The 57,671-nt window shown below is 63.4% G+C and carries 28 protein-coding genes, 4 tRNA genes and 2 rRNA genes (2 of these 34 running past the window's edge); 23 read left to right on the plus strand and 11 right to left on the minus strand.

The window, feature by feature from the left end:
• From AC0MRV_RS09595 to rrf, 4 genes are all read left to right on the plus strand, one after another.
• A tRNA-Ala gene (locus AC0MRV_RS09595) sits at window positions 1–68 on the plus strand; it begins 8 nt to the left of the window's first position.
• 33 nt (window positions 69–101) lie between these two features.
• Window positions 102–178: transfer RNA gene (locus AC0MRV_RS09600), tRNA-Ile, on the plus strand.
• A 120-nt stretch (window positions 179–298) separates the two neighbouring features.
• Window positions 299–3,146: ribosomal RNA gene (locus AC0MRV_RS09605) — 23S ribosomal RNA — on the plus strand.
• A gap of 86 nt (window positions 3,147–3,232) precedes the next feature.
• Window positions 3,233–3,348, plus strand: a 5S ribosomal RNA gene (rrf, locus tag AC0MRV_RS09610).
• A 223-nt stretch (window positions 3,349–3,571) separates the two neighbouring features.
• Here rrf and AC0MRV_RS09615 read toward each other — a convergent pair.
• Entirely contained in the window at window positions 3,572–5,239 is a 1,668-nt protein-coding gene (locus AC0MRV_RS09615; RefSeq protein ID WP_472764246.1) for an NAD(P)/FAD-dependent oxidoreductase, read from the minus strand.
• Between the two features lie 182 nt (window positions 5,240–5,421).
• Between AC0MRV_RS09615 and AC0MRV_RS09620 the strand changes: the two genes are divergently transcribed.
• The 7 genes from AC0MRV_RS09620 to AC0MRV_RS09650 all read left to right on the plus strand — a co-directional run bounded on the left by AC0MRV_RS09620 (window position 5,422) and on the right by AC0MRV_RS09650 (window position 10,554).
• Window positions 5,422–6,072, plus strand: coding sequence for a response regulator (locus AC0MRV_RS09620; protein ID WP_472764247.1), 651 nt, complete (start codon window positions 5,422–5,424; stop codon window positions 6,070–6,072).
• A 42-nt stretch (window positions 6,073–6,114) separates the two neighbouring features.
• On the plus strand, window positions 6,115–6,309 hold the full coding sequence (locus tag AC0MRV_RS09625) for a SlyX family protein (protein ID WP_472764248.1): 195 nt from the start codon (window positions 6,115–6,117) through the stop codon (window positions 6,307–6,309).
• Between the two features lie 228 nt (window positions 6,310–6,537).
• Window positions 6,538–6,957 (plus strand): energy transducer TonB, encoded by a 420-nt coding sequence (locus AC0MRV_RS09630; protein ID WP_472764249.1) that lies wholly within the window; start codon window positions 6,538–6,540, stop codon window positions 6,955–6,957.
• 216 nt (window positions 6,958–7,173) lie between these two features.
• Window positions 7,174–7,686, plus strand: coding sequence for a DUF4388 domain-containing protein (locus AC0MRV_RS09635; RefSeq protein WP_472764250.1), 513 nt, complete (start codon window positions 7,174–7,176; stop codon window positions 7,684–7,686).
• Between the two features lie 26 nt (window positions 7,687–7,712).
• Window positions 7,713–9,434 carry a sigma-54-dependent transcriptional regulator gene (locus tag AC0MRV_RS09640; protein WP_472764251.1) on the plus strand — a complete coding sequence of 574 codons (1,722 nt, stop codon included), beginning with the start codon at window positions 7,713–7,715 and terminating at the stop codon, window positions 9,432–9,434.
• Between the two features lie 66 nt (window positions 9,435–9,500).
• The gene (gene asd / locus AC0MRV_RS09645; RefSeq protein WP_472764252.1) at window positions 9,501–10,403 is read left to right on the plus strand and encodes an archaetidylserine decarboxylase; all 903 of its coding nucleotides are present in this window, start codon (window positions 9,501–9,503) and stop codon (window positions 10,401–10,403) included.
• A gap of 67 nt (window positions 10,404–10,470) precedes the next feature.
• Window positions 10,471–10,554: transfer RNA gene (locus AC0MRV_RS09650), tRNA-Leu, on the plus strand.
• A 248-nt stretch (window positions 10,555–10,802) separates the two neighbouring features.
• Here AC0MRV_RS09650 and galA read toward each other — a convergent pair.
• From galA to AC0MRV_RS09680, 6 genes are read right to left on the minus strand one after another with little or no spacing between them, the layout of a single operon-like run.
• On the minus strand, window positions 10,803–13,649 hold the full coding sequence (gene galA, locus AC0MRV_RS09655; RefSeq protein ID WP_472764253.1) for a beta-galactosidase GalA: 2,847 nt from the start codon (window positions 13,647–13,649) through the stop codon (window positions 10,803–10,805).
• A gap of 56 nt (window positions 13,650–13,705) precedes the next feature.
• Window positions 13,706–14,599, minus strand: a complete 894-nt coding sequence (locus tag AC0MRV_RS09660; RefSeq protein WP_472764254.1) for a 2-dehydropantoate 2-reductase — start codon at window positions 14,597–14,599, stop codon at window positions 13,706–13,708.
• Between the two features lie 23 nt (window positions 14,600–14,622).
• Complete coding sequence (locus tag AC0MRV_RS09665) at window positions 14,623–15,582, minus strand: hydroxypyruvate isomerase family protein (RefSeq protein WP_472764255.1); 960 nt, start codon at window positions 15,580–15,582, stop codon at window positions 14,623–14,625.
• Window positions 15,583–15,620: 38 nt separating this feature from the next.
• Window positions 15,621–16,898, minus strand: a complete 1,278-nt coding sequence (locus AC0MRV_RS09670) for a type II secretion system F family protein (RefSeq protein WP_472764256.1) — start codon at window positions 16,896–16,898, stop codon at window positions 15,621–15,623.
• Between the two features lie 3 nt (window positions 16,899–16,901).
• Window positions 16,902–18,647 (minus strand): GspE/PulE family protein, encoded by a 1,746-nt coding sequence (locus tag AC0MRV_RS09675; RefSeq protein ID WP_472764257.1) that lies wholly within the window; start codon window positions 18,645–18,647, stop codon window positions 16,902–16,904.
• A 6-nt stretch (window positions 18,648–18,653) separates the two neighbouring features.
• Window positions 18,654–20,699: a secretin N-terminal domain-containing protein gene (locus AC0MRV_RS09680; protein WP_472764258.1), complete on the minus strand. Its 2,046-nt coding sequence runs from the start codon at window positions 20,697–20,699 to the stop codon at window positions 18,654–18,656.
• Window positions 20,700–20,880: 181 nt separating this feature from the next.
• Here AC0MRV_RS09680 and aroC point away from each other — a divergent pair, with 181 nt between their 5' ends.
• The 3 genes from aroC to AC0MRV_RS09695 all read left to right on the plus strand — a co-directional run bounded on the left by aroC (window position 20,881) and on the right by AC0MRV_RS09695 (window position 37,509).
• Complete coding sequence (gene aroC / locus AC0MRV_RS09685) at window positions 20,881–21,975, plus strand: chorismate synthase (RefSeq protein WP_472764259.1); 1,095 nt, start codon at window positions 20,881–20,883, stop codon at window positions 21,973–21,975.
• Entirely contained in the window at window positions 21,972–22,772 is an 801-nt protein-coding gene (locus AC0MRV_RS09690; protein WP_472764260.1) for a hypothetical protein, read from the plus strand. The genes aroC and AC0MRV_RS09690 overlap by 4 nt, the downstream gene beginning before the upstream one ends.
• A 304-nt stretch (window positions 22,773–23,076) precedes the next feature.
• On the plus strand, window positions 23,077–37,509 hold the full coding sequence (locus AC0MRV_RS09695; protein WP_472764261.1) for an immunoglobulin domain-containing protein: 14,433 nt from the start codon (window positions 23,077–23,079) through the stop codon (window positions 37,507–37,509).
• A gap of 42 nt (window positions 37,510–37,551) precedes the next feature.
• On the opposite strand, the gene AC0MRV_RS09700 is transcribed toward AC0MRV_RS09695, so the two are convergent.
• A complete protein-coding gene (locus tag AC0MRV_RS09700) occupies window positions 37,552–38,541 on the minus strand; it encodes a KpsF/GutQ family sugar-phosphate isomerase (RefSeq protein WP_472764262.1) in 990 nt (329 codons plus the stop codon).
• 73 nt (window positions 38,542–38,614) lie between these two features.
• Here AC0MRV_RS09700 and AC0MRV_RS09705 point away from each other — a divergent pair, with 73 nt between their 5' ends.
• From AC0MRV_RS09705 to AC0MRV_RS09735, 7 genes are all read left to right on the plus strand, one after another.
• A complete protein-coding gene (locus AC0MRV_RS09705) occupies window positions 38,615–39,460 on the plus strand; it encodes a Cell division protein CpoB (RefSeq protein WP_472764263.1) in 846 nt (281 codons plus the stop codon).
• A gap of 116 nt (window positions 39,461–39,576) precedes the next feature.
• Window positions 39,577–40,998, plus strand: a complete 1,422-nt coding sequence (hemN, locus tag AC0MRV_RS09710; RefSeq protein WP_472764264.1) for an oxygen-independent coproporphyrinogen III oxidase — start codon at window positions 39,577–39,579, stop codon at window positions 40,996–40,998.
• 72 nt (window positions 40,999–41,070) lie between these two features.
• A complete protein-coding gene (sufU, locus tag AC0MRV_RS09715; RefSeq protein WP_472764265.1) occupies window positions 41,071–41,508 on the plus strand; it encodes a Fe-S cluster assembly sulfur transfer protein SufU in 438 nt (145 codons plus the stop codon).
• A 6-nt stretch (window positions 41,509–41,514) separates the two neighbouring features.
• On the plus strand, window positions 41,515–42,753 hold the full coding sequence (locus AC0MRV_RS09720) for a cysteine desulfurase (protein ID WP_472764266.1): 1,239 nt from the start codon (window positions 41,515–41,517) through the stop codon (window positions 42,751–42,753).
• A 218-nt stretch (window positions 42,754–42,971) separates the two neighbouring features.
• A complete protein-coding gene (locus AC0MRV_RS09725; RefSeq protein ID WP_472764267.1) occupies window positions 42,972–43,967 on the plus strand; it encodes a dihydroorotate dehydrogenase-like protein in 996 nt (331 codons plus the stop codon).
• A 34-nt stretch (window positions 43,968–44,001) separates the two neighbouring features.
• Window positions 44,002–44,409 (plus strand): CoA-binding protein, encoded by a 408-nt coding sequence (locus tag AC0MRV_RS09730; RefSeq protein WP_472764268.1) that lies wholly within the window; start codon window positions 44,002–44,004, stop codon window positions 44,407–44,409.
• Window positions 44,410–44,500: 91 nt separating this feature from the next.
• Window positions 44,501–44,590: transfer RNA gene (locus AC0MRV_RS09735), tRNA-Ser, on the plus strand.
• A gap of 50 nt (window positions 44,591–44,640) precedes the next feature.
• Here AC0MRV_RS09735 and AC0MRV_RS09740 read toward each other — a convergent pair.
• The 3 genes from AC0MRV_RS09740 to AC0MRV_RS09750 all read right to left on the minus strand — a co-directional run bounded on the left by AC0MRV_RS09740 (window position 44,641) and on the right by AC0MRV_RS09750 (window position 52,938).
• The gene (locus tag AC0MRV_RS09740) at window positions 44,641–46,908 is read right to left on the minus strand and encodes a CRTAC1 family protein (RefSeq protein WP_472764269.1); all 2,268 of its coding nucleotides are present in this window, start codon (window positions 46,906–46,908) and stop codon (window positions 44,641–44,643) included.
• A gap of 71 nt (window positions 46,909–46,979) precedes the next feature.
• A complete protein-coding gene (locus AC0MRV_RS09745; protein ID WP_472764270.1) occupies window positions 46,980–50,531 on the minus strand; it encodes a CRTAC1 family protein in 3,552 nt (1,183 codons plus the stop codon).
• A 7-nt stretch (window positions 50,532–50,538) separates the two neighbouring features.
• The gene (locus AC0MRV_RS09750; RefSeq protein ID WP_472764271.1) at window positions 50,539–52,938 is read right to left on the minus strand and encodes a tetratricopeptide repeat protein; all 2,400 of its coding nucleotides are present in this window, start codon (window positions 52,936–52,938) and stop codon (window positions 50,539–50,541) included.
• A 530-nt stretch (window positions 52,939–53,468) separates the two neighbouring features.
• Here AC0MRV_RS09750 and AC0MRV_RS09755 point away from each other — a divergent pair.
• Window positions 53,469–57,227 (plus strand): TonB-dependent receptor plug domain-containing protein, encoded by a 3,759-nt coding sequence (locus AC0MRV_RS09755; protein ID WP_472764272.1) that lies wholly within the window; start codon window positions 53,469–53,471, stop codon window positions 57,225–57,227.
• A 124-nt stretch (window positions 57,228–57,351) separates the two neighbouring features.
• Window positions 57,352–57,671: the 5' portion of a CRTAC1 family protein gene (locus AC0MRV_RS09760; RefSeq protein WP_472764273.1), read on the plus strand. The gene runs 1,996 nt beyond the window's last position; the window shows 320 of its 2,316 coding nt (coding positions 1–320); the start codon lies at window positions 57,352–57,354; its stop codon lies off the right edge, out of view.

Genomic DNA, 57,671 nt, shown 5'->3' on the forward strand with positions numbered 1-57,671 from the left:
AGCTCAGTTGGTAGAGCATCTGCTTTGCAAGCAGGCGGTCGCCGGTTCGAATCCGGCCGGCTCCACCATGAGTATCCCCCCTGTTGAGGATTCCCAATGTCGGGCTCATAGCTCAGTTGGTCAGAGCACACGCTTGATAAGCGTGGGGTCGATGGTTCAAGTCCATCTGGGCCCACCATTTTTGGTAACGGACAGATGGGATACAAAATTTAGTTCTTTGAAAGTTCAGGGTTATATTCCAAATATAATTTATAAATTTGTAAGTGGGTAAAATAAACGCCTAGAATACCATGCGTTTGCATAAACCAGTTACAGCCATTGGTGGATGCCTTGGCGTCATATGGCGATGAAGGACGCAGCAAGCTGCGAAAATCTTCGGGGAGCGGCACGCACGCTTTAATCCGGAGGTCTCCGAATGGGGAAACCCAATACCGGTAATTCGGTATTACTCCCGGTTGAATATATAGGCCGGGTAGAGCGACACGCGGTGAAGTGAAACATCTCAGTAACCGCAGGAAAAGAAAGAGAATCGATTCCGTCAGTAGCGGCGAGCGAAAGCGGAACAGCCCAAACCAGAGGGATTTATCCCGCTGGGGTTGTAGGACCACATCATGGAAAGTGATGATTAGAAGAACGCTCTGGAAAGGGCGACCAAAGAGGGTGACAGTCCCGTAATTGAAAATCTGATCGGACCTAGTGGGATCCTGAGTAGCACCGGACACGTGAAACCCGGTGTGAATCTGCGCCGACCACGGCGTAAGGCTAAATACAAGATGACGACCGACAGTGAACTAGTACCGCGAGGGAAAGGTGAAAAGCACCCCTGTTAGGGGAGTGAAATAGTAACTGAAACCGATGGCTAACAAATCAGTAGGAGCGGCTTTATGCCGTGACTGCCTGCCTTTTGTATAATGAGTCTGCGAGTTAATGTCCGTAGCAAGCCTAAGCCGCTCAGCGGTGGAGGCGCAGCGAAAGCGAGTCTGAATAGGGCGTCAAGTTGCTGGCATTAGACCCGAAGGGGAGGTGATCTAACCATGACCAGGATGAAGCGTTGGTAAAACAACGTGGAGGTCCGAACCGGTGTATCTTGAGAAATGCTCGGATGAGTTGTGGTTAGGAGCGAAAGACTAATCAAACCCCCTGATAGCTGGTTCTTTCCGAAATATATTGAGGTATAGCGTCGAGCGCTGACCTATGGAGGTAGAGCACTGAATAAGCTAGGGCCCCTACCGGGGTACTGAACTTTATCAAACTCCGAATGCCATAGGGTGTAGCTCGGCAGTCAGACGGCGGGTGCTAACGTCCGTCGTCGAGAGGAGAATAATCCAGACCATCGGTTAAGGTCCCAAAATGTAGCTCAGTGGAAAAGGATGTGATTTTACTTAGACAATGGGGATGTTGGCTTAGAGGCAGCCACCATTTAAACAGTGCGTAATAGCTGACCCATCGAGTGAAATTGCGCCGAAAATGATCGGGACTTAAGCTACATACCGAAGCCGTGGATTTCAGCATTAGCTGGAGTAGTAGGAAAGCGTTCCAAGTGCAGCGAAGGAGAAGGGGCAACCGACTCTGGAGCGCTTGGAAGTGAGAATGCAGACATGAGTAACGATAAAGATGGTTAAATTCCATCTCGCCGTAAGGATAAGGTTTCCTGGGGAAGGTTCGTCCGCCCAGGGTTAGCCGGGAGCTAAGACGAGGCCGTAAGGAGTAGTCGATGCACAGGAGGTTAATATTCCTCCGCCGGCTTGCAACTATCCCTAAAGTGCTGATCGAGGGACCCTACAGACCTGTTATGACAAGGCACTGCAAAGCTACGGCTGAGCGGGTGTAGGGAAACGAGGTTACAAGAAAAGCTTTAGGATTACTATGCAGGTCGCCCGTACCGCAAACCGACACAGGTATCCGGGATGAGTATTCTCAGGCGCGCGAGTTAAATCTCTCTAAGGAACTCGGCAAATTAGCCCCGTATCTTCGGTATAAGGGGTGCCTTCTTCGGAAGGTCGCAGTTAATAGCGTCAACCGACTGTTTAGCAAAAACACAGCTCTCTGCAAAGTCGCAAGACGACGTATAGGGAGTGACACGTGACCAATGCGAAAAGGTGAACATCTGGGGTGAGAGCTCCGGGTCTAAGCCCTCGTGAATGTCGGCCGTAACTATAACGGTCCTAAGGTAGCGAAATTCCTTGTCGGGTAAGTTCCGACCCGCACGAATCGTGTAACGAGTTGACGACTGTCTCGGAGAGATGCTCGGTGAAATTGTAGTAGCGGTGAAGATGCCGCTTACCCGCAGCAGGACGGAAAGACCCTATGCACCTTTACTGTAAGCTGTTATTGTCGCTTGATTTTCATTGCGTAGAATAGGTGGGAGACGTTGATCCTTCACTCCAGGGTGAAGAGGAGTCACAATGTGAAATACCACTCTTTGTTGGTTAGGCGTCTAACCTTGACCCGTTATCCGGGCAAGGGACAGTGATAGCAGGTCAGTTTTACTGGGGCGGTATCCTCCCAAAGTGTAACGGAGGATTTCGAAGGTTCCCTCAGCCCGGTCGGTAATCGGGCTTTAGAGCGCATGAGTATAAGGGAGCTTTACTGTGAGACCTACAAGTCGAGCAGTTGCGAAAGCAGGATCAAGTGATCCGGTGGTTGAATGTGGAATCGCCATCGCTCATAGGACAAAAGGTACGCTAGGGATAACAGGCTGATCGCGCCCAAGCGTTCACAGCGACGGCGCGGTTTGGCACCTCGATGTCGGCTCATCACATCCTGGGGCTGGAGAAGGTCCCAAGGGTTCGGCTGTTCGCCGATTAAAGTGGTACGCGAGCTGGGTTCAGAACGTCGTGAGACAGTTCGGTCCTCTATCCGCTGTGGGCGTTTGAGACTTGAGGGGTTCATTCTCTAGTACGAGAGGACCGAGAATGACGAACCGCTGGTGTTCCGGTTGTCACGTCAGTGGCAGCGCCGGGTAGCTAAGTTCGGAAAAGATAAGCGCTGAAAGCATCTAAGCGCCAAGCTGTTCCCAAGATAAGGTCTCAATCCGACTTCGGTCGGTGCAGGGTCCGGGTAGACCACCCGGTTGATAGGGCACAAGTGTAAGCATGGTAACATGTTCAGCTTAGTGCTACTAATGACCCTGCCGGTTTATGCACACAAAACGCATGGTGTTCTCAGGCGTTTATTTTACCTACTTTACCTGAACTTTATGACTTATCCCGTCTTCGACGGGATTCCCCTTCCTGGTGGTTATATGCCGGGGGTCCCACCCGTTCCCATCCCGAACACGGCCGTTAAGCCCCGAGCAGCCAATGGTAGTTGGACGATAGGTCCCGCGAGAGTAGGTTGTCGCCAGGTTTTTGGCCCGGATTCTGTTAACGCAGGGTCCGGGCCTTCTTTTTTTCCGTCTATTGATCGGCGGCGGCTTTGTTACCTCATGCGTACGTTCATCGGTAGTGTGGCAGGGATTAAGGCAAATCCATGACTGGGTGGTCGTCCCGGACACACGTCAACGATGGCGCCGGGTGGAAGTGCCGGTTATGATGAGCTACCGCGGAATCTTTACCGTCAGGTTGATTGCTCAGGCGATGGACGCTCTAACCATTCTAGCGACTGCGTCCGCTGTTCGCATGCCATCCAAAGCTGCGCTGACGATTCCGCCGGCGAAGCCAGCGCCTTCTCCGCATGGAAACAAACCCTCTACCATTGGATGCTCCAACGACTCCTTCCGAGGTATGCGCAATGGGGAGCTTGTGCGAGTTTCCACTCCGATTAATTGCGCGATTTCACTATCATAACCTTTGATTTGTCTTCCAAAAAGCAGAAGGCCTTCGCGGAGACGCTCAACCACTCCACGAGGCAGGAGCTCATCCAAGCGGCTGGCAACGATACCGGGGTGATATGATGTTGGATTTAGTTTCTCCGATCCGCGCCCTTGGATAAAATCAGGAACCCGTTGACCCGGAGCTTTTTGTCCGCCGCCGCCTGCAATTTTGGCGGACTGCTCAAGGTTCTTTTGGAAGGCGATACCAGCGAGAACCCCGAATTTTGGTATAAGGTCCGCGGTATCTTCAGGCTCGATTGTGACCACCAACCCGCTGTTGGCGTAAAATGAATCTCGACGAGATAGGCTCATGCCATTGACGACCACCTCATCATTTTCGGTCGCCGCAGGAACGATGAATCCGCCGGGGCACATGCAAAAAGAATGCACGCCACGGTCGCGTATCTTTGTCGCAAGCCGGTAGCTCGCAGCGGGCAGGTAGTCCGGCCGCTTTGCATCTCGGCCGAGGTGATACTGTCGTGCGTCGATGAGCGATTGCGGATGTTCGATTCTTACGCCGATCGCGAAAGGTTTCGGCTCCAGGAGAAGCCCGCGGCGGTTCAAGAGACGGTAAATGTCTCGAGCGCTGTGGCCGGTGGCTAGAATCACCGCGTCTGCGTTGAACTCATCTCCTGTTGCAGTGACGACGCCGTGCACTCTTCCTCGAGTAAGCAGCAGATCGGTAACCCGTTGCTGAAAATGAACTTCACCTCCGGCGTTAAGAATGCTTCTGCGTATCGCCATCACGACATTGGGCAACAGGTTCGACCCGATGTGGGGATGCGCATCGACTAGAATGTCGGATGGTGCTCCATGTGCTACGAACGTTTCGTAGACTTTCTGAACAGGCCCGCGCTTCGTGGCTCGGGTGTAGAGTTTACCGTCGGAAAAGGTTCCGGCACCGCCCTCGCCGAAACAGTAGTTCGAATCTTCAACGACCCGGCCAGCCCTGAGTAAGGGGGCAAGATCGAACCGACGAGCGGAGGCGTCTTTACCGCGTTCAAGCACGATCGGTTTGAGTCCGCGTTCGATCAGTTGCAGGGCGGCAAAAAGACCCGCCGGACCAGAGCCTACGACGATTACGCGTTTCGCTCCGTTGGGAACAGCGGGGTAGTCTGCTATGGGCTCCGGTGGGGGGAGCTTCGGCCGATCGATTGCGACTTCAAAACGTAGGCGGATTACAATTTCGCGCTTCCGGGCGTCGATCGAACGTTTTTGCAGGTGAAGTGAGGCGATCCGGTGCGGCGCAACTCGCAGCTTCTTCGCCACCGCAACTTTCTGCTGCGTGACATCGTTCGCGCGGGCTAGCGGAAGCGATACGTCGACTGTTTGAGCGCGATGATCGGCCATGTTGCCCATGAGCAAGGCGTGTTGGAGACTTGGCGACAAGGACGACCGCGAGTCGCCGCCGGCAAATTTCTTCACCTTGCGGTGGGATCTAGATGGCTCTTGTGGGAGAGAGAAAGGCGGACGGAATTGCTGCGCTTCGGCAACTCCCGATGAAATCAGGCCACGTCCGGGAGTTGACCTCGGGCGGTAAAAATCGATTAGTGTCTAGAGCGTCCACGTTCCATTGTGGGCGGGTTTGTCCCCAGGAGACTTCCATTTTGCAAATTCTAGCTGTTGAAGACGATCCGGTTGCGCGTCGTGTGCTGAGGCAGGCGCTCAAAAAGTTGGGTCATGAAGTCATCGAAGCTGAAGATGGCGAGGCGGCGCTCGATGTGCTCGCCCGGGAGAAAGTGCGTGTCATCGTCAGTGATTGGATGATGCCGCAGATGGACGGGCTGGAGTTCTGTCGCCAAGTCCGCAAACGGCCAGGTGAAGATTACGTGTATTTCATCCTGCTCACGAGTCGGACCGCATCGACGGAGAACGAGCGCGAGGCAGCCGATGCTGGCGTAGATGATTTTCTCAGCAAGCCGCTGGATGTAAATGAATTATGGATGCGTTTGCGTGTCGCGGAGCGAATCCTGCAGTTTGCCACTCAAGTCCGCACCTTGGAGGCCTTCCTCCCCATCTGTTCCTACTGCAAGAAGGTCCGTGAGGACTCGAACTATTGGACTCAAATCGAGAGCTACATCAATACGCGGACGGGGACCGACTTCAGCCATTCGGTGTGCCCCGATTGTTACAAGGCGGTTGTTTTGCCAGAGTTGGAAAAGCTTAAGGCTGATGCGGCTCGCGCGCGGAAGGAAGAAGAGGAACGTGCAGCTAAAGCGGCGGCCGCGGAGGTTGAACAGGCCTCTGATAAGGGCTAGCTTGGTTTGACGGAGTGCAACCGGGAGTCGAGAGAGCAACCGATGGATGAAGCCCGTATAGCCCGCCTTGAGGAGCGACTGGCCTGGCTTGAACGACACGTCGTCGAGCAGGATAAAGTGATGCTGCAACAAGGAGATACCCTGCAAAAATTGCGGGAGGATCTGCTGCAAATGCGCGAACGCATGAGCAGTCGGGAATCGCCTCTCGATCCCAACGAGCGGCCTCCGCATTACTAGCGGACTTCTGCCATTTCCGGTCGAATTTAGTCGGTGGGCTCAGGTGCTCGCCGCGATGCTCGGGGGGATAAGAGTGGTTACCCGTCTCTATCCGCCAACACAGCGACTAGAGCGCGGCGAAGTCTGAGAGCGCTGCGCCCGGCCGAAAACGTAACATTACTCTCCTTGGCAAATGTGACGATGAAGTTACGTTGTAACTATCCCGTAACAATCAACCAGGATTCAGCCATGACTCTCAAAACCCTTCTCGCTGCGGTGGTTTCCCTGACAGTTGCCACGCTCTGCTCAGCCGCCGCCGACTCAACCGCCACCGCCAGCGCGGGCAACGTCACCAAGGTCGCCCATATCGCGGGGATGGATAAGGCCCCAACGGTTCTGGAGAAAACGGCTCCCGTTTACCCGACCTACCTCCGGGAACGTGGTATCCAGGGCATCGCGACGGTCGAAATGCTCGTCGACTCGACCGGTCGGGTCGTTGAAGCCAAGGCGGTTCGTTCGACCTTGCCGGAATTCGGCATTCAGGCCGTCAACGCGGCCAAGCAATGGTCGTTCAGCCCGGCAGAGGCCAACGGTCAAAAGATTTCCGCCCGCATTCAGGTTCCGTTCGAGTTCGTCATGCCCCAGGTCGCGGCACTCGAGCGCGACTGACTGGGATCGCGCCAAGTTGATTCATAAGCCCCGCTTCGGCTCTCAGCCGAGCGGGGTTTTCGGTTTCGATCGAGCGCAGCGCGGCTCCACCGTCGCTACGGTGGAAAACGCTATGCGTAGATATGCTGAACGTCCGAGTGCTTGAGTTGCCCTATGAGGTGTTGTTGCATGTCCGTTCGCTTGCTCGTCCAAATGGGCTTGCTCTCGTAGTTTACCATGGCTGAACCCACGCAAAACCTCGACGATCTCTGGGAGCTCAGTGAGCTCGAACAGCGCATCGCTGCGCGTCCGATTCCTGAAGACATGGAGCGGTTGGCGACGAAGTATGAGCTTCTCGGGTGGACGAAGGAGGCGGAAAAGCTCCGGCAACGCGCGGCGAATGCCCGCACCAACCCGGATCGTCGAGAAGCCGTGCGGCTGATCGGTCCGTTTACCCCCGTCGTGTTGCTGGAGATCCTCCGGGTCCTCCACCTCACAAAAAAAACCGGCGAGCTGCTACTCGAGTCATCTTCTGGCATGACCGCTGCGGTCACGGTGGCGGATGGCGTGTTGGTCGACGCCCAGGCAGAGGACGTGCAGCCCGGGGTCGCAGCTCTGCGTCAGGTGCTCACTCTGTCCGGCGGGCGTTATCAATTTTTGCCGGGCACGATGCGCATTGCTTTCCAAACCCTGCCGGCGGACAGCGCCGCGCTGCTGATGCAACTGTCCGACGAATTCTGCGGCGCGTGATGAACATTGCGGAGACTTTTTGATTCATGGCCAAGATTCTCGTAGTTGAAGACGATCGCGCCACCGGGCAGTTGATGCTTACCTTGGCGGAAAGCCTCGGTCACAACGCGGCCTTGGCCAGTGACGGCGAGTCGGCGCTCACCATGGTGCGGGCCGATCCGCCGGACATGATCATTTCCGATGTTCTGATGGAGCCGATGGATGGCTTGGAGCTGCTGGAAATCGTGCGCAAAGAGTTTCCCAAGATCGCGGTCGTATTGTTTTCGGCCTCGCGGGATCCGGAGGTGCAGGTGCGCGCCTTGAAGTTGGGTTCGGTGCAGTTTCTCGCCAAGCCCCTGCGGATCGAGCAACTCAAGAAAGTGCTCGAGAAAACGCTGGCCGACCAAGCCTCGGCCGCCAACGCTGATGCACCGAGTGCACCCGGCGCGGCCATGAAAGCGCCGATGCGGGAAATCACCGTTGAGGGATTGGAGGAGGCGCTGCGTCCCTTCCTGCCCGGCCCACGGCTACGCGATGTCCGGTTCCGTCTCGCGCGCATGGCCAAGGTTCGAAACCGCGTGTTGGTGGAGGCCGCCGAGGGGGTTTTCAACACCGACATCCTGTCGTTGCTGCATCGCCATTCCCACCGTGCCGCGGGCCCCTTGAAGGTGATCAATTTTGCCAACGCCGACGTCGACGAGCTTACCACCCAATGGGGGCAAAACGCGCACGCTTGGTTACAGGCGTTTTCCGGTGGCACGATGGTGCTCCTGCAGGTGGAGCAACTGCCATTGCACGCCCAAGGCATGCTGGCGGATCTGGTGCGTTTGGTGCAGGACATCCGCATCATCGCCACCACCCATCGCGACCCCGACCAGTTGCTGGCAGAAGGGAAGCTCAACGAAAGCCTCTACTTCCGCCTGTCGCTCTTCTCGATGCGGATTCCGCCGGTCACGGACTTTGCGGGAGAGGTGACCGAGATCTTTCTCGATGCGGTGAGCAGCAGTTCCAGCTACCAAGTTGAAGGCCGACCCGAATACGACGGGGCCGCGCGCGAAGCGCTCGCAGCCTACAGCTGGCCGCGCAACTACACCGAACTGCATCAGGTGGCGGATTACGTGGCCGCGCGATTGGAGTCGACCGGCATCACGCTGGCCTCCTTGCCCGAAGTGGTGGCGAGTGCTCGTTGGCCCAGTCTCACAACTCAGGTCGAGCGGGCGGCGGTCAAGCACGTGGAACGGGTGGTGCGAACCACGAGCGACGTGGCTCGCGCCGCGGCGGTTCTTGGTGTCGACCAACAACAATTGCACGACTACTTGGACAACAAGTCCGAGGCCTTGCTTTCGATGTTTGCGGCTGCGGGCAACGCGGCCCCCCGTTCCTACAGTGCCAGCCAACACGAACGTATTCTCATCGTTTCCCCCGACGACCTTTGGCGCACGTCCACGTTGGCGATGGCGACGCGCGCCGAGCGATCCGTTCTCGGCGTTGCCGATGCCCTGGGGGCCGTGGCGGCGCTGCTTTGCGCACCCGAACCCTTCCACCACGTGCTTGTCGCCCCTCCGCTGGACGTGTTCTCGGCCGGCGAGCTCGGGCAACAGATTCGACGAATCAGCCCGACCACGACCCTGGCCCTGCTGGAGGCCTTTCCGGAACCGGAGGATTGCGAGCCGTTTCACGAGGTCTACGACCGCCCGGACGACGCCGACCGGTTGGAGCGTTTGCTCGGTCTGATGCGCGAATACCGCGAAAGCCACCGCAACCACTGACCCTCCGCATCGTGGTGATTCGGGCGTTGAGCCGAACCACCCGTGTCCTTTGCCTCATCGGCGACCATGGCATCGACTCCCATCGACTTTTTCAATCGCTACACCGGCCAGATCGAACGTGAGCAGGTTTATGGCGAAAAGTGGCTGCGTTGGGCCTACGAAACGGGCCTCGGTCGAGCGACCACTTCGGTCCTGCTGCGCCGCAAATTCTTCTCTTGGTATTACGGCCTGCGCATGAATCGCGCCTACAGTGGCAACAAGGTGCTGCCATTCGTCGTCGACTATAACCTGGATGCCGATGAATTCGGCAAGCAGGCGTGGGAATACCGGACCTTCAACGAGTTTTTCGCCCGCGCTCTCGCGCCCACCGCCCGTCCGATCGCGACGGGGGACGACGTTGCGGTCCTGCCGGCGGACGGTCGTCACTTGGCTTTTCCCAACGTGGACGAAGCCGATGGGTTTTATGTGAAGGGCTCGAAATTCAGCCTCACCGAACTTTTCGGCAAAGCCGAGGACGCTGCTCCTTTCACCGGCGGGTCGATGGTGATCTCGCGGCTCTGCCCGGTGGATTACCATCGATTCCACTTCCCGGTCGAGGGCGTGCCGGAGCCCGCCGAGCTCATCAATGGCTGGTTGTATTCGGTGAGCCCCATCGCCCTGCGCCGGCAGGTGAAATATTTGGTGCAGAACAAACGCATGCGCACGCGCATCGACTCGCCGCGTTTTGGTCAAGTCGCGATGTTTGAAGTCGGCGCGACCTGTGTGGGCACGATCAAACAACTGTTTGTCGAGGGTCGCACCAATGTGAAGGGGGAGGAGAAAGGGCTCTTCAAGTTTGGTGGATCCTGCGTGATCACGGTCTTCCAAGCCGGCCGTATCACATTCGCTTCGGATCTGGTGGAGCACGGTCGCGCACAGCGTGAGGTCTACGCCAAGATGGGCGATGTTCTCGGTCACGCGACGAGCTGAAAGCGACGCTCAAGTTCAGGCTTTCCCTGTGTGGCGCGGCGGCTTCACTGTCGGCCATCACACATCCGCTCGGGTGGTGGAATGGTAGACACGAGGGTCTTAGAAGCCCTTGCCGAATGGCGTGCTGGTTCGAGTCCAGTCCCGAGCACCAGCCTTCGCTCCTCACAGAGCTTCCGCTGGCGATGCCAGTTCTCGAATTCACTGGGAGGGACTGGACGAGAAACATGGTTCGACGGAGCGCAGCGGAGAAGGGGCGCCCGGTAGGGCGATCTCGCGGGGGCGAGACCCCGCTTTGGCGGGGCCAATCCAGTCCCGAGCACCAGCCTTCGCGCTCTCCGGGGAGCGGCTGGCGGGGCCTGCTCTAAGGGAGGTCTCGGATCGAGCTACAGGAGACCTGGATCAGTGAGCAGCAGACGTGAGTTGCGCGGGTTTCAGGCTCTCGGCGGTGGCGGTGAGGGTGACTTCCGTTTCGGAAGATTTCGCCTCCACGATCACCTGGGCCAAGCCGTTGAACAGGCGACGCTGTGGCGTCGCGGCAGGGCGGCGGATGCGGACGGTGCCGAGGTCATTGCGCTCGGGCACCCGGGTCGGACCGTCGAACGGAGTCACGATCATTTGGATACGATTTACGCCTGCCTGGAGGTGATCGCGATCAAGGGAGAGGGCGGGGCCTTGGCTGCTGGTGTCGAGATCGGTCGCGATCTCGCGGCCGTTCAGCCAGATGCGGGCGGAGCGGCCGACCATCGGCATGAAGAGGTCGTAAGTCGCTTTCTCTGGTTGCGTTTCGAGGGTGAAGGTGCCCGTGAGGTCGTAGCGTTGGCCGCCGGTTGGAACGGTTGCCCCCCACGCGCCGAGCGGTGCCATTGGAGGCATTTGTTCCGGATGGTCAGACGGTGAGTCGGTGCCGGCGGCCGCGATGGCTCCCCGCCAATCATCGACCAAGAGAAGCGTGTCATTGACCAGAAAGCGATCGGGCTCGTGGCTCGACGGGTCGCCGTTACCGACACCGATGATGCGCCCACCAGTGACTTCGAAGCTAACTTCGTTTTGTGCAGTCGGGACGGGTCGGCCGGATTCATCGTGGGCGCTTACGGAGTAGATCACCACCGGGCGTCCATGCGGGCCCGGAGGGGGGCGAGTGGCAGCGAGGTCCAGTCTCGTCGGCTCGCCCGTGGTTTCGATCACCGTGGTCTGCACGACCGCGTCGTTGCGGAAACCACGCGCCTCGAGTCGGCCGGGTGCGTAGGGGACCTCCCAAGTGAGCTTGCTCTGGTCGGGAACGTTTTGCCGGCCGAGGGACTCGCCGTTGAGCAGCAGTTCCACCGTCTCGTGGTTGGAGTAGGCGGTGACTTCGATCGTGTGGCCTACGCGGTCGGGCCAATTCCAATGCGGCGCGAGGTGGAGGGTCGGTTCGTCGGTCCACCACGCTTTGAAGTAGTAGGTGCTGTCCTTGGGGAAGCCACAGAGGTCGAACAATCCGAACTGGGATGAAACCGCCGGCCAAGCGAAGGGGGTAGGCTCGCCGCGGTAGTCGAAGCCGGTCCAGTAGAACAGGCCGGCGAGAAAGGGCCGCGCGGAATAGAACTTCCAGCCGACCTCATTGTTGCCGCCGGTGTCGCCTTTGACCTGGGGGGCAAGGTGGCCGCGTGCGGCATCGGTGACGAAGATGCCGCGCGTGCTTTGGGTGGAGGTTTCCTCCGAGCCAAAGCCGGGTTGGTGCGGGAAATCGGCGTGCTGTTGGTCGGGGTCGCTTTGATTGATGTAGTTGTAGCCGACAACATCGGTCGTGGTGGACGAGCCGCCCCAGCCGCCGGAGATAGCCACAGTCGTGCGGCGCGAGGGATCGAGGCGGCGGGCGAAGTCCTGCATGGTTTGGGTGATGCGCGCGCCGAATTCGTTGCCTTCGATGCGCCACTCTTCGTTGCCAACCGACCAGATGATGACGCTCGGATGATTGCGGTCGCGCCGGATCATGCGGGAGAGCTCGTCAAGGTGCAGAGCGCTGCTCCCCATCAGCCGGTTTTCGTCTACGACCAGCACGCCGAGTCGGTCACAGGCGGCAAGGAGCTCTGGTGCCGGCGGGCGGTGTCCGGTGCGGATGGCGTTGACACCAAACTCCTTCAGCCGCCGCAGCCGGAAATCATACAGCGCGTCGGGCACCGCGGCGCCGACCCCGGCGTGATCCTGGTGCAGGTTGATGCCCTTCAATTTCACGTGTTCCTCGTTGAGGAAGAAACCTTCGTCGGGGGCCCAGCGGATCGAACGGATGCCAAACGGGGTTTCGGTCCGATCCAGTTCCACTTCATCGCGATCGAGGATGGTGGTGACGACGGTGTAGCGTTGCGGTGTGTGCAGAGACCACAGCGCGGGCGCACCCACTGGAAGCCTCGTCTGGAGAGTGGTCTCGCTACCCGGTTGCAGCGGCGCGGGCGTGAGGGTGGAGGTGCCCACCGTCTTGCCGTGGGGATCGACCAAGGCGTGCCGCAGGAAAATGCCGGTCTCTTCCCGTCCGCTGTGGCGGACTTCGGTCCCGATGTGGACCACCGCCGATTGGTGATCGGTGGCGAGCTCCGTCGTGATAGCGGTGCCCCACGGCTTCACGTGCACGGGGGCGGTCTTGAGTAACCAGACGTGGCGAGTGATACCGGCGCCCTCGTAGAACCAGCCTTCCTCCATGGAGGCGTCGACCCGCACGGCGATGGTGTTGTCGCCGCCGTAATTGAGGTAGTCGGTGACGTCGTATTGAAAGCCCGAATACCCGCTGGCGTGTTCGCCCACGAAGAATCCGTTCACCCAAACGCGGCTGGCGCGAAAGACCCCGTCGAACTCCAGTGAAATGCGACGCCCGAAATCGGACTCGGCGATGGTGAAGCGGCGGCGATACCAACCGACCGAGCGCTCCGGGAAACCTTTGCCGGCAGCCTTGTAGCCATGGCTGTGGCTCCCAGCCGGAGAGAATGGAGCCTCGACGGCCCAATCGTGAGGCAGGTCCAGCTCCCGCCACGCGCGGTCGTCGAAGTCGGCCGCCGCCGGCCCGTCGCCAAAGCCGGTTTTGGCCAGGTAGGAAAAGTAGCCGGTCGCGTGGGCAAAGTCCCGCGCGGTGTCGGATGGATGACCAAAGGCGAAGCGCCAGTGGGCATCGATGAGCGTGCGTTCCCGCGGTGAAGCGGCGGCGGCGCTTAGCGCGATGAAGAGGGCGAGGCAGCCTGCCAGTGACGGGGCGAAAGATCGACGGGGGGCAAACATGGGACCTTATGTTCTGCCGCCAGCGGAGGAGGTGGTCAATCCGGCCTACCCTGCGCTCATTTGGGGGTGGTATCCAGAGCCTGCAGCAGCGTCAGCGCCATCTGATTGAGGGGCGTTGGAATACCGTGGCGCAGCCCGGCGCGAACCACGGCGCCGTTGCGTGCGTCGACTTCCAGCGGGCGGCCGGCGGCGCGATCGGCTTGCAGGGAATTTACACCGTCGGGCGAGGCTTGGCGCATGCTCTCGAGAATCTCATCGGGCAGCGAATCGGGGAGGTCGGCACCTTCGGCCCGCGCGACCGTGAGCGTCTCGATCATCATCGCCCGCATAAGGTCGGCGATGTCCATCTGCTGCACGATACGATTTGGCTGCAGCAGCAAGGCGTTGAGCGCACCGGGGGCGTTGAGGGTGAGCTTGCGCCAGAGCACGGTGGTGAAGTCCGTGGCGGTGGCGGCGTCGATCGGGGTGTGGGTGAACAGCTCGACGAAGGCGTGACCCAGACGGTCGTCCGGCACCCGCAGCAGGCCCCATGCGCGCTGGTGGAATTTGCCGGGAGCCATGCGTTCGGCGGGGATGTCGACCATGACGGGCAGCACTTGGTCGGGCGAAACAAGGCCGGCGAAACGCTCACGGTGTTCGACGCCGTTTTGCAGGATCGCGACCCGCGTCTGCGGACCAACGAGCCGCTGCAACCACGGGGCGATTGCCGGGACGTGGTAGGCTTTCGTAGCGACCAAGACCCAATCAAATTCGAGGGGGTCCGGCGCGTCGGAATCGGTCAGGAACGCTGGAGCAGTGCGGATGGTCTCGCCGTCGGGTGTGAGCAGGGAGAGTTCGGCAAAGGGAGTGCGCACGACGAGGTGGAGTGCGATTTCCGACTGCGCGCCGAGGTGCGCGGCGATCGTGCCGCCGATGGCGCCCGGACCGATCAGAGCGACGCGTGTGGCCATGCGATGCGGTCGGCGGATCGGGCTCAACCGGCGTCGGCGTCGCGGTAGGCGCGCAGCAAGGCTTGCTCGCCCTCGGCCCCGCGTTGGGACTTGCCGTGCTCCATGCCGACCACGCCCGTCCAGCCCTTGGCGCGCAGGTGGGCGAAGACCCTGCGGTAGTTGATCTCGCCGGTGCCGGGCTCGTTGCGACCGGGGTTGTCACCACATTGGAAATACGCGATTTCGTCCCAGCACTGGTCGATGTTGGGGATGAGATTTCCTTCGGAAATCTGTTGGTGATAGATGTCGAAAAGGATTTTGCAGGCCGGGCTGTTGACCGCTTTGCACACGGCGTAGGCTTGGTCGGAATGTTGCAGCCAGACACCGCCGTGGTCGCGGTGCCAGTTGAGCGGTTCGAGCACCATGGTGAGGTCGTGTGGCTCGAGCATCGCGGCGCAGCGGCGGAGCAGCTCCACGACGTTGGCGAACTGATAACCCTCGGAAAGGCGCGGGCCGCCGTAGGCGTTCCACCGTTCGTCGGATTTGGCCTGCTGGTCGACGGTGCCGGGAACGACGGTCATCCACTTCGCGCCACAACGTTTGGCGACCTCGACGGCGTTGTGCACGGCGTCGAGCACGCGCGCCTGGCTGGCCTCGCTTTTTACGGCGAAGGAGGGGGTCTCGAAATCCGCAAAGGCAACGAACACGCCCATCTGCATCTTGTGCGCGGCAAGGGCCGCCCCGATGGCTTCCTGCTCCGCGACGGGCCGACCCGGCATACCGTTGTCCTCCCACGCGGTGAATCCTCGGGCGGCGGCGAAGGCGATCTGCTCGAGGACGTCCGGACCGGCGAGGTTGTGGAACATGCCGGGGTGGGGAGCGTAGCCGAGGCTGAAAGGGGGCAGGGCTGCGGGGGAGGCTTGGGCGGCGAGACGACGCGGTCCGAGGGCGGCGAGGGCAGCGCCAGCGGTGAGGGTATGGCGGAGGAAGGAACGACGTTGCATGGGGTAAGGGGGCGTGCCGGCCAGGGGCGTTGGCTGATCTAGATGTTGAAGTTGCTGCTGAGCGAAAAGATCGCGCTCACCATGGCGTAGGCAATGAAACCGACGAAGAGAAACACACTGAGGAGGACGCCGCTGGCCAGCACCTTCGTGAAGGTGTTGAGCTGCGAGCTGATGTGTTTGCGGTAAGTGAGTGCGGTCTTCTTGAGCGAAGGGACGACGTTGCCGGTGTTTTCACCGACGGCGAGCTGGTCGAGCACGAGGTCGGGGAAACAACCGGTGCCGGGCAGGGCTTGGGAGAGCGATTCGCCTTCGAGGATGCGATCGGTCGCGGCGTCGAAGGCCGAGCGGTGCACGCGGTTCTGGATCTGCTTCTCCGTCATACGCAGGGCCTCGGCGGTGGTGATGCCGTTCTCGAGGAGCACCGACAGCGTTTGACTGAAAGCGAGCACCGTCTGGCTCTGGATGAACGGGCCGAAGAGCGGCGCGCGCAGCAGCCAACGATCGGTGACCACCCGCCCCACCTCGGTGGCGCGCCACCGCCAAAAACTCACCGCGAGGAACGCGATGCCGGCGAGGACGACGAGGCCGTATTTGAGCGCAAATTCCGAGGTCGCGACGAGCAGGGCGGTCGACCACGGCAGGTCACCGCCGAGGGCGTTGAGCAGGGACTGCAGACGCGGCAGGAGGAAGAAGAGGAAGAACAGGATCACGCCCGTTGCGACGACCGTCATGAAGATCGGGTAGGCGAGGGCGTTGCCGAGTTGGCGCTGCATTTCACGCTGGTCGGTGAGGTGCTCGATGATGCGCGCCAGGGTGTCGTTGAGGTTGCCGGTGGCCTCGCCGGCTTGGATGAGGTTGACGGTCGATTCGTCGAAGACCTGCGGGAAGTCGACCAGGGCGCGCGAGAGGTTGGCGCCTTCGGAGAGACGTTCCCACACTTCGGTGCTCAGGCCTTTGAGCACGGGATCTTTGAGCCGGGTGGCGAGCAGACGGATCGCTTCGCCCGCGGAGAGTCCGCTGGAGGTGAGATCGTAAACCGCTTGAAGAAAGGGGAGGCGGTGCTTGCGGGTAAACTTCACCTTGCCCCGCGGACGGGTCGAGGTGGTCGCCTCGTCGCGCGGTGCGGTGGTCGCGACCGCCGCGGGCTTCGGCTTCTTCGCTTTGCGCGGAGCCGCGCTGGAGCGTTCGTCGAGTTTGAGCGGTTGCAGGCCGCGGGCCTGCAGGCGCCTCAGGGCGTCCTTGCGCGTGGGCGCCTCGAGTTCGTCGGCCACGGCTTGGCCGGAACGGTCACGAGCGGTGAAGGCGAAGCGGGGCATGGGTCAGGACTCGGTCACGGTGACGACGCGGAGGACCTCGTCCATGGTGGTGTGGCCGTTCTTGATTTTGTCCCAGCCCGATTGGCCGAGGGTGCGCATGCCGTTCTTGCGGGCGACCTGGCCGAGGGTGCGGGTCGATTCGCGCTGGAGCACGAGCTCGTGCAGCTCCTCGTTAAGGCGGAAGATTTCGAAGATGCCGATGCGGCCGCGATAGCCCGTGCCGCGGCAGCGGTCGCAACCACAGGGGACTTTGAGGGTGGCGACTTGATGCTCGGGTTTGTCCGGGTCGAGCCCGAGCACCAGCATGTTCTCGCGCAGTTTGATCGGGTTGACCGGTTCGTCCTTGGCGCAGGTCGGGCACAGGCGTCGGACGAGGCGCTGGGCGATGACGAGCTCGATGGAGGACGCGACGAGGAAGGGCTCGATGCCCATGTCGACGAGACGCGTAATGGCGCCGGGCGCGTCATTGGTATGAATGGTGGAGAACACCAAGTGACCGGTGAGTGAGGCGCGGATGGCGATGTCGGCCGTTTCGCGGTCGCGGATTTCACCGACCATGATGACGTCGGGGTCTTGGCGCAGCACGTGGCGCAGGGCGCTGGCAAAGGTGAGGCCAATCTCGGAGCGAACCTGGAGTTGGTTGACGCCCTCGATCTCGTATTCGATCGGATCCTCGATGGTGATGATGCGCAGGTCGACCGAGTTGATCTTGCGCAAGAAGGCGTTGAGTGAAGTGGACTTGCCGGAGCCGGTCGGACCGGTGACGAGGATGATGCCGTGAGGGAAATCGAGGACCTTGGAGATGATCTCCTGCTCCTCTTGGCTCATGCCGAGCTTCTCCATCGAGAAGGCCTGTTTCTTCTGGTTGAGCAGGCGCAGGGAGATCGATTCGGCGTAGATGGTCGGGAAGGTCGAGACGCGGATGTCGAGCACGGCGCCGCCGGCGCGAAAGTTGATGCGGCCGTCCTGAGGCAGGCGTTTCTCCGAGATGTTGAGCCGCGCCATGATCTTCACGCGGGAGATGATGGCGTCCTGGTAGCGCAGCAGGTTCTCCGGCACGGGCACGGGCACGAGCAGGCCGTCGACCCGGTAGCGGATGCGGAGCTGGCCCTCCTGCGGCTCAAAGTGAATGTCAGTTGCCTCGTCGGTGATGGCCTGACTGATGACGTCGGTGACGAAGCGCACGACGGCGGCGTCTTCGTCCACGATTTCAGCCTCGGCGGCCGCGGATTCGGGTGCGAGGTAGTCCTCGTCGCCATCTTCGAGGGAACCGGCACCTACGCCAAAATGTTCGACGATGAGCTGGTGGATGCGTTCGGGGACAGCGAGGTGCCAGACCACCGGGCGGGCCGTGAAGGTGTGTATCCAGTCCGCCATGACGTCGTCGGCTGGCCAGGCGGTGGCGAGGTGCAACGGAGTTTTGGCGAGTTCCTCATCGGAGATCGGTTCCTCGGGATCAGCGTCGGGCGCGCGGGGCGGCGCGAGGTCGATGGGCAGGATCTGATACTCGTGGACAAGGCGGGCGGGCAGCAGGCGCAGCGACAGGCCGTCGGCACGCAGGTCGGAGGCGATGTCGAGTCCGGTGGCCGCGGCGAGCTTCTCCAAGGTGACGGCTTCGGTCTCCTCGCGGGCGGCGGCGAGCGCGGCGACGCGGGCGTGGCGTGGCGACTCGAGGACGGCGAGCAGCTTTTCCTCGTCGAGCGCTTCCACCAGCGCGGCTGGCAGGGTTTCGGCGGCGGTGAGGCTCATCGGGGCTTAGTCGAGGATCGGTTGGCCGGAAAGGGCGCGTTCGGTGGCCTCGCCAATGTCGGACTTCTGCAGGCGGGCGCGGACCTCGGTGTTATCGGCCTCGGTGTTGGAAAGCACGGTCGGTCGCAGGAAGAAAATGAGGTCGGTGCGCTGCGTGGCGCGGGAGCGTGAGCCCAACAGGTCACTGATGAGCGGAATGGGCCCGAAACGGGTGCGACCCCGGGTTTCGCTGTCCTGTTGGAGGCCGCCGAGCACGATGATCTCGCCACTGTTTACGGTGACAAAGGACTCAGCCTTGCGCTTGCCGATGACGGGCTGCTTGTTGCCGTCGACCTCGACGTCCTCGATCTTGTTGGAAACCTCCTGAGTGATCTCCATCTGGACGGAACCGTTGGCGCCGATGAGGGGTTTGACCTGAAGGGTGATACCGACCTCGCGGCTGGAAAGGGTGGTGCGACCAAAGCCGCTGTTGATGCTGCCGGAGCCGGTGGTGTCGCCGAGGAAGCTGTTGATGGTCGGGATGTCCTGACCGACGAAGACCGAGGCCTCCTTGTTGTGCGTGGTCACGATGGCGGGAACGGAGAGGATGTTGGCCTTGCTCTTCCGGTTGTCGGTGTTGGTGAGATTGATGATGCTGGTGAGGTCCCAGCCATTGAAGGTGGCGTAACCACTGGCCAGGGCCGCCGCGACATCGTTGGTGGTGTCGCCGGCCAGAGCGCCTACGCCACCAAAGGTGGCCCCGATGGCGGTGCCGCTGATGCCGACGAGCTTGCCGTTATCGACGACCATCTCGAGTTCACTGATGCCGCTGGAGTTGTTGTCGGTGAGCGTCACCTCGGCAACGACGACCTCAACGCGAACTTGGGCGAGGAGCACATCGATCTTGGCGATCAGCTCCTTGATGAGGCGGATGTCCTCGACGGTGCCGGAAACGACCACGGCGTTGCTGCGTTCGTCGGCGAGCACGGTGACGAGCTCGGAAAATTCGTTGGTGTTGATGCCGGCGGCGTTGGCGGCGGCCGCGGCGGCGTTGTTGTTGGCGGCCGGTTGGGCCGGCTGCACGGTTTGCATCGGCACGCTGCCACCGGTGCGGCGGGCGGACTCGGAACGGGAAGCGGCCTGGTTTTGGCCGGAGACGAGTTGGCTGACGAGGGAGGCAACCTCGGTGGCCTCGGCGTGCTTGAGCGGGATGACCTCGTTGCGGGTGTTGGGATCGGAGCGGACGTCGAGCTTGGCGATGAGCTTGTCGAAGAAGGTGTGCAGGCGTGGGTCGCTGATGACGATGATCTGGTTGGTGCGGTCGTCGGCGTTGAAGGTCGTGCCGCTGCCGAGCTGCTGCTGCGCGGGACCCTGCAGGATGTTGCGCATCTTGTTGGCGAGGTCGGAGGCCTTGGCGTAGACGAGCGGGTAGAACTTCGGCTCGAGGGCGGCGACGTTGGGCTGGTCGAGCTGGTTCACCAGCATCTCGACGCGCTGCAGGGTGCTGATGGTGTCGGTGACGAGGAGGGCGTTGGACTGCTCGAAAGGCATGGCGCCGCCGAACTGGGCGTTGAGCAGGGTGGCGATCTTGGAGGCGAACTGTTCGACGCGCACGAATTCAAAGGTGAACAGCTTGGTGGCGACGCGACCGCTGGGCGGCAGGCCGAGGGTCGAGCCTTCGATGAGTTCCGGGGCCTCAATGCGAGCGGAGCCGATCGGGACGACTTTGACGAAGCGTTCGCCAAGCGGGGCGATGGCGATGCCGTTCATCGCAAGGGTGGTCTCGATCGCGAGCAGGGCCTCGGCTGTGGTGAGGGGCTTTTTGATGACGAGCGAAAAGGGCTGCTGGGGCAGGTTGGAGGGGCGGAGCACCTCGCGGCCGGTCAGTTCCTCGATGAGCCCATAGGCGGCGTCGACCGGGCCCTCGGGAATGTTGATCTCGTCGAGCGTGCCTTCCACGGCCGGAACCAGCGATGGGCTTAGTGGGGTGGACGGGGTTTGGGCCGACGAGATTATCGCGAGCGCCAGCAAGCTGGTAGCGAAGGCGCCAATACGAATGAAACGGGAAAGCATGCGGAGAAAGTGATCAGGAAGGCTGTGCGGCCAGAGGGAAGCGGAATGTGAGCCCATCGTCCGGGCCATGTAAACCGCGTTGTGGAGAGTAAGGACAAGACAGAGACGTGCTTCCGCGTGGAAAGTTGCGCTATTTTGACACTTGCCGGGAAAGGGGGGCGGTAGGCAGCGTCGCAGGCGTATGGGCAACGTGTTTGGCGAAGTCTTTAAAATCTCCACCTGGGGCGAAAGCCACGGCGCGGCCGTGGGCGTGGTCATCGACGGTTGCCCGCCGCGTCTGCCGATCACCGTGGAGGAGATTCAGGCCGAACTCGACCGGCGCCGCCCCGGCCAAAGCGACATTGTGACCCCGCGCAAGGAGGCCGACCAGGTCGAGATCCTGTCGGGCGTGTTCGAAGGGCAGACGACCGGCACGCCGATTTCGCTGGTGGTGCGCAACGCCGACCACCGCTCCAGTGCCTACGACGAGATGAAGGACAAGTTTCGTCCGTCGCACGCCGACTTCACTTACCAAACCAAATACGGCATCCGCGACCACCGGGGCGGGGGGCGCAGCTCGGCCCGTGAGACCATCGGTCGCGTGGCGGCGGGAGCGATCGCCAAGAAGCTGCTCAAGGACGTCGACGTGCGGGCGTTCATCACGCGCATCCAGGACATCGCCATCCCCGCGGAGGCGTTGGCCGATTTTCCCAGTGCAGAGGCGGTCGAGGCGACCCCAGTGCGTTGTCCGCATCCCGAAACGGCCGCGGCCATGATCGAACGCATCAAAGCGGTGCGGTCCGACGGCGACTCCGTCGGCGGCGTCATCGAGTGCCGCGTGCGCGGGCTCCCGGTGGGGTTGGGCGAACCGGTTTTCGACCGGCTCGAAGCCGATCTCGCGAAGGCGATGCTCTCGTTGCCGGCGACCAAGGGTTTCGAGGTCGGAAGCGGTTTCGAGGGCACCGTGCTCAAAGGCAGCGAGCACAACGATCGTTTTGAAAACCGCGACGGCACGGTGCGCACCGCCAGCAACCGCTCCGGCGGGGTGCAGGGCGGCATCAGCAACGGCGAAGAGTTGGTCTTCCGCGTCGCCTTCAAACCGACCGCGACGATCCTGCAAAAACAGGCCACCGTCGACCGCGACGGGCAGCCGACGGAGCTGATGGGCAAGGGTCGCCACGACCCGTGTGTCGTGCCGCGCGCGGTGCCCATCGTCGAGGCGATGACGGCGCTCGTCTTGGTTGATCATTGGATGCGTCACCACGCGCAAACCCGCAGTTTTGATCCGGCCGAATGAGCGCTTCGGACGAAAAGCCGCTGGTGTATCTGATCCTGGGCGCGCCGGGCAGCGGGCGCCGGGAGATTCTGGCTGACTTGCTGGAGAGCGGGCTCGATGCGGCGGAGACGCCGGTGGTGTTCACGGCGGCGGCGGAGGCCGAGCGGGGGATCGAAACCGCGATGCCGCGCGGCGAAGTCGTGACCTGGACGTGGGAGGAACACGCCGATTTTCCGCCGACGATTGCGGCGGTGTGGCCGGCGGGCGCGACGGTGGGCTTTTTTGTGGTCGATGGGATGCGAAATCCGGTCGACCAAATCGAAGCTTTCAAACCATGGCTGCAAGGGCAGGGCCTCGAGCTGGCGCGGGTGGTGTGTCTGTATCACTGCGCCTTGGTCGCCGCTCACGAACGGCTGCGAGCGTGGTATGACGCCTGTGTGCATTTCTCCGACATCGTGCTGCTCAACCGTCGCGAAGGCGTGGAGAACAAGTGGATCAGCGATCTACGCACGCGTTTTTCAAAATCCTATCTGCCCTGCCTCGTCGAGATGGTGAAAAAGGGCCGCGTGGCGAATCCAGCTCTCGTGCTCGACCTGCAGGTGCGCCGCTATTCGCACTGGTTTGACGCGGCGGAAAGCCCGTGGATGGGCCTAGTCGACGCGGACACCCAGATCATCATTGAAGACGAGGACGGCGTTGCTGGCGACGACGGCGAGGACGAGTTGCTCGAGGACCAAGAGGACACCTACCTCGCCCGCCACCCCAGCGGCCTGCGCAAAAAAGACGTTCCGGAGATTGGCAAGATCGTCGCCGGTTGATCGGGCTCTTTCGAGCCCTCCTCGCGTTTTTTACACCTGAGGGTCCATTCGGGCCTATGATGTGTCTCGCAAATGCATGTCATTGGCCATTTTAGGGATATTTCCTAGGCGGTGGTGACTTGAGGGATTTCTCCGGTGGGTTTTCATCCTTGGTGTGTCGACTCACCTTGCTGCCTCAGGCGGCCGTGGCGTTTTTCGTCTTGGCCGTGCGCTTGTTCGTCCCCTCATCGCGGGATTCCTTTTGTTTTGTGCTGGTCAAGGAATCCTGCGGGCGGGCGATCTGGACCGGGCCTTTGACGCCGACGTGCGAAAATTTGGCTCCGGCCGCGCGGTCGCGGTGCAGCCCGACGGGAAGGTCATCATTGGCGGCAACTTCTCCCGGGTGCACGGCGAAGCCCGGACGAACTTGGTCCGCCTGAACACCGACGGCACCCTTGATGCCGACTTTGATGCCGGCACCACGTTCAATGGCACCGTCACCGCCATCGTCGTTCAGCCTGACGGAAAGATTCTGATCGGCGGTTCCTTCACCGAATTCGCCGCCGCCACCCACAATCGCATTCTGCGCCTCAACGCCGACGGGAGTCTCGACACCTCCTTCAGCGCGGGCGGCGGTTTTAATGGCTCCGTCTTGGCGATGGCCCGTCAGGATGACGGCAAGTTGATCGTGGCCGGTGGCTTCACCACCTACAACGGCACCTCCCGTCCGCGCATCGCCCGACTCAATACCGATGGTTCGCTCGATACCGGCTTCAACCCGGGCTCCGGCGCAAACGACGCCATCTGGGATCTTGCGCTGCAGTCTGACGGCAAGGTCGTCGCCACAGGTTCCTTTACCGCTTACAACGGCACGACCCGCAATCGCATCGCCCGGCTCAATACGAACGGCTCGCTCGATACCACCGTTTCGTTCGGCACCGGCGCCAACTGGGGCATCTACGCCGTGGTGATCGACGGCGCCGGTGGCTTTGTGGTTGGTGGCGGCTTCACCGGGCTCAACGGCGAGTGGCGTTACAACATCGGCCGCTTCAATCCCGATGGTTCGCTCGATGCGGATTTTCATCCGGGCGGTGGGTTCGACAGTTTTGTCGCCGATCTTCAGGTCGACAGCGCGGGGCGTATCGTGGTCGCGGGCGCGTTCACGCGATTCTCCGGCGAATACTCCCCGACTCTGCCCGGTGTCCTTCGCCTGCAGGATGGCTCGGTCGACGAATCCTTCGATGCGGACGAGGCGGACCTTGTTCTCAACCGTTCGGCCTACATTACGGCGATTGCGATCGTGCCCGGCGATCGTGTCCTGGCTGTTGGGCACCTCTACGATGCGGAGTCCGGCGGGGCCGGTTTCGTGCGCCTCGCTTCCTCCGGCGCGGTCGAAACGAGCTTCAGTCGCGGCCGCGGTCTTGAACTCACGCCTGCCGTGCGCACCCTCGTGCCGTCGGTGGAGGGCAAGTATTACGTTGGCGGCGACTTCGATTACATCGACGGCACACCGCGGCTCAACATTGCCCGCTTCAATGCCGACGCCGAAGTCGACGTCACGTTCGTGCCGTCGTCCTATTATGCGGTCATGGACTACGACGGTCCGATCACCGCGATCGTTGAGCGCAGTGACCGCCAGGTCTGGGCCTTTGGCACCTTCTCCTATGTGGCGCGCACCGGTGCGGGCACCTCGTCCTACGCTCGGGCGGGCGCGGTGCGCTTTGCCGCCTACGGCGAACTGCAGTCGACCTACGACGGCGACATCGCGGTCGAAGGCGGCTATGTCGGCGACGCGAAAACTGACAGTGCTGGGCGCATCATCCTGGCGGGCAACTTCACCGGCATCGACGGCACGGCGCGGGCCGGGGTGGCCCGCGTGAGCGAAGCGGGCGAACTCGACACCGCGTTCAACCCCGGCAGCGGCGCGGCCGACGGCAATATCACCGACCTCGCCGTGCTCTCCGACGACGACGTGCTGGTGGCCGGTTCCTTCACTAATTTCAGCGGGGCGGGGGAGGCTTACCTCGTGCGCCTCGACGCCGCCACCGGTGCGGTTGACACGGCCTTTGCCGGCAACACCGCGCTCAACGGCATCGTCAACAGCGTCAGCGTTGCGGCTGATGACCAGATCGTGGTCGGCGGCAATTTCACCACCTCCGGTGGCTACACCGTCAACGGCATCGACCGCCTCAACGCCGACGGCACGAGCGACGCCAACTTCCTGCCCGGCGCGGGCGCCGGCGGCACCTACCCCTACGTGTATTCGGCCCGCCCCGACGCCGCCGGCCGCATCGTGGTGGCCGGCACCTTCACGTCATTGCGCGACGAGGCCCGTCCCGCCGGCCTCGGCCGCATGACCGCCAATGGCCCGCTCGACCCGCTTTTCGATGACGCGTCATTGAGCGGTGGATACGCGTCGGATTCGCTCACCCTGCCGGACGGCAAGATTCTGGTGCGGGGCGGTTTCTCGGCGGTGGACGGCGAGCCGCGCGTCGCGCTGGCGCGTTTCCATGGCGGCTGGGTGCTGCGCGGTGGGCTTGATTCCGCCTTCGATGGTGCTGGATTGGCCAACAACAGCGTTGCGGCGGTGCTGCCTGCCACCGACGGCGGGTTCTGGATATTTGGTGACTTCACCTCCGTGGCGGGGCAGCCGCGCAACCGCATCGCCCGTCTCAATCGTTTTGGCCAACTCGACGATGCCTACGTGCCTGCCAGCGGTCTCAATGGCGCCGTTTATGGTGCGCGCGCCTTGCCCGATGGCACGATGCTGGTGTGGGGCGCATTCAATAACTACAACGGCCAGTCGACCCCGAGCTTGATGCGCCTCGCCCCCGACGGGACGCGCGACGCGACGTTTGCGACGCCGATTTTCAACAGCGCGGTGCGCGCGGTGCAGCCCTACGCGACCGACCAGTGGATCGTGGGTGGCAGTTTTACCAACGTGGGCGGCGTGCCGACTGGCGGGGTGGTGCGACTCAATGCCGATGGTTCGCACGACACCGGCTTCAGCGTTGCGACCGGGACTGACAACGCGGTGCACGCGGTGGCCGCCGCCGAGGATGGCACGGTCTACGCGGGGGGCGCCTTCACTTCCTTTGCGGGCCAAACGGCGCCCGGCCTGGTGCGTTTGAATGCCAATGGTGCGGTCGACCCCGAGTTCACGGTGGGGGAGGGCGCGGGCGGCAGCGTGGTGCGGGCGCTTTATCTCGACGACGCCGGCCGTCTTTGGGTGGGCGGCAGCTTCGCGCTTTGGGATGGCGCGACGCGGCGCGGCCTGGTGCGCCTCGCCAGTGATGGATCGGTGGATACAAACTTTCTTGGCGGCATTGGCACCAGCATCAACGGCAGCGTCAACGTGCTCGAGCCGACCGCCGATGGCCGCGTTTATGTCGCCGGCCGTTTCAGCTCCTTGGGCGGGGGCGAGCGCCGCGGTCTTGTGCGAGTCTACCCTTCCGGCACGATTGACCCGTATTTCGACATCGGGGAGGGCTTCAACAACGAGGTGCTGGCGGTTGAGCCGCTGGCCGATGGGCGCATTGCGGTGGCAGGTGCCTTCACGCAGGCCCGCGGGACCGACCGCAATCGCCTGGCGGTGCTTTACGCCGGTGACGTGGCGCCGCCGTTCATCGCCGACGACCAGGTCACGACCTACGAGATCGATCCCGGCGAGGACCTCACCCTCAGTTACGCTGATATCGAGGGCATGAGCTATCAATGGTATCGCGACGGGGTGCGTCTTGACGACGCGACCGCCCATCAGCTGCTCATCACCAACGCCGGTCTCGACGACCTCGGGCTCTACACCGTCCGCTTCAGCAATGGAGCCGGCGAATACACCACGGTGGGCACGCGGGTGATCGTGCGCCTGGCGCCGGCCGTGAGCAACGCGCCCATCGACACCGCGGTGGGTTACGGTGCCGGTGCCAGCTTCAGCGTGGGCGTCGTGGGGCCCGGACCTTTCACTTACCAATGGTATCGGGACGGCGAGGCGATCGACGGCGCCATCGACACGACCTACGTGCTGAACGGGGTGGGGGACGCCGACTTCGGCGCCACCTTCTACGCCATCGTCACCAACGCTTACGGTTCCGTGCAGTCGACCACGGCAACCCTGCAGTTCGATTCCACGGCCGTGCCTGGTGCGATCAAACCGGCCTTTGGGGGACTGCCAGAACTCGCGGACAAGACGGTTACCGCCGCAGTGCGCCTGCCCGACGGCCGCATCTATCTCGGCGGTTCAAATTTCCTCTATCGTATCTACCCTGATGGCACGATCGATGACACGTTCGCTCCGAACCTGACTTCCATCTCGGTCGATCATCTGATTCTTCAGCCCGACGGCAAACTGCTCGTGGCAGGGCGGGTGTGGCCTGTTGGCGGAACCCCGATGGATGTGGGCCGTCTGCTGCCTTCGGGGGCGGCCGATCCGACTTGGACCATGCCCACCATTTACGGCATCTCCGACATCAATGGCATGGTGTTGTTGACGGATGGCCGGGTGATGATCGGGGGGCGCTTCAACAACGTTGGCGGCACCGATCGCTGGAACCTCGCCCTGCTCAACAGCGATGGTTCGCTGGATGAAGGCTTTGGCCCGGTGGATGAATCGAGCGGTCCCAACGGTTACGTTCGTGACCTCAAACTGGTCAGCGGCGGTTCCCAAGTGCTCGTGGCGGGTGAGTTCACCACCTACGCCGGCACGACGGTCAACGGCCTGTTGCGGCTCAACCTCGATCACAGCATCGACGGCACCTTTGGTGGCGGTTCCCGGGCCAATGGCACCATCGAAGAGCTTTACGCCGGCCCCAACGACACGTGGTATATCCGCGGTCAGTTCGACAGTTACAACGGCACGGCGCGCGGTGGCGTTGCGCGGCTTTTGTCCAACGGCAACCTCGACCCGAACTTCGATACCAGCACTGGCGCATCGGCCCAGTCCTACAGCACCCCCTACATTCGTGATCTCGCGGTCACCGCCAACGGCTCCGTCGTGGTGGTCGGCAGCTTCACCGGCTTCGGCGACTGGCCGCTGGTCAACTCCGTGCGCCTGCTCGCCGATGGCTCGGTCGACACCCAATGGGCCTCGCCGGTGCAGAACACCAATTTCATCACGCTGGTCCAACTCGCCGACGGCACTTTGCTGGCCGGCGGCTCCTTCAAGTTCACGCCCGACGACGCCAACTATACCCGCACCGTCGAGCTGCTGGGCGGCGACTATCCGCCGCAGGCGCCGGCGATCCTGTCGCAGACCACGCTCAATGGCGACTATGTCTACGCGGCGGGCAGCACCCGCACCTTCGAGTCGGTTGTCAGCGGTCCCGGAACGCTGACCCTGCAGTGGTATCGCGATGGTGAACCGCTGGAGGAGAGTAATCTGGTGGTCGGCGTGAACGGCCCCCGCCTCACCTTGCGCAGCCTGCGCACGGTTCACGCCGGCGACTATGTTCTCCGCGTGATGTCGCCGGAGAATGGATACACCGAGACCGATCCGGTCACCCTCAGCGTGGGACCCGAACCGACCGGTCCCGGCAGCCTCGATCTCGACTGGGTCTTTGACCGCCCGGGCAACCAGATCACCGATGCCGCGGTGGCGGCCGACGGTTCCGTCTACCTGGCGAAGCGTGACTATCCCATCAGCCGCGTCTTCAAGACGGACAGCAACGGTCGCCTGCTCCCGGCCGGCCAGTTCAACCCCGGCACCGGCACCGAAGGCACGGTCACGGCCATCTTTCCGCTGCCCAACGGCAAGGCACTGGTTGCGGGCACCTTCACCTCCTTCCAAGGTGCCGCGGTTGAGCGTCTCGCGCTGCTCAATGCCGACGGTTCGGTGGATCCCGGATTTGCCCCGAATCCCAGCACCTATCCCACCCAGGTTTTGCCGCTGACCGATGGCCGCCTGCTGGTGGCCGGCGGTTTCAACTCGATTGCCGGCACCGCCCGTGCGGGGCTGGTGCGACTCAACGCCAACGGCACATTGGACGGCTCGTTTGCGGATAGTCACGGCCTCGAATACGTGCGCCGCATCCACGTCACTTCGAACGGCCAGATCCTGGTGGTGGGCACGGACTACGCCGACAGCACCGCGCGACTCAAGCGGCTCACCGCCAACGGTTCCGTTGACAGCGGCTTCACCGAGGTCAGCGGTCCCAACAATTCGATGTATACCGTTGTTGAGGATGACCAGGGCCGCGTGATCGTCGGTGGCTCCTTCACGTCACTCGGCGGAACCTCGATCAACCGCATAGCGCGCTTCAGCGCGAGTGGTCAGCTCGACAACTCCTTTGGACCATTGCGGTCCGAGGGACCCAGCGGCACGGTCTATGACGTCCTCCAAGGCGCCGATGGTTATCTCTATGTGGCCGGTCAGTTCGGCACTTGGGACGGCTTCGCGCTCGGCAGTCTGGTGCGCCTCGACCGCAACGGGCAGCTGGACCTCAACTTTCCGGCCGAAAACCTGACCCGACTTTCCAGTGTGAGCGACAACATCCGCCTCGACTGGACGGCCGGCGGCAAGCTGCAGATCGACGGATCGTTTTCCCTGTCGCCGCGCTCCAATGTGGTGCGCCTTCACGTCGACGGTGCACCGGGCGGTGCGCTGCAACTGGTCGATACGAGCGGCGATCGCACGGTGGTCGAAGGGGTGAACCTCAGCCTTTACGGACGCTTCAGTGGCGGCAGTCCCGTCACGTATTCATGGACCCACGACGGGGTGCCGGTCGAGGGGGCCTTTGGGCCTCAGCTCCTGCTCGCCGCCCCTACCAGCACCGACGCGGGCACCTATGTCCTCACCGCGACCAACAGCGAAGGCACCGTCAGCACCGAGATGCAGGTGGGCTTTCTCTCGGCCGACCCCTTGTCGCCCATCCCGGGCATCAACCTGAGCTCCGGCTTCAACAACAACGTCTACGATGTCCTCACCCGCGCCGACGGCAGCCGGATTGTGGTGGGCAATTTTTATCAGCTCGAAGGCGTCAACACCCGCGGCATCGCCGCGCTCAAGGCCGACGGCACGCCCGACACCGCGTTCAACGGCAACAATCCCTTTGATCCCAACGCGGGCACCAACATCGAGGGCGTCCGTGAGCTCAACGACGGCACCCTGCTCGTCTGGGGCACCATGTATATGCCGGGCGAAGGTTACTCGCGGCACTACCTCGTGCGGCTCAACGCCAACGGTTCGCTCAATCGCGTGCTCTTTGATCAGGACAGCGCCAGCAGCTACATCCGCGGCGTGGTGCAGCTGGCGGACGGTTCCATCCTCATCGGCGGCAGCTTCAATACCCTCAACGGCACCAGCACCGGCCCGGTCGCGCGCATCGACGCCAACGGCAACGTCGACACCACTCCGGTGCTTTCGGGGGCGACGGGCTCGGTCAGCGGGATTTTCCCGGCGCCCGATGGCGGCGTGCTCCTCGCGGGCAACCTCAACAACGTCGACGGCGTCAGCGGCACACGTTACCTGACTCGCCTCAACGCGGCCGGCGAACTCGATGTCGACTTCAATCCGCCCCTGCTTCGGAATCCGATCCGCGTCGCCTTTGGTCCGGCCGGCGAGATTTATGCCGGCGACTACAACCCGCTCGCCAACGTGAGCGGCCAGGACCTGCGACTCGTGCGCCTCTTCCCCGATGGCCGGCTCGACCGGTCCTTCCTCACCGACTTCACGCAGGTCACTCACGTTACCGTCGATCCGCTCGGCCGGGTGGTGGCCATCGTGCGAATGCTCGACAATAATTGGCGCCTCATCCGTTTGCTCAACAACGGTGCCATTGACCGCGGCGTGGTCATCACCGGGAACCCTTCTTTTCTAAGCACCGAAGGGGCCGCCCTGATGGTCGGCGGTTCGAGCAGTTACCTCCTCAACGGCGCCATCGTGCGCAGCCTCACGCTGGTCAATCCGGGCGACGCCGAAGCTTTCGCCATCGCAACGGCTCCGACGGGCGGCAGTTACATTCCGGGCACCTCGGCCGCCCTCAGCGTCGGCGTGCGCGGCGGAGCCGGTGCGACTTACCAGTGGTATCGTGACGGCTCGGCCGTCCCAGGTGCCACCGGCCCGAGCTTGGTTTTCGAGCCCTTTGCGCCAGGCGATGCCGGCAGCTACACCTTGGAGATTACGGTCGACGGCGAACTGATCGTCACCGACGCCGTGGAACTCGGGGTGCGGGCCAACGCGGGCCGCGCCGGCCAGGTCGACTACGCGTGGGGCGTAGGCTTGGTCGTCACCCAATTGTCGGCTCTCGACGCCGACGCCGCCGGAAACGTCTACCTCTTCGATGCTCGCGTGGGCAGCGACACGACCTACCGGGACATCGTGCCGCTCGATGCCAACGGCCGTGAACGCAGTGACTTTGCCCTCGATCCCCGGGTGAACGTCGCCAGCTTCCGCTCGGTCGTCACGCTGCCCGACGGCGACCTGCTCTTCGGCGGTCAGTCCATCCGCATCGACACGAATGCCTATCAGTCCCTCGTGCGTCTCAACGCCGATGGCTCCCTGGACGAGAGCGTCGACTACAGCGGTTTCACCGGATCGATCCAGGACCTGATCCCGCTCGACGGCGGCGCGATCCTGCTCGTCGGATCCGGGCTCAATGGTGGCGCGGTGGCGAAGCTCCTGCCGGACGGCAGCTCTGATCCCGACTTCACCAGCCCGGCGGGGTCCAACGCCAACGCGGCCTTCCCCGCGGCCAACGGGCAGTGGTGGGTGCGCGGCAACTATACCGATCCGGACACGAGCCGGCAATATACCCTCTTCCGCATCAACGCCGATGGCACCTTCGACTCCGGCTCACCGACTCTGCGCACGCGTTATTCCGAAAACTTCCGCGGTGCGGCGGCCGCCCCCGACGGCGGGGTCTACGTCTGGTTCGACCGCTACCAGTCCAACTTCCCGCGCCAGAATCGCGTCGTGCGCCTGACAGCCGCCGGCGAGGTCGACCCAACCTTCCAACTCGGCGAATTCCTCAAGGTCACGCCCACGACCGACGTCTATCTCAATGGCATGACCTCCGACGCGGCCGGCCGGCTCATCTTCACGGGTAACTTCGCCGGCTACGACAACGTGCCGCGCAACGGGGTGCTGCGCCTGCTGCCCGACGGCTCGCTCGACCTGTCCTTCATCGGCCCGGCGCCCGGCGGCAACGGCATCGCCCAAACACTCCAGTTCGCGGGGGGTGACCATCTTCTCCTCTACCAGCAGAACCTCGCCAACCTCGGCGGTGTGTCCGACCGCAGCGGCCTCTTCGGCCTGCATTACGGTGAGCTGGCGGCAGACGCGTCGCCGGAGGCCGCCGGCGGCGGCACCTCGCTCGCGGCGGCACCCTACGACCCGGTCTCGCTCGGGCTGTTGACCTACGCCCCGGGTGATGCGGCGGTGCAGTGGTTCAAGGACGGCGCGCCGCTGTGCGGTGAAACGTCGGCCCACTTGCGTATCCTTTCAGCGGATACGTCCGATTCCGGCGCCTACACCGCCACGGTCACGACGCCCGGTGGCAGTTTCACCACGCCGGCCTTTGGCGTCACGGTGGCCAGCTCCGCTTTCCCCGGTGGCCTCAGCGCGCGCAATCAGAACCTGCGCATCGACGACCTCCCGCACCTCGTCGTCAAGCGGCCCGGCGGTGGTTTCCTCGTGGCCTCGACCTCCGCTGCCATCGTTAACGGCGAGGGGCCCTACGAACTTTACGCCCTCGATGCCAATGGCGCCTTCGAGCGTGGTTATGACGTGCTGATCAACGGCAACTCCGCCTCCTCCTCGTTGATTCAGTCCCTCGCGGTCGACGGGGACGGTCGCATCTACGTGGGCGGCTCCTTCACCTCGGTGAACGGCGAGCCGCAAAATCGCCTCGTGCGGCTCACGGCGGAGGGCGAAGTGGACACCACCTTTGATGTTGGCGCCGGACCGAACAATCAGGTGCGGGCCATCGCGCCCACCCTCGACGGCAAGGTCTACATCTCGGGCTACTTCAGCAGCTACAATAACATCACCTCCTACGGTGGCACCAACTCCGCCCGGTATCTGCTGCGCCTCAATGCCGACGGCTCGATTGACGAGACCTTCCTCACCGGCACCAACCTCAACAACTATGCGTTTTCGCTGCTGGCCGAGTCCGACGGCTCGGTCTGGGTCGGCGGCTATCCCAACCTCTACAATGGCGCCAGTGTCAGTTACCTGCTGCGCGTCGCTTGGGACGGCACCTTGGACGGCACCTTCACGCCGACCTTCAACAGCGTGGTGGAGAAACTGGAGCGCTTGCCCGACGGCACGACCTTCGTTTCCGGCAACTTCTCCCAAGTCAACGGCGTGGGTCGCTCCGGGGTGGCTTGGTTCGACGCGGATGATGCGCTTATGGAGGACCGCATCACCAATGTGACCACCAGCGCGCTGGACGTCGCCCCCGCGGATGATGGGTCGGTGTTCTACATCTACAACTACCGCCTCTACAACCTCGACGCCGATGGCACCGGAGGCGGCGATTGGACCGCCGCTCATAACCTGCGGGGCAATTTCCAGAGTGGTATCAATACCAACCAGATCACCCCACGCGGCGTATTGGTCGACGGCAGTGAGGTGTTGGTCTGGGGGCAGTTCGTCCGGGTGGGTGAAACGACCCGCAACGGCATCGTGTGGTTGGGGGAGCAAACCTCCGACGCACCACTCATTTCCAGCGCGCCGGCGAGCGTGACCTTGCCGGAAGGCGGACGCGTCGCCTGGACCGTGCAGGCCACCACGACGACGGGTGAGCTCACCTACACTTGGACTCGGGCCGATGATCCCGGGACCGTGCTCAGCACCACCCGCCAGCTCTTCATCGAGAATGTGACCACGGCCGACGCCGGTGGCTACCGCCTCGCGGTGAGCAACGGCCTCGCCGAGACCGTGTTGGTCGTGCAGCTCGACGTCACCTCGGCCGGCGTCGCGGGGCCGGGGGATCCACGTCTCGATTTCAACCCCCAGGGCACCACCACCACGGACCGCGGGTTGGCTCCGCATCCCGCCGGTGGCTGGTGGGTCGCCCGTAGCACCGGAGTGGATCGTTTGCTGCCCGACGGTAGCCAAGACGCCAGTTCGGCCACTCTCTTGGTCGATGATGGTGCCGTTACCGGCATGGCCGAAGCGGATGATGGAGGCTTCTTCGTCTGGGGCACCTTCACGTCCTTCGCCGGGCACGCCACGCCTTATCTGGCGCGAGTGCGGGCCGACGGTGCGGTTGATCAGGACTTTGTTTCACCCTTTGAGGGCAACCCCAATATCTCTGCCATTCGGACTGATGTGCAGGGTCGGCTTTACATCGGATGGACCAATGGCGAACTCACGATCGGCGGCACCCCGACCACCGGAGTGGCTCGTCTGCTCCCCGATGGCCGGATTGACGAAAGCTTCAACCCTGGGGGGGGCACCAACAACGGTGTTTACGGCTTCGCATTCCTGCCGGATGGCCGCGTCATCATCGTGGGCAACTTCACCACGGTAGGCTCGGCTTCGCGCCGAAGTATCGCGCGTTTGATGGCCGACGGTTCGCTCGATCCGAGCTTTAACAGCATCGATGTTCAGTCGATCCAGGCCGTCGAACTTTTGCCCGATGGGAAGATCCTCATCGGCGGAGGCTTCACGTCCGTGGATGGTTTGTCCCGTCCGCGGGTTGCTCGCCTCAGCGCCGACGGGGTGGTCGACCAAAGCTTCGGTCCGCTTGGGTTCGAGTTCAGCAGCTTCACCCGGATGGCCGTGCGTCCCGACGGTCGCATCGTGGTGGCCGGACTCGAACGGATCAACAATGTCTACCGCTCCCGTATCGTTCAGTTCCTGCCGGACGGTTCCTTGGACCCGAGTTTCAATTGGGACCATTTCTACACCTCCAACACCAGCGGCACCCAGGCTGGGTTCACTTCGTTGAGCGTCTTGCGCAACGGTGATGTCGCGGTGCGAGGCAACTTCAGCTACATCGACCTCGGCGTGTTTCGTCGTGGCTTCACCGTGGTGCGTGGTTCGCCGCTCGCGCCCGGCTTCTACGGCGCGCCGCTTGGACCGCGCTCCGCCGCCGCCGGCGGCGTTATCACGTTGGCGGCCGACGCCTATGGCTCGGGCACGCTCACATATCAGTGGCGCAAGAACGGCACCCCGATCGACGGTGCGACCGCAGCGACCTTGGAGTTGACCGCGATCGCGGCCGACGATGCCGGTGATTACGACGTCGTGGTCACCAGCACGCTCGGCACCGCGACCAGCGCGGCAGCCTCCGTCGAGGTGGTCGCTCCGCCGGCGATCACCACTGATCCGGCCGACGTCGCCGTGCCGCTCGGCGATCCGGCCAGCTTCACCGTTGCTTACACCAGCAGCGGCGATGCGACAGTGCAGTGGTTCTTCGGTGATACCCCGATCGACGGGGCCACGGCGGACACCTATTCGATCGCCGCGGTCACGCTTGACGACGCCGGCGACTACACCGCGGCCGTGACCAACGATGTTGGCACCACCGTGAGTGAGTCCGCGACCCTCACCGTGCAAACCGCGCCGGTTATCGAGACCAATCCGCTCGGTGGCACCTTCGATCCGGGCGTGACCATCGAGCTCGCGGTCGCGGCGACGGGTAATCCGACGCCCACGTATCAGTGGTTCAAGGACGGCGAAGCCATTCCCGATGCGACCGCCGCGACCCTGACTCTCGCGAACGCCTCGCGGGCCGATGCCGGCAGCTACACCGTCGCCGTCGAGAACGTGGTCGACTCGGTCACCAGTGCGGCCGCGGTCGTGGTGGTGAACTATGCCCCGGAAATCACGACGCAACCCGCGGGCGTGCACGCGGTCACCGGCGATCGCATCGAACTTACCGTCGAGGCCGATGGTCTGCCCGCCCCGACCTACCAGTGGTTCTTCAACGGCGGTGAGCTCTCGGGTCGCACCGATGCGACGCTCGTCATTGATTCCGCCAATGCCGGTCACAATGGCTTCTACACGGTTGAGGTGACCAACGCCTTCGGCAGCGTCATTTCTGACCCGGCCGAGGTGGTGGTGGACTTCGCACCGCTGGTGATCAATCACCCGGTATCCGCCACGGTCGCCACTGGCGGCACGCTGGAACTGAGTGTGCAGGTCATCGGTCTGCCGACCCCGACTTTGCAATGGCGCAAGGATGGCGAGCCGATTTCCGGCGCCACCGGCGCCACGCTCACCCTCGCCAACGTGACTCCGGCCGACGCCGGCAGCTACGACGTGGCCTACTTGAACACCCAAGGTTCGGGTGCGACCAACGCGGCGCTGGTGACCGTGCAATACGCGCCCGAGATCGTGAGTCAGCCAGCCAGTGTCACGATCGATGAAGGGCAGGGCACCAGCTTCGCGGTCACGGTGGACGGTCTGCCGACGCCCACGCTGCAATGGTTCTTCAACGGCACCGCGATCACCGATGCGACGGGGCCGACCCTGTCGCTCACCGACGTGGGGCCCGATGACGCCGGTGCTTACCATGTTGTGGCCACCAACGACCTAGGCGCCGCCACGAGCGAGACCGCCTCGCTCACGGTGCAAACCCGCCCGACGATCACTACGCAACCCGTGGCGCGGGAGGTCAGTCGCGGCGATGCGGTGACCTTTACGGTCGTCGCCGAGGGTCTGCCGACGCCGACCTACCAATGGCGCAAGGATGGAGTGGAGATCTCCGGTGAGACCTCCGCGACCCTGTCCCTCAGCAACGTGCAGGCGGCTGACGCCGGCAACTACGACGTTGTGGTGAGCAACGTGGTCGGCGACGCGACCAGCACCGCCGTCTCGCTGACGGTAAACGTTGGCCCGGTGATCTCGGTGCAACCCGTCGGCCAGGCCGCGCTCGCGGGCGCGGAAGTGACGTTGAGCGTCGTCGCCAGCGGCGGCGATCCGCTCACGTATCAGTGGCGCAAGGACGGCGTAATCCTCCCGAATGCCACCGCATCGACGCTGACGCTGAGCAACGTGACCGAAGCCGACACGGCGGGCTACGACGTGATCGTGACCGATCCGGTCGACTCGGTGACTTCGGACACCGCGACGGTTGTCGTGGCCGAGGTCGTGGCGACGCACAGCGTGCGCGAAGGCGGTTACCAGGCTGGCGGCAGCATCACGATCGACGTGGACGTGAGTTATACGGCGGGGGTCTCCGGTCTGCAAATGCCGGTGCTGCTGCCCATGGCGGTCGAAGGCGGAACGTGGAGTTTCTCCAGCGCCAACGGCGCCCAGATGTTCCCCGGTGGCGAAGCGACCTTGTTCGCCGATTGGGGCTTCACCGGTCTGCCGGAGAGCCCATTCAGCTTCAGCTACACCATCAACGTGCCGCCGGCCGCCAGCGGCGACTATGAGTTGGCCGCTTGGTTCAACATCACTGTCGCGGGTGAAGCGCTGCAGGACATGGTTACGCCGGATCCGTTGCTCTTGAGCGAGCTGCCGACCACCCACTCGGCCGACACCGATGGTGACTTTGCCATCAACCTCAGCGAACTGCTGCGCGTGATTGAACTTTACAACACGCGTATCGGCACGACCCGCACAGGTCGTTACCGCCCGGTTACGGGCACCGAGGATGGTTTTGGTTCCGACACCGACACGGCCGCGGGTTCACCGCCGGACTTCACCGGTTTCCACTCGGCCGACTCGGATCGCGACGCGCAGATCGGCCTGAGCGAATTGCTGCGGGTGATCGAGCTCTACAATACGCGTAGTGGCACAACGCGCACGGGCCGCTATCACGTGTCGCCCGGCACCGAGGACGGCTTTGCCGGCGGTCCCGGCGCGTAAGCACTCGGATGAGGATGTCGGGCGGCGTGCCCGGCATCCTGCTCAAACGATCTTCAACTTCGGCAGATCCTGCCCGTCGACGAGACCGACCGGTTTGCCGGCGCGGTCAACGACGATGAGGTCGTCGATCTTGTGCTGCTCAAACAGGCGCAACGCATCGACGCCGAGCGCGTCGTCGCGGATCGTTTTGGGCCCGCGGGTCATGAACGTCTTCACCGGCTGGCTCAGGAAATCGGGACCGGTCAGCGCGCTGCGGCGGAAGTCGCCGTCGGTGAGGATGCCGGTGAGTTTGCCGGACTTCGGGTTCACCAGCGCGATGCTGCCGCTCTTGGCCTTGGTCATCTGCAGAATCGCGTCCTGCGTGGACACGGTTTCGGGCGCGATGGGCAGCCGGTCGTCGCGACGCATGATGTCGGCCACGCGCAGCAGCAGGATGCGGCCGAGATTGCCGGCCGGGTGATACTTGGCGAAGTCGTCGCGGGTGAGACCGCGGGCCTCGAGCAGCACCATCGCCAGCGCGTCGCCGAGGGCGAGGGCGGCCGTGGTGCTGGCGGTCGGTGCGAGATCGAGCGGGCAGGCCTCGCGCGGCACCACGTAGAGCAGGGTGTGATCGGATTCCTTGGCGAGGTCCGAACTCGGCGTGGAGGTGCACGCGATGGTGATCACGCCGAAGCGTTTGAGCAGCGGCAGCAGGCGGAGGATCTCTTCGGATTGGCCGCTGTTGCTGAAAAGGATGGCGATGTCGCCGGCGGCGCAGAGGCCGAGGTCGCCATGCAGGGCCTGAGTGGCGTCGAGGAAGCAGGTGGGCAGACCGGTGCTGTTGAAGGTGCCGGTGAGCTTTTGGGCGATGTGGGCGGACTTGCCGACGCCGGTGCAGATGAGTTTGCCGCCGGCCGCGGTGGCGTCGGCGATGGCGCGGGCGGTCGCGACGAAGGTCTTGTCGAGCGCGTCGGCGGTGGCCGCGAGGGCTTCTTGTTCAATCGCCAAGCAGGCGCGGGCGCGTTTGAGAGCGGATTTGGGGGCAATTGCCATTTAGAGTTTGAGTCCGAAGTGGGCTTGCCAGACTTAGATTGGCCTCCGGCGCATTCAATTCCTTTTCCCGTCCATGTCGTTCCGTCGATTTCAGATCCTCGCCCTCCTGCTGGCCGTGTTCGCGGCCGCGGGATGTGACCGTCTGCCCAAGGGCGAGCCGGTGGCGGAGATCAATGAACCCGATTACGTCGAGGGCCAGCGCCTGCTGCGCCAAGGCAACGAACAGGCCGCCTTGGCCGCCTTCACCCGCGTGATCAACGCCCGCCCGCAGGACGCGGCGGAGTCGCACCTGCAGTTGGGACTGCTCTACCTCGAAGAGGTGAAGGACCCTATCACCGCGATCTACCACTTCCGCCGCTATCTGGAGCTGAAGCCCAACTCCACGAACCGCGATCTGGTTGAACAACGCATCGAGGTCGCGACGCGCGACTTTGCCCGAACGCTGCCCGCCCAACCGCTCGAAAACCAAATTATGCGCAACGACCTGCTCGACGTCGTCGAAAACCTGCGGGTCGAAAACACGCGCCTGAAGGATGAAGTGGCACGGTTGCGCGAGTCTTCCTCGGCGGGCAGTCCGAGCGCCCTGCGGCAGACCGCCAACCTGTCCGCCGCGCCGACCCAAACCGCCTCCCTGGCCCCGCCGGAGAACACGGCCAACCGCGGCTCGCGCTTCAGTGCCGCGCCTCTGGAAACCCTGGAGGAGCGTCCGGTCACCACCCCCACCCGCCCCTCTGAAACACCGGCCGCGGCGACCGCCCAACGGGTGCACACCGTCGCCAAAGGTGACACGCTCTACAGCCTCGCCCGGCGCTATTACAACAACCCCTCGCGGGCGAAGGACATCTACACCGCCAATCGCAACCAAATGCGGTCGGCCAACGACCTGCAGATCGGGATGCGGCTGGTGATTCCGGAGTAGGGCGACAGCGCTTTTTCCGTCGGACGGAACCATACCGCCGTGCGCAAGATGCGCACACCTTGCGGCAAGGCCTGCGGAGCAGGATGGGCGCCTCATGGGGCATAGTGGAACCTGCAATGATAACCCCGCACGAAGGCGCCCCGACAGCATCCGCGACCGCTCAGGCCGCGACCGCCTTGGATCTCGACATGATCCGCAAATACGCCGTGCCCGGGCCGCGCTACACCTCCTATCCGCCGGCGAACAAATTCTCCGATCGGCTTGAGGACGTCGATGTGGCGGGCGGCATTCGCGACGACAACGCCGATGCCACGCGGCCGCTGTCGCTCTATTTTCACCTGCCGTTCTGTGAGTCGCGCTGCTGGTATTGCGGCTGCACCACCATCATCACGCGACGCAAGGACTGGGCGGCGGAGTATGAGCTGGATCTTGAACGCGAGATGGCCCTGGTCGGTCGCGACCTGAATCCCCAGCGGCTGGTCGACCAACTGCACTTCGGCGGCGGCACCCCGACCTTTTTTGCGCCGGAGGTTCTGGAAAAACTCGGCGCGGCCATCCACGACCGGTTTACCTTCGCGTCGGACGCGGAGCTGAGTGTGGAGATCGACCCCCGCTGTGCCACTCCCGAGCACCTGCGCGCCCTGCGCCGCATCGGCATCAACCGCGCCTCGCTCGGCATCCAGGACACCAATCCGGCGGTGCAGGAGGCGATCCACCGCATCCAGCCGCACGACACCAATCGTCAGGTGGTCGACGGGCTCCGCTCGATTGGCATCGAGTCGATCAACCTCGACCTCATTTATGGGCTGCCTCTGCAGACGCCGGAGTCCGTTGAACGCACGGTCGACGATGCGCTGGAGCTCGCGCCCGATCGCCTCTCCGTCTTCTCCTACGCGCACGTGCCGTGGATCAAACCCGCGCAGCGCATCTTCGACAAACGCGGCCAGATGCCGGGGCCGGCCGAGAAGTTGGAGATGTTCTCCCGCATTCGCGCCAAATTGTTGGCAGCCGGCTACATCGACATCGGCCTCGATCACTTTGCGAAACCCGACGACGAACTAGCGGTCGCGCTGCGCGAAGGGAAACTGCACCGCAACTTCCAGGGCTACAGCACGCGCTCCGGCGCCTCGTTGTATGGTTTCGGCATTTCGTCCATCTCGCAGAGCCCCGACCTTTATTGGCAGAACGACAAGTCGCTCATGGGCTACCGCGCCGCGCTCAACGCAGGGCGTCTGCCGACCGAGCGTGGTTATCGCCTCAACGACGAGGACAAGCGCCGCCGCCGGCTCATCATGGCGATCATGTGTGATCGGCAGCTCAACTTTGGTCGGCTGAGCGCGGAGTTTGGCTTCGATGTGCGGCTCAATTATCGGGAGGAGATCGCTTCGCTGCGTCCCTTGATCGACGACGGGTTGGTCGAAATTGATTCCCAGGTCCTCCAAGTCCTGCCCAAGGGCGAACCGCTGCTGCGGGTGGTGGCGATGGCTTTTGACCAGACCCTGGCAAAGGGTGTGCGGGCCCACGCGATGACCGTCTGACCCGGTCGGTCGGCGCTTCATGCGCGGTGGGGAGTTGCCAAACGGGCAGAGTGCGCGACATTGGCCGTTTCCATGTCTGATCTTACCGACCTCTACCAAGCGGTCATTCTCGACCACAACAAGCGGCCGCGCAATCGCGGCAAGTTGCCGACGGCCACCCGGGTCGCCAGCGGTGACAATCCCACCTGCGGTGACAACTGCACGGTCTACCTGCGCATGGAGGGCGACAAAGTCGGCGAGATCACCTTCGAGGGCTCCGGCTGCGCCATCTCGCAAGCCAGCGCCTCGCTCATGACCACCGAGCTGAAGGGCAAAACCAAGGCTGAGGCCGAGGCCGCCTTTGCCGACTTCAAGGATATCGTGACCACCGGTCGCGAGCCGGAGGAGTTCTCCGAGGTCGCGGCCTTCGCCGGCGTGCACGCCTTCCCGGCCCGCATCAAGTGCGCCACGCTTTCGTGGCACGCGGCCGTCGACGCGCTGAACAAGCCGGACCAACCGGCAGCGGAATAAGCGGCCATGACGCACGACTTTTCCAATCTGCGGGTCGACTTCCCCGTGCTCGACCAACACGTCGGCGGCCACCCGCTCGTCTATCTCGACAACGCGGCCACGACGCACAAACCGCGGTCGGTCATCGATGCGCTCGCGCGCTTCTACGAGCGCGACAACAGCAACGTGCACCGCGGTCTGCACGCGCTCTCCATGCGTGCCACCGACGGTTATGAAGCCGCCCGCGCCCGCACGGCCAAGTTCCTCAATGCCGCCGATCCCGCCGAGATCATCTTCACCCGCGGCACCAGCGAGTCGGTCAACCTCGTCGCCCAAAGCTGGGGCCGCGCCAGCCTGAGGGCGGGTGACGTGATCCTCTGCACCGAGATGGAGCACCACTCCAACATGGTGCCGTGGCAACTCGTCGCCCAGCAAACCGGCGCGACCGTGCGTTATGTGCCGGTCGTTGGCGACGACGCCGAGGGCGGACTCGATCTCGAGGCCTTCGACCGGATGCTCACGCCCGAGGTCAAAGTCGTCGCGTTCACTCACATTTCCAACACGCTTGGCGTCGAAAATCCGGCCAAGGAAATCTGCGCCAAGGCGCGCGCCGCGGGCGCGATCACGGTGGTCGACGGCGCCCAATCGGCCGGCCACGAACAGGTCGATGTCCTCGACCTCGACTGCGACTTCTTTGCCTTCTCGGGCCACAAGATGGCCGGGCCCACCGGCATCGGCGTGCTCTACGGCCGCAAGGCCCTGCTCGATGCGATGCCGCCGTGGCAGGGTGGTGGCGGCATGATCGCCAACGTCACCTACGAAGGCAGCACGTGGAAACCTTCGCCCGAGCGCTTCGAGGCCGGCACGCCCAACGTCGCCGACGCGATCGGTTTGCACGCGGCGATGGACTACCTCGACCAACTCGGCCGGCCGGCGATCGGTCAGCACGAAGTCGAACTCGCCATGATGGCCGCCGAGGCTTTGAGCGAGTTGCCCGGCATTCGCATTCTGGGCCCGCGTCCCGGCGAGCGGCGTGCCGGCATGGTGAGTTTTGCCTTCGCCGATGTGCACGCGCACGACGTGGTGACCTTTGCCGATCAGGATGGCGTGGCCTTGCGTGGCGGTCACCACTGCAACCAGCCGCTCATGCGCAAACTCGGCCTGCCGAGCACCACGCGCGCGAGCTTCTACCTCTACAACACGCCCGAGGACGTGGAGGCGCTGGTGAAATCGATGCGGAAGATCCTGAAGTTCTTCGGGGCTTAGGCCGATCCACTGCCCAACCGCGTCCGGAGGCCGCGGTCCAACCCAGGCCGGAAAGTCGGACGCTGACGTCCTTGACGGCGCCTTTCGCTCGCTCGGGAGGGGTTAAAGCCACCTTCTCGCAAAAACTGCACCTCACCGGCCAACGACTGCGGAGAGGCGTCGGGGCGGTCGCGGCATGATGGGCGCTGTTCGATTCACCGCCCAAGTTCCTTCGCGCCATGAACCTCAAGACCCGTTACCTCGGCCTCACGTTGCGCAACCCGATCGTGGTCGGCGCTTCACCCTTCTGTGACAACCTCACCGCCTGTCGGGAGTTGGCCGATGCCGGAGCCGCGGCAATTGTGATGCACTCGTTCTTCGAGGAGCAGATAGGGGCTGCCCCGCGCCGCCTGGCGGCGGCGGACGGCTTGGTGGCGGGCGGCGATCGAGACGCGGATGACAATCCCTTTCCTCACTACGAGGACTATCGGCTCGATTCGGAGCAATACCTTCGTCAGCTCACGCGCCTGCGCAAGTTGGTCGAGATCCCGATCATCGGGTCACTCAACGGCAGTCATAATGGCAACTGGGTGGGGGAGGTGCAGCGCATGGAGGACGCCGGTGCGTCAGCGATCGAGCTCAACCCCTACCAACTGCCGACCGATCCGTCCGTGCCGGCCGATGAGGTCGAGGCGGACATCGTGGAGTTGGTGCGCACCGTATCCTCGGCGGTGAAGATTCCGGTCGCGGTGAAGCTCTCTCCCTACCACACGGCACTGGCGAACTTCGCCGCGGTGCTCGCCAACAACGGCGCGGCCGGCGTCGTGCTGTTCAACCAGTTTTACCAGCCCGACATCGACGTCGACTCGGTCAAAGTGGTGAACCAGCTCCGCCTCTCGCGCTCCAGTGACCTGTTGCTGCGGTTGCGTTGGCTTTCGATTCTCTCGCCGCATTTTCCGGGCAACCTGGCCTGTAGTGGTGGCGTGCATACGACCGAGGATGCCATCAAGGCGCTGCTGTCCGGTGCCGATGTGGTGCAGGTCGTGTCGGTGCTGCTGCGTTGCGGGACCGGACATGTGAAGACCCTGCTCGATGGCCTGGAGGCGTGGATGCGGGAGCACGAGTTCAGCTCGATTGATCGCCTGCGCGGAAACTTGAACCTGCGGCAGTGCCCCGATCCGGCGGCCCACGAACGCGCCCATTACGTGAAGGTGCTGCAAAGCTGGCAGGTTTGAAAAGCGCGCGGTGTTGGTGCAGGTTGGGCGGCAAATGACCGATCAAGAACTCCGCTCCCGGCTCAGCGCCGCCCGCACCATCGCGGTGGTGGGGCTTTCGACCAACCCCGATCGACCCAGCTCGCGCGTAGCGCGTTACCTGCAGGAGGTGGGATATCGCATCATCCCCGTGCATCCGGCGGCGGAGACCCTGCTGGGTGAGCCGGTGGTGCGCAGTTTGGATGAACTGAGCGAGCCCGTGGACATCGTCGATGTATTTCGCCCCGCGGCGGAAGCCGAACGGTGGGCTGACGAGGCCGGGCGGAACCGCGCGGGCATGTTGTGGCTGCAAGTCGGAATCGCCTCGGCGGAGGCCGAACGGCGGGCGACTGCGGCGGGTCTTGAGGTGGTGATGGACGCCTGCCTGATGGTGGAGCACCGGCGCCTGCTCGAAACGCGTTGAAATTCCGTTTGACCGACTGCGCGACATCCGCCTTATCTGACCCTCTTTCGTCCAACATCAGGGGGTTTCGGCCACCGGATGCATATCACCAGGAGAGGTGGCAGAGTGGTCGAATGCGCTCGCTTGGAAAGCGGGTATAGGCTTAAACCTATCGGGGGTTCGAATCCCCCCCTCTCCGCCATGTGGTTACCCAGCCACGCTTTTGGAAAGATGAAGCGGCGGGCGACGGTCTCAGTGATGTTGATGGCCGCCCATCGGCATCGTCGCTGTTTGGCCCCAAACGAAGGCGGCCGGATCCGGCGTCTTGGTGGCTTTGCCATCCTCGATCACGTGGTAGGTTTGGCTGAGCTCGAGACCGGTGAGGCGTTGAACCGTGTTGCTGCCCGCCCAGTGGATGACCACTTCATCGATCGCCATGGCGTCGCCCAAACCGATGCCGGTGAGCGTGAGCGGGCTGGAACCAAAGGTGCCGCCGCTGGTGACAGTCCGATGGATCGTGCGCGGGCCGGCCGGCGTTTGCACCTTCACTTCGATACGTGATCCCAGGCCGATGCGGTTGGCTTTGGCGCCCTGCAGGCGGAGCTTTAACCACGCGTTGGCGTTCGTTGGATTGGCGAAAAGTTGGTTGGGGTAGTGGTCGCCCGCAAAGGCGCCGCCGACCACGGAGTAGATGTCCTGGTGGCCATCGTTGTTGAGGTCGCCGAACGCAATGGCGTGTCCTTTCTGCAGTTGCCCGAATCCGCCTGCGGTGGTGACATCCTGGAAGCCCTGCCCGGCGTTGTTCCGGAACATGAGGTTGGGGATGACGGTGCCGAGGTTGGGGTCGCCGGTGCCGACGTAGAAGTCGAGCCAGCCGTCGTTGTCGAGGTCGCCGAAGTTGCTGCCCATAGTGTGCAGGATGCGATCGAGGCCGGCGGCGGCGGAGACGTTTTCGAAGGTGCCGTCCCCGCGGTTGCGGTAGAGGCGCGCCTTCTCACCGCCGTTCCTGGCGCCGAGCAGATCGGCGAGCACATCGCCGGCGTTGCGGATCGAGTAACCGGTGACGAAGAGGTCGAGCCAACCGTCGTTGTCGTAGTCGAAGAACCAGCACGGGAAGCTTTTTGTCGGTCCGGTCACGCCGGCGGCGGCGGCGACGTCGGTGAAGCGGTGGCCGCGCGCCGGGTTCCGCGGGTCGATCGGCCCGTCGTTGCGCAGGAGACGATTGTCGCCGGTGAGTGAGGAGAGGTAGAGGTCGGGCCGGCCGTCGTTGTTGAAGTCGCCGGCCGTGGCGGCCTTGATCCAGTCGACGATGTCCACGCCGCTGGCGGCGGCGAGGTTGGTGAAGGTGCCGTCACCATTGTTTCGATACAACTCGCAGGGGTCGGTGAACCCGCTGCCTTCGACCGACTCGTTGCCGATGAAAATATCAAGCCAGCCGTCGCCATCGTAGTCCAGCCAGGTGGCGGTCTGGGTGGGGTGGAAGCTCAGCAGACCCGCGGCCTCGGTGACGTCGGTGAAGGTATTGTCCCCGTTGTTGCGCAGGAGAGAATTGGGGATGCGGCCCTCGCCACCGCGCCAGGCGCCGCGCAGCACGAGCACGTCGACGAGGCCGTCGTTGTCGTAGTCGCCGTGGATCATGTTGAGCCCGCCGGTCAGACCCATCAGTCCGGCGCTGTCGGTGCGTTCCGTGAAGGTGCCACCCCCGTCGTTGGTGAAGTAGCGGAGCTGGCCGTAGGGGCCCCACGCGGAGGCCATGAAATCAAGGTCACCGTCGAGGTCGAAGTCGTCCATCACGACGCCGCCGGACAGGTCGTCGATGGCAACACCGTGCTTCATCGCGACATCGGGGTATCGCGGCAGCGGGTAGTCGGACTCGAACACCTCGGGCGGCACTCGCCAGCGCTGCGGAACCGCATCGGGGTATTCGCCGACCGTCATGTAGGCGAGGTTGAGCATCCACGCGGCGTAGGGTGAAGGGGTCTGACCGAGGACCTGGTTGAAGGTGGCGATGGCCGCGCGGGAGCCGGTTTGATCGAGATGGATGGCGCCGCCGGCGAGCGGGAGCAGGCAGGAGTCAGCGTTGTGGTTGGCGAGGCAGTTGGCCTGCTCGCCCAGGCGAAATTCGCACAGGGCCTTCAGCTCGAGCAGATCGGCAATTTGGCTGCGATCCATGGTGGCTCCCGAGCCGGCGAATTCGCGACCGAAGAGGTTGATCTGCTCGATCGCCTCGGCCGAGAAGCCGTCATTGAGCAACGCGCGCGCATACGGGATACGCAACGGCAGGCGTTCTTTGAGGGTGGTGGCGGCGGCCAGCTCGCGCTGGAACTTGGCGACCGCCCGGCCGGGAAAAAACATGTCGGTTTCGCCGGGGGTCTCGGCCTGGGCGCGCAGGCGCTCGATCATCCGCAAGGTGCTGGGGGCCGGCGTGGCGATGGCAGTCGCGACCGTGGCCAGCAGCAGAGATGAAGTCGCCAGAAGCCTGCGGTGGGGCGTGCGAAAAAGGGCGGGGAGGGAAGGCATGCGTCGCTCCAAACAACCACCGGCGGGTGAAACGGGTCAAGTGAGGGCCGGCGATCTTGTCGTTTAATCGTTCAAGGCTGGCGCACGGTCCATCGTGGCGCCTGGGGGAACGAGGTCTCCACGCTTTCGGCGCCATCCGGCCAGCGCACGCTGAGACGCGCCGGCGGGTTGTCCTCCGGCCAGGCCAGAAACGCGGTGGGGGCGTTCTGGCTGTAGTAGCCACCACCCGCCTGAATCTCGACCACTTGACGGGCGCCGTTTGCCAGTTCGAGGGTGACGCGGGCGCCGACCACCGGTCGGCCGGGTGCGCCCGACTCCAGCATGACTTGCACCGACCGGGAGCCCGTTTGGCCACGGTGTTGAAAGGCCAAACTGGCGCGGCTGTTGCGGCTGACCAGAAAGTCGGGCCAACCGTCGTCGTCGAGGTCGAGTTGCACCAGTGCCTTGGCGTCGCCGGGCACGACGAGGCCGCTGTCGATCGGCGGAACCGCGGTGAAGTTGCCGTGGCCGTCGCCGTTGAACAATTGGCTGATACCGCCGTCAAAGCGACCGAGGCCGGGATTGATGGCGAAGGCGTTTTGCACGGCGTAGAGATCGGCATGCCCGTCGCCATTGAAGTCGCCGGTGGCGAGTCCCTGCAGCGGCGCGATTTGCGCGATGCGCGGCAGCGGGACAAAGCGGAAGGTGCGGTTCGGCTGGCTCAGAAAAACCCCACTGCGGAATTCGGTGGCGACGGCCCGGTGGGCTTCGGCCAGCGCCTCGGCGCCGAGCAGTTCGGGTAGGCTGGTGCGGGCGTAGGTGTCGTTGCGGCGGAAGCGGCGCAGCACGGTGGCGATCTCCGCGCCGAGTTCCCGCCGGGTGCGGCGGGGATAAAGCGTTTCGTCTTCGGTGTAGGCTTCAATGACCTGGAGGTTGCGCCCGCGGCCGAAGCGGCCGGTGTAGATTTCGGCGGGGGGCTGGTAGAATGTATTCAGTCCGTTGTTACCCGCGACGTAATCGAGCTGACCGTCACCGTTGAAGTCGGCGCTGGCGAGCGTGGTCCACCAGCCGGAACCGGCGGCCGCGAACCCGGCCTCCGTCGAGCGGTCGGTGAAGCCGCGGCCGGCATCGTTGTGCAGGTAGGTGACGGTGCCCCATTCCAGGGCGAGCAGCAGATCGGGCCAGCCGTCGGCGTCGACGTCGGTGGCGAGCGCCGAACGGACCAATCCGATCTCGGCCAGCATGGGCGCGAGGGTGGCGGTGGCGTCCGCAAAGCGTCCGCCGGTGTTGCGCAACAGGGCGCTGGCGGCGGGGAGCGGGTAGTGGTCGGGGAGCACGCGACCGCCGAGGAACACGTCGAGCCGGCCGTCCCGGTCGAAGTCGGCCGCGACGGCGGCACCCACACTGATGGGCACGGGAGGCAGGATGTCGGCTTGCGGCACGAGGCCCGCCCCGGTGTTGCGGTAGAGGATGGGTTGGAAGCGCGAAGAGTTGCGCGGCAGGTTGGCGCCGGCCTTGGTTTGCAGCAGGTCGGTGAGACCGTCGCCATCGTAGTCGAGCAACAGCAGTGGACCATCATCGGCGACGGACGGTTCGAGATTGCCGGCGACGGCGAAGCGCTGGGATTTGAAAAAGAGTTGGGCGGGGCTGCCGCTGGTGCCACCGAGGATGAGCTCCATGCGGTGGTCGCCGTTGAGGTCACCGACGGCGAGGGCGGGGCCGAGGGTGCCGAAGCTCACCGGAATGAGCGGCTGGTCTTCGGTTTCATTGCGTTCGGCAACGGTGAGATGCAGCCCGTGGTGGGCGCCGACTTCGGCGAAGAGCCCGGCGGGCGGAGGCGCGGTGGGTGCGGGCGGAATCGAAGTTTCGGGCTCGTGGACGGTGTAGCGTTGATCGACGGCGAGGTCGGTGAAGGTCTGTTGGTGGCCGGATGGCCAATCGATCGTCACGCGGGTGAGTCGATCGGCTGCGCCAAGACCGAAGTGGACCACGGGTTCGCTGCAAGAGAGCAGTCCGCGGGACGGCGTGAGCCGACGCGTTTGGCGACCGCTCGCGGTTTCGATGGTGACGCGGGCGCCGATGCCGTAGCGGTTGGACTGGGTGCCCCGCAGGGCGAAGAGCACGCGGTGGCCGCTCGTGCTGTCGTTACGCAGCACGGAGGGTTCGGCTTCGTAGTTGGAAACGATGAGGTCGAGGTCGCCATCGCCGTCGAAGTCACCGAAGCCGGCGCCGAAACTCACGCCAGCGCGGTCGAGTCCCCAGGCGGCGCCAACGGGTTCGAAGCGCAGGTCGCCGGTGTTGCGGTAGGCGAGGTTGGGGTCGGCCAGCACCGGACTGTCGCGCATGATTTGGATGCGTTCGGCGGGGCTGCGGGCGAGCATCATGCGGTCGATGAGATCGGCGTTCTGGTATTCGCGGATCATGCCGTTGGTGACGTGCAGATCGAGGCGGCCGTCGTTGTCGAGGTCTTCGAAGCGCACGGACCAGGTCCAGTCGGTGGCGGCGATGCCCAGCAGATGTGCCGCTTCACGGGTGGGGCCGACGCCCTCGTTGAGATAGAGGGCGTTGCGCGAGACTTGGGGGGAGGGGTCGGCGGCCGGGTCGATGAAGTCCGTCTTGAGCAGGCGGGAATAGGCCATGCCGCGGTGATCCTTTTCGTGCGTGGTCGCGGCCATGTCGGTGACGAAGAGGTCGGGCCAACCGTTGCCGTCGATGTCGCCGGCATCGGTGCCCATGGACGAATAGGGCATGTGTGGCACGACCGCGGTGATCACGTCGGTGAAGGTGCCGTCACGATTATTTCGATACAGGCGATCAGGGGCGGCGAAGTCGTTGGCGACATAGATGTCGGGCCAGTTGTCGTCGTCGAAGTCCCAGATCGCGACGGCGTGGGCGAAGCTGCGGCCGGAAATGCCGGCGGCGACCGTGACGTCCTCGAAGTGGCCGTCACCCCGATTGCGGAAAAGGTAGTCGGGCTGGCCGTCGGGCGCACCGGCGGAGTCGAGCACGTTGGTGTGGATGTAGAGGTCGAGGTCTCCATCGCGGTCGTAGTCGAGAAAGGAGCCGCTGCCGCAGGCATCGGAGATGGCGAGACCGCGGGCGGCGGCTTCTTCGGTGAAGGTGCCGTCACCGTGGTTGATGAAGAGGCGGTTGGGGGCGTTCCAACGGCAGACCAACAGGTCGAGCCAGCCGTCGTTGTTCACGTCGGCCCAGGTGCCGCTCTGGGTCCAGTCGGGGCGGTCGATGAGCTTCTCGTCACCGGCGGGAGCGAGTCCGGCGGCGACCGTGACGTCGGCGAAGCGCCAGTTGCCGAGGTTGCGAAAGAGGCGACTGGAGCCGGACTTGCTGACGATGAAGACGTCCGGGCGACTGTCGTTGTCGAAGTCGGCGACCGCGATACCGGTCCCCATCGCGCCGTTCATGATCTCCGTGTGCAGCGAGCCCCACATGCGCGGGTCGGCGAAGTGGTTGAAGACCCGGATGCCGGTGTCGACGGCGGGCAGGGTGGTGAAAAGGGTCGGGCCGTCGGGGGTGGAGCGCGCGGCGAGCGGCGCGGCGGCGATCTCGGCGGCCGGGTCACCGGCGGCGGGCAGCAGGCCGCAGCTGAGGCACAGTGCGGCGGCAGCGAGGGCGGGGCGGGGCATGGTCGCGCTAGCGATTGAGCAATTGATTTACGCGGGCAAGGTTTTCACGCGCCGGGGCGAAGTTGGGATCGAGCTCCAGGACCCTTTGCCAGGCGTCGCGGGCCTCGCGGAGAGCACCTTGCTGCGCATGGACGATGGCGAGCGTGTTGTAGGCGGGGGCGCTGCGTGGAGAGAGGCGAACGGCTTCGCGGGCGTGAAACAGTGCTTGCTCGGTGCGGGTCGAGAGGGGGGCCAGCGCGAGGGCGAGGTTCTGGTGAATCCAGCCGAGGCCGGGGTCGAGCGCGAGGGCCTGTTGGTATTGGTCGATGGCTTCGGCGGGGCGCCCGAGTTGGCCAAGCGCGTTGCCGAGGTTGCCGTGAATGGCGGCGGAGTTGGGTTCGAGGCGCAGAGCGGTTTCGTAGAAAGGGAGGGACTCGGCGGCGCGCCGCGGTTGCCGCCCGAGTAGGTTGGCGAGGTTGAAGTGGGCGGAGGCGGCGTCGGGCTCGAGGCGGATCGCGGCTTTCAGGTGGGTCTCGGCCTCAGCCGCAGTCTCGGGACGGTTGGAGAGCAGGGTGCCGAGTTCGAAATGGGCGGCGGGATTCTCCGGGTTGAGGGCGAGGGCTTGGCGGAAGCGGGCTTCGGCCTCGGCGGCGCGGCCCGGCAGGCTGGCGAGAAGTTGGCCGATCCCGACGTGGGCGCCGGCAAGGGTGTCATCCCAGCGCAGGGCCTCGTTGAAGTGGTGAAGGGCTTCGGATTGGCGCTCGGGTAGGCGGGAAAGAGTTTCCCCCAGGAGCAGGTGAGCGGCGGCGAAACGCGGTTTGGTTTCGAGCGCTACCTCCAGATGCGCAATCATCTCCGGCAATCGGTCGGGTTGGTCGCGGAGGAGACGGGCGAGGGTAAAGTGCGGTTCGGCGAAATGAGGACGTAGTTCGATGGCGCGACGCAGTAGCGCGATCCCTTCCTCAGCGGTGGCCGGATCGTTGAGCAGCAAAACACCGAGGCCGTTCGCGCTGTCAGGGGAATCCGGTTTGAGCCGCAGGGATTCGCGATAGTGGTGGATCGCATCGACTTCCCGATCCGGCAGTTTGGCGAGGGCCCAAGCCAGGCAGCGTTGTGCCATCCAGTTCTCCGGCACCGCCGCTACCGAGGCGGAAAACAACGCCACGTTGCTTTGATAATGTCGGCTTTCTGCGCGGGAGAACGGAATGAGCGCCACGGATACGAGCCCGAGAGTGGCGGGTATGGCCTGAGCCGTGCGGGAGGGGAGGCGATCGGCCAAGCGAGTCAGGCCGCCGGCCAAGCCCCCGATGACCGCGAAGGTGGCCAAATATTGGAAATGGTCGGCCACATAAGAAAACGCGAACGGGAACACGTTGAAGAAGCCCAAGGCGGGGAAAAGCGTGCCCACCCACAACAGCCACGTGGCCAAGGCCCCGCGGCAGCGTTGGCGGATGGCCCAGCACGCGCCGGTAACGATCAGGGCTGCGACCAGAAAGGGCCACCAAGACCCGGCCAGTGCGGGCACGTCCCAGCGCTCGTAGAAGAACGCCAGATCGAAGGGCCAGACCACGGACTGCAGGTAGAACCAGACGATACGGCTCGCCAACAGCACCCGTTCAATGAGGTTGAGCGAATACTCCGCGCCGTCGGCACCGATCAGGTTGCGTTCAATCCAAGCGGTGCCGAGACCGGCCGCGAGCGAAAGGCCAAACCAAGGTGCGAGTGGGGCCACGTCGCGACGCCACTTTAGCCGGCCGTGCCGCCACCACAGGATCACGAGCAGCGCCGCGGGCAGCGTGGAGGTCACGGTCTTGCTACCCAATGCCAGCATGAAGAGCCCGGTGGCGCAAAGGTAGCGACCGAGACCGCGGTGTTCTCGATACCGGAAGTAGGCGAGGGCGGCGGCGAAATAGAATACCGTGGAAAGCGTGTTCTTTTGCTCCGAGATCCAAGCAACCGACTCCACCGCCACCGGATGCACCGCCATCAACAGCCCTCCCAGCCAAGCGACGATGCAAACGGTCGGTCGGGTCGGACCGGTGGTCGTGGTGTCCGGTTCGTCCACGCCTCCCCGATCCGGTCGCTGCAGTCGGATGAGCAGGAGCGCGAACAAGGTGCAGGCGAGCGCGTGTTGGATCACATTGGCGAGGTGGTAGCCAAGGACCGCGTCGCCCCAAATCTGGTGCTCGAGCCAAAAAACCGAGTGAAGGACGGGGTAATACTGTTGGGTGGCGAGCACATCGGTCCAAATGCGCCCGAGGCCCTCCGCGGTGCGGAGATCCGGTGACGTGACATGGGCCGGATCGTCCCAGAGCACCTCACCCTGCAAGGCCGGACCGTAACAGATCAAACCTGCGAGCAAGATACCCAGCGCGCCTATGAGGTGGGTCCACCATGAGGAGCTGTCGGGCGCTTTGGAATGGGGCATCGCGGGACTTTGTTAAGCAGGGTCTTTGCGGGGCAACTCTGTTTGTCGGCCGGGGAAAGGGGCTGAGGGACGGACTCAAACGGGATGCCCCCAACGGTAAGTCTCCTCCTTGCGAGACGTGTGCGTTGCTCGGAAGTGCCTAAAAACCACCACCTTCGAGCGCAGGGCGCGCATAGATTGCGCTATTGTTTGACTAGAAATTAAGGGGCCTTTGAATTCGTGCTCGCAAAGCTCCCGGCGCTTTCCCATTTCTGGGAGCCCTAACCCCAACCTTAACCCCTACCCCCTACCTGCCCCTGCGTGCTGACCACTTGCGTCACTCCTCGCCCCTTTGCCTTCTCTCGTTACGTAACGAGTTAACCCCGCAACCAATTTCGTTCGTCGGTCGCCTTCGGTGATCCGTCGAACGATTGTTCGATTCACTACCGGGATCGGTCGCTGACCGACTCGGCTAGAGACCAACCAATACCATGCATACCAAAAAAGACAAAACCCTGACTAGGTTTACACTAGCCGCGGTTTCGGCGCTTATGGCGTCTGGATCCGCGTGGGCGCAGTCCACGGCTGCTTCGTCTGAAATCGACGACGAGGATGTTATCGTCCTCTCCCCGTTCGAAGTTTCGGCTGAAGAAGACAACCAAGGCTACACTGCTGCTACGACCCTCGCCGGTAATCGTTTGAACACCGAGCTGCGCGACATCGGTAACGCCGTTACCGTCATCACCAGCCAGTTCCTCGATGATATCGCGGCCACCGACAACGAATCCCTGCTCCAATACACCACGGGCACGGAAGTCGGTAACATCCAAGGTAACTTCGCCGGTGTCGGCGATGGCACCCGCCTCAACGAAGAAGGCAACTTCACCAACCCCAACCAGAACACCCGTGTTCGCGGTCTCACCGCGGCCGACACGACGCGTGACTTCTTCCTGACGGACATTCCGTGGGATGGTTACTCCGTCGACCGTGTCGACCTCCAGCGTGGCCCGAACTCCATTCTGTTCGGTCAGGGCTCCCCGGCCGGTATCATCAACGCCGGCCTCAAGCAGGCGTCCTTCAAGAACTCCAACGAAGTCTCCTTCCGTGTGGCCAGCTACGGCTCCGCCCGCGCTGAGGTCGACTTCAACCGCGTTCTCCTCGAAGACCAACTCGCCATTCGCGTGGCCGCGGTCAAGGATGACACGAAGTTCCAGCAGGACCCGGCCTTCCAAGACACCGAGCGTGTCTTCGCCGCTATCCGTTTTGAACCGGAATTCCTGAAGCGCGGTTCGGCTCGCACCATCATCAAGGCCAACTTTGAAGATGGTTCGATCAACTCCAACCGCCCCCGCACCCTGCCCCCGTTGGACTACATCACTCCGTGGTTCTACACCGGCACTTACCAGGGCAGTTGGGATCGCACCTTCACCCACACCTACGAGGATGGCCAGACCATCAGCGTCAACCAGGGTGATCCGCGCACCTTCAACTACCTGAACAAGGGCACTTGGAATCCCTTCCAAATCCGTGATGACAACACCGGTCGCCCGGGCCATGGCCTCACCCGTCCCGCCGTTAACGGTGGTGCGGACGCTGGTCAGCCCAACCGCTGGTTCACGCCTTGGGTGGGTGACTTCGGCTTCGGCGCCTCCCACTATCACTTCAACGGTGATTCCATCGACCCGGTCGATGCGTGGCAGGCTGAAATCAACGCGGGCTCCGGCTCCGGTGGTATCGCTGCCGACGGTTCGATCGACAACAACTACGTCCTCGGCTTCCACCGCATGGGCGCTGTCCAGTCCTACTCCACCTTCGCGGTTCGTTCGGGTCTCCCTTACTCCCAGTTCGGTGTCTACAAGGACAACAGCCTCATCGATCCCACGGTGTTCGACTTCTACAACAACCTGATCGACGGCCCGACCAAGAACGAGTGGCAGGATTTCGACTCCTTCAACGCCTCCATCGCTCAGACCTTCATGAACGACAAGTTCGGTGTTGAGCTCGTGTTCAACCAGGAGAACTACGCCAATGGCCGTAACGCCTTCCTCACCGGTGGCGCTCAAGGTATCTACATCGACTTCAACAGCGTTTACGCTGATGGCACCGTCGAGGGTATCGCGAACGGTCAGCAGGTGGGTTACGCCGGCGACGATCCGAACTTCCCGAACGGCACCTACTCGCTGAACCTCCCGAATGCCGATGGCACGCCGAACCCGAACCTGGGTCGTCCGTTCGTCGTTGGCACCGGTGGTGCGAACAACTCCATGGCGAGCGAGCGCGACGGCTTCCGGGCCACCGCCTTCTTCACCCACGACTTCGCGCGTGACGGTGATGCCAGCTTCCTGCGCCGCTTGGCCGGTAAGCACACCCTCACCGGCCTTTTCGCCGAGGAGTCCCGTGACACCGACAGCCGCAGCTGGAAGCGTTACGTCGTCGACATTGCTTACTCCGACTTCCTGGGTAACAACGCCGATTGGCACTCCACCGAGCGCACGCCGCAGTCCATGGTTTACCTCGGACCGTCCCTCATGAGCGCCAGCTCGGCCTCCGGTGCTGACATTCCGCGTATCACCGCGAACTTCGACATGCCCTACAACTACCAGGTCATGCTCTTCGATTCGACCTGGAACCCGCCCGCCGGTGTTCTCCCGAGTGATCCCTGGAACAACCAGTATCAGCTGCCGTGGCAGACCAATAACTACGAGAGCACGCAGTCTGAGAACCGCTCGAACTACGTCGGCTGGCGCTATGAGCCGGTCACCATCTACGACTCCGAGGACAACAACGGTGCCCTCCGTGACTCCCACACCACCTTCGCTCGCCTCACCCGCAACGAAGTTGAGTCCCAAGCCTTCGTCTGGCAGGCCCACCTGCTCGATAACGCCATCGTTGGCACTTGGGGCTGGCGTGAAGACACGGCCCGCTCTTGGGAATACTCCCAGAACACCAACGGCCTCACCCGCGACGATCGTCTCGACCTCTCCCCGGGCACCTACAAGCTGCGCACCGATCCGGACAACGAGCTCACGGTTGAATCCACCAGCTACTCCATCGTGGCTCACTTGGATGAACTTCCGGGTCTCAAGAACCTGACCGAGCGTCTGCCGTTCCTCACCACCATCTACTACAACGAGTCCGAGAACTTCCAGCCCGCCGCTGAGCGCGTGGATGTCTACGGCGAGCCGATCCCGGCTCCGTCCGGTGTCACCACCGACGTGGGTGTCCTCCTTGAGTCCAAGGATGGCCGCTTCTCCCTCAAGGTGAACAAGTATGAGACCGAGGTGCTGCAGGCTTCGTCCTCCGGCCTCAACGGTGCCTGGTTCATCGGCGCGTCCCAGACGTGGTCCGGCAACTGGGTCAATCGTTACGAATACGACCTCCAGTTCGGCTTCGCCCCGGGCGATGTCGCGACCGCTCCGGATCCTGAGAACTCCCTGTATAACTACGGTGGTGGCCAGGACGGTGAAGACTACATCGCTGCTCACGAGCGCGAGCTCCGTCACATCGCCCTCTGGCGCGAGTGGCAGGCCAGCGTTGATCCCCGCTTCTACGAGGCTTGGGGCTTCAACCCGATGACCTGGGCCAGCGGCGACAGCCAGCTGTCCGAGCGCGTCCCGGCCGGTTTCACCGTCCCTGAAGACGCTGTCTCCAAGGGTTATGAAATCGAGTTCAATGCTCAGCCGACCCGTAACTGGCGCCTGACCCTCAACGCTTCGAAGACCACTGCGGTCCGCAAGAACATCGGTGGTGCGAACCTCGCCGAGTTCGTCGATGCGTATGAGAACTTCCTGAACAACACCGACGGTGGCGACCTCCGCATCTGGTGGGGCGGCGCCGGTAACGAGCGTTCCCTGTTCCAGTGGAACCAGAACGTCGGTTCCGAGTGGGCCGCCCGCAAGCTGCAGGAAGGCACCGACGTGCCGGAACTGCGCGAGTGGCGCGTGAACGCAATCACCAACTACGACTTCGACGAGGGTCTCCTCAAGGGTGTCAACATTGGTGCCGCTATCCGCTGGCAGGACGACGTGGTCATCGGCTTCAAGCCGATCCCGAACCCGACCAACCCGGGTCGTGTCAACTTCGACCTCGACAACCCGTATCGTGGTCCGGCCGAGACCAACATCGATATGTGGGTCGGTTACAGCCGCCGCCTCAGCGACAAGATCGACTGGCGCGTCCAGCTCAACGTGCGTAACGTGGGCGAAGGCGATAACCTGATCCCGATCACGGTCCAGCCTGACGGCACGCCGGCAACCTACCGTATTGGTCCGCGCCAGACTTGGTCGCTTACCAATACCTTCCGGTTCTAAGCTGACCGCTGTCTAAAAACTTCAACGCCCCCCGGTTTCCCGGGGGGCGTTTTTTTTTACCCCACGTTTGATTTCGTCCGAGATGGTCAAAGCCTTTGGGTAATTCGTTGCCCGGGCACCCGCTATGCACTCATTCCGATCTACCCCTTCGCCCACCGCCCAACTTCGCCACGGCCCAACCGGCCTTCGCGGCGTAGTGCTGGCGCTCGCCATTGGCGCGACCGCCTCCGCTCAACCCCTCGGCGATCTCAGTGGCGACCGCCAACCGCCGGAGACCCGCAGAATGAACGAGCGGGTGAGTCAACTCTGGGCGGATTCCGATCCGATCGAAAATTTTTACCTCAACGATCGCGCGGTCGAGGTCGCGCGGCTCAAGGCGGCCGCGGTCGCAGCCGATATCGTGGCGCGTCTGCAGCTGCTCGAGAGCCCGGAACGTTACCTGTT

It is taken from the genome of Actomonas spartinae, from assembly GCF_051209155.1.
Lineage (GTDB): Bacteria > Verrucomicrobiota > Verrucomicrobiia > Opitutales > Opitutaceae > Actomonas.

What these genes read in the sequence shown, in the direction of transcription:
- AC0MRV_RS09665 (WP_472764255.1), bottom strand. Translation starts at nt 15,582, where the DNA reads ATGCAACGTCGTTCCTTCCTCCGCCATACCCTCACCGCTGGCGCTGCC.
- AC0MRV_RS09630 (WP_472764249.1), top strand. Translation starts at nt 6,538, where the DNA reads ATGACTCTCAAAACCCTTCTCGCTGCGGTGGTTTCCCTGACAGTTGCC.
- sufU (WP_472764265.1), top strand. Translation starts at nt 41,071, where the DNA reads ATGTCTGATCTTACCGACCTCTACCAAGCGGTCATTCTCGACCACAAC.
- AC0MRV_RS09740 (WP_472764269.1), bottom strand. Translation starts at nt 46,908, where the DNA reads ATGCCTTCCCTCCCCGCCCTTTTTCGCACGCCCCACCGCAGGCTTCTG.
- AC0MRV_RS09635 (WP_472764250.1), top strand. Translation starts at nt 7,174, where the DNA reads ATGGCTGAACCCACGCAAAACCTCGACGATCTCTGGGAGCTCAGTGAG.
- AC0MRV_RS09640 (WP_472764251.1), top strand. Translation starts at nt 7,713, where the DNA reads ATGGCCAAGATTCTCGTAGTTGAAGACGATCGCGCCACCGGGCAGTTG.
- AC0MRV_RS09720 (WP_472764266.1), top strand. Translation starts at nt 41,515, where the DNA reads ATGACGCACGACTTTTCCAATCTGCGGGTCGACTTCCCCGTGCTCGAC.
- asd (WP_472764252.1), top strand. Translation starts at nt 9,501, where the DNA reads ATGGCATCGACTCCCATCGACTTTTTCAATCGCTACACCGGCCAGATC.
- galA (WP_472764253.1), bottom strand. Translation starts at nt 13,649, where the DNA reads ATGTTTGCCCCCCGTCGATCTTTCGCCCCGTCACTGGCAGGCTGCCTC.
- hemN (WP_472764264.1), top strand. Translation starts at nt 39,577, where the DNA reads ATGATAACCCCGCACGAAGGCGCCCCGACAGCATCCGCGACCGCTCAG.
- AC0MRV_RS09745 (WP_472764270.1), bottom strand. Translation starts at nt 50,531, where the DNA reads ATGCCCCGCCCCGCCCTCGCTGCCGCCGCACTGTGCCTCAGCTGCGGC.
- AC0MRV_RS09670 (WP_472764256.1), bottom strand. Translation starts at nt 16,898, where the DNA reads ATGCCCCGCTTCGCCTTCACCGCTCGTGACCGTTCCGGCCAAGCCGTG.
- AC0MRV_RS09625 (WP_472764248.1), top strand. Translation starts at nt 6,115, where the DNA reads ATGGATGAAGCCCGTATAGCCCGCCTTGAGGAGCGACTGGCCTGGCTT.
- AC0MRV_RS09755 (WP_472764272.1), top strand. Translation starts at nt 53,469, where the DNA reads ATGGCGTCTGGATCCGCGTGGGCGCAGTCCACGGCTGCTTCGTCTGAA.
- AC0MRV_RS09690 (WP_472764260.1), top strand. Translation starts at nt 21,972, where the DNA reads ATGAGCGCTTCGGACGAAAAGCCGCTGGTGTATCTGATCCTGGGCGCG.
- AC0MRV_RS09660 (WP_472764254.1), bottom strand. Translation starts at nt 14,599, where the DNA reads ATGGCCACACGCGTCGCTCTGATCGGTCCGGGCGCCATCGGCGGCACG.
- AC0MRV_RS09705 (WP_472764263.1), top strand. Translation starts at nt 38,615, where the DNA reads ATGTCGTTCCGTCGATTTCAGATCCTCGCCCTCCTGCTGGCCGTGTTC.
- AC0MRV_RS09700 (WP_472764262.1), bottom strand. Translation starts at nt 38,541, where the DNA reads ATGGCAATTGCCCCCAAATCCGCTCTCAAACGCGCCCGCGCCTGCTTG.
- AC0MRV_RS09680 (WP_472764258.1), bottom strand. Translation starts at nt 20,699, where the DNA reads ATGCTTTCCCGTTTCATTCGTATTGGCGCCTTCGCTACCAGCTTGCTG.
- AC0MRV_RS09750 (WP_472764271.1), bottom strand. Translation starts at nt 52,938, where the DNA reads ATGCCCCATTCCAAAGCGCCCGACAGCTCCTCATGGTGGACCCACCTC.
- aroC (WP_472764259.1), top strand. Translation starts at nt 20,881, where the DNA reads ATGGGCAACGTGTTTGGCGAAGTCTTTAAAATCTCCACCTGGGGCGAA.
- AC0MRV_RS09675 (WP_472764257.1), bottom strand. Translation starts at nt 18,647, where the DNA reads ATGAGCCTCACCGCCGCCGAAACCCTGCCAGCCGCGCTGGTGGAAGCG.
- AC0MRV_RS09725 (WP_472764267.1), top strand. Translation starts at nt 42,972, where the DNA reads ATGAACCTCAAGACCCGTTACCTCGGCCTCACGTTGCGCAACCCGATC.
- AC0MRV_RS09730 (WP_472764268.1), top strand. Translation starts at nt 44,002, where the DNA reads ATGACCGATCAAGAACTCCGCTCCCGGCTCAGCGCCGCCCGCACCATC.